This is a genomic window from Rugosimonospora acidiphila (assembly GCF_039543385.1).
GTDB classification, from domain to species: Bacteria; Actinomycetota; Actinomycetes; order Mycobacteriales; family Micromonosporaceae; genus Rugosimonospora; species Rugosimonospora acidiphila.
The window spans coordinates 1-57105 of sequence record NZ_BAABJQ010000041.1 but is presented as its reverse complement, the minus strand read 5'-3'; the positions used below and the strand labels follow the sequence as shown (position 1 = coordinate 57105).

The 57105-nt window shown below is 71.5% G+C and carries 49 protein-coding genes and 1 pseudogene (1 of these 50 only partly in view); 25 read left to right on the top strand and 25 right to left on the bottom strand.

Annotated features, from left to right (window positions below; genetic code table 11):
* Nucleotides 1–893, bottom strand: the 5' portion of a protein-coding gene (locus ABEA87_RS38580) for an AI-2E family transporter (protein WP_345638314.1). Its footprint begins 385 nt before the window's first position; 893 of the gene's 1278 nt are visible here — the first part of the coding sequence; it begins with the start codon at nucleotides 891–893; the stop codon falls past the left edge of the window.
* Nucleotides 894–1039: 146 nt separating this feature from the next.
* On the opposite strand from ABEA87_RS38580, the gene ABEA87_RS38575 reads away from it, so the two are divergent.
* On the top strand, nucleotides 1040–1846 hold the full coding sequence (locus ABEA87_RS38575) for a FadR/GntR family transcriptional regulator (RefSeq protein ID WP_345638312.1): 807 nt from the start codon (nucleotides 1040–1042) through the stop codon (nucleotides 1844–1846).
* The gene (locus tag ABEA87_RS38570) at nucleotides 1843–3249 is read left to right on the top strand and encodes a CynX/NimT family MFS transporter (RefSeq protein WP_345638311.1); all 1407 of its coding nucleotides are present in this window, start codon (nucleotides 1843–1845) and stop codon (nucleotides 3247–3249) included. Before ABEA87_RS38575 ends, ABEA87_RS38570 begins: the two co-directional genes overlap by 4 nt.
* A 22-nt stretch (nucleotides 3250–3271) precedes the next feature.
* Here the strand turns inward: ABEA87_RS38570 and ABEA87_RS38565 are convergent, their stop codons facing one another.
* From ABEA87_RS38565 to ABEA87_RS38555, 3 genes are all read right to left on the bottom strand, one after another.
* Nucleotides 3272–3706, bottom strand: a complete 435-nt coding sequence (locus tag ABEA87_RS38565; protein WP_345638310.1) for a VOC family protein — start codon at nucleotides 3704–3706, stop codon at nucleotides 3272–3274.
* A gap of 65 nt (nucleotides 3707–3771) precedes the next feature.
* A complete protein-coding gene (locus tag ABEA87_RS38560; RefSeq protein WP_345638308.1) occupies nucleotides 3772–4371 on the bottom strand; it encodes a hypothetical protein in 600 nt (199 codons plus the stop codon).
* Between the two features lie 365 nt (nucleotides 4372–4736).
* Nucleotides 4737–5381 carry a class I SAM-dependent methyltransferase gene (locus ABEA87_RS38555; RefSeq protein ID WP_345638307.1) on the bottom strand — a complete coding sequence of 215 codons (645 nt, stop codon included), beginning with the start codon at nucleotides 5379–5381 and terminating at the stop codon, nucleotides 4737–4739.
* Between the two features lie 181 nt (nucleotides 5382–5562).
* Between ABEA87_RS38555 and ABEA87_RS38550 the strand changes: the two genes are divergently transcribed.
* Nucleotides 5563–6885 (top strand): hypothetical protein, encoded by a 1323-nt coding sequence (locus ABEA87_RS38550; protein ID WP_345638306.1) that lies wholly within the window; start codon nucleotides 5563–5565, stop codon nucleotides 6883–6885.
* Between the two features lie 133 nt (nucleotides 6886–7018).
* Here the strand turns inward: ABEA87_RS38550 and ABEA87_RS38545 are convergent, their stop codons facing one another.
* The gene (locus ABEA87_RS38545) at nucleotides 7019–7381 is read right to left on the bottom strand and encodes a TetR-like C-terminal domain-containing protein (protein ID WP_345638305.1); all 363 of its coding nucleotides are present in this window, start codon (nucleotides 7379–7381) and stop codon (nucleotides 7019–7021) included.
* Between the two features lie 243 nt (nucleotides 7382–7624).
* Here ABEA87_RS38545 and ABEA87_RS38540 point away from each other — a divergent pair, with 243 nt between their 5' ends.
* Complete coding sequence (locus ABEA87_RS38540; protein ID WP_345638304.1) at nucleotides 7625–8821, top strand: glycoside hydrolase family 53 protein; 1197 nt, start codon at nucleotides 7625–7627, stop codon at nucleotides 8819–8821.
* A 27-nt stretch (nucleotides 8822–8848) separates the two neighbouring features.
* Here the strand turns inward: ABEA87_RS38540 and ABEA87_RS38535 are convergent, their stop codons facing one another.
* Entirely contained in the window at nucleotides 8849–10480 is a 1632-nt protein-coding gene (locus ABEA87_RS38535; RefSeq protein WP_345638302.1) for a thiamine pyrophosphate-binding protein, read from the bottom strand.
* Between the two features lie 103 nt (nucleotides 10481–10583).
* Nucleotides 10584–10808: a hypothetical protein gene (locus ABEA87_RS38530; RefSeq protein ID WP_345638301.1), complete on the bottom strand. Its 225-nt coding sequence runs from the start codon at nucleotides 10806–10808 to the stop codon at nucleotides 10584–10586.
* Here ABEA87_RS38530 and ABEA87_RS38525 point away from each other — a divergent pair.
* Nucleotides 10710–10961: an IclR family transcriptional regulator domain-containing protein gene (locus tag ABEA87_RS38525; RefSeq protein ID WP_425571032.1), complete on the top strand. Its 252-nt coding sequence runs from the start codon at nucleotides 10710–10712 to the stop codon at nucleotides 10959–10961. The genes ABEA87_RS38530 and ABEA87_RS38525 overlap by 99 nt on opposite strands.
* A 332-nt stretch (nucleotides 10962–11293) precedes the next feature.
* Here ABEA87_RS38525 and ABEA87_RS38520 read toward each other — a convergent pair whose 3' ends face one another.
* The 4 genes and pseudogenes from ABEA87_RS38520 to ABEA87_RS38505 all read right to left on the bottom strand — a co-directional run bounded on the left by ABEA87_RS38520 (nucleotide 11294) and on the right by ABEA87_RS38505 (nucleotide 15530).
* A complete protein-coding gene (locus ABEA87_RS38520; protein WP_345638299.1) occupies nucleotides 11294–12388 on the bottom strand; it encodes an NAD-dependent epimerase/dehydratase family protein in 1095 nt (364 codons plus the stop codon).
* 191 nt (nucleotides 12389–12579) lie between these two features.
* Nucleotides 12580–13250 (bottom strand): annotated as a pseudogene (locus ABEA87_RS38515) (phosphotransferase).
* 8 nt (nucleotides 13251–13258) lie between these two features.
* On the bottom strand, nucleotides 13259–13894 hold the full coding sequence (locus tag ABEA87_RS38510; RefSeq protein ID WP_345638297.1) for an AAA family ATPase: 636 nt from the start codon (nucleotides 13892–13894) through the stop codon (nucleotides 13259–13261).
* Nucleotides 13895–14042: 148 nt separating this feature from the next.
* Nucleotides 14043–15530: an FAD-dependent monooxygenase gene (locus tag ABEA87_RS38505; protein ID WP_345638295.1), complete on the bottom strand. Its 1488-nt coding sequence runs from the start codon at nucleotides 15528–15530 to the stop codon at nucleotides 14043–14045.
* Nucleotides 15531–15962: 432 nt separating this feature from the next.
* Between ABEA87_RS38505 and ABEA87_RS38500 the strand changes: the two genes are divergently transcribed.
* Entirely contained in the window at nucleotides 15963–16688 is a 726-nt protein-coding gene (locus ABEA87_RS38500) for a response regulator (protein ID WP_345638326.1), read from the top strand.
* Between the two features lie 119 nt (nucleotides 16689–16807).
* On the opposite strand, the gene ABEA87_RS38495 is transcribed toward ABEA87_RS38500, so the two are convergent.
* The 6 genes from ABEA87_RS38495 to ABEA87_RS42810 all read right to left on the bottom strand — a co-directional run bounded on the left by ABEA87_RS38495 (nucleotide 16808) and on the right by ABEA87_RS42810 (nucleotide 24008).
* Nucleotides 16808–17506 carry a response regulator transcription factor gene (locus tag ABEA87_RS38495; RefSeq protein WP_345638293.1) on the bottom strand — a complete coding sequence of 233 codons (699 nt, stop codon included), beginning with the start codon at nucleotides 17504–17506 and terminating at the stop codon, nucleotides 16808–16810.
* On the bottom strand, nucleotides 17484–19037 hold the full coding sequence (locus ABEA87_RS38490; protein WP_345638292.1) for an ATP-binding protein: 1554 nt from the start codon (nucleotides 19035–19037) through the stop codon (nucleotides 17484–17486). Before ABEA87_RS38490 ends, ABEA87_RS38495 begins: the two co-directional genes overlap by 23 nt.
* Before the next feature lie 493 nt (nucleotides 19038–19530).
* A complete protein-coding gene (locus ABEA87_RS38485; RefSeq protein WP_345638290.1) occupies nucleotides 19531–20058 on the bottom strand; it encodes a potassium-transporting ATPase subunit C in 528 nt (175 codons plus the stop codon).
* Nucleotides 20058–22151 (bottom strand): potassium-transporting ATPase subunit KdpB, encoded by a 2094-nt coding sequence (kdpB, locus tag ABEA87_RS38480; RefSeq protein ID WP_345638288.1) that lies wholly within the window; start codon nucleotides 22149–22151, stop codon nucleotides 20058–20060. The genes ABEA87_RS38485 and kdpB overlap by 1 nt, the downstream gene beginning before the upstream one ends.
* Nucleotides 22152–22227: 76 nt before the next feature.
* The gene (kdpA, locus tag ABEA87_RS38475; protein WP_345638286.1) at nucleotides 22228–23919 is read right to left on the bottom strand and encodes a potassium-transporting ATPase subunit KdpA; all 1692 of its coding nucleotides are present in this window, start codon (nucleotides 23917–23919) and stop codon (nucleotides 22228–22230) included.
* Nucleotides 23919–24008, bottom strand: coding sequence for a potassium-transporting ATPase subunit F (locus ABEA87_RS42810; protein WP_425571031.1), 90 nt, complete (start codon nucleotides 24006–24008; stop codon nucleotides 23919–23921). The genes kdpA and ABEA87_RS42810 overlap by 1 nt, the downstream gene beginning before the upstream one ends.
* A 515-nt stretch (nucleotides 24009–24523) precedes the next feature.
* Between ABEA87_RS42810 and ABEA87_RS38470 the strand changes: the two genes are divergently transcribed.
* The gene (locus ABEA87_RS38470) at nucleotides 24524–25420 is read left to right on the top strand and encodes an oxidoreductase (protein WP_345638284.1); all 897 of its coding nucleotides are present in this window, start codon (nucleotides 24524–24526) and stop codon (nucleotides 25418–25420) included.
* A gap of 170 nt (nucleotides 25421–25590) precedes the next feature.
* Here ABEA87_RS38470 and ABEA87_RS38465 read toward each other — a convergent pair whose 3' ends face one another.
* Nucleotides 25591–26460: an alpha/beta hydrolase gene (locus tag ABEA87_RS38465; protein ID WP_345638282.1), complete on the bottom strand. Its 870-nt coding sequence runs from the start codon at nucleotides 26458–26460 to the stop codon at nucleotides 25591–25593.
* Nucleotides 26461–26940: 480 nt separating this feature from the next.
* On the opposite strand from ABEA87_RS38465, the gene ABEA87_RS38460 reads away from it, so the two are divergent.
* The 4 genes from ABEA87_RS38460 (at nucleotide 26941) to ABEA87_RS38445 (ending at nucleotide 34820) form a co-directional block, all read left to right on the top strand.
* Nucleotides 26941–28059, top strand: a complete 1119-nt coding sequence (locus ABEA87_RS38460) for a GntR family transcriptional regulator (RefSeq protein WP_345638280.1) — start codon at nucleotides 26941–26943, stop codon at nucleotides 28057–28059.
* An 884-nt stretch (nucleotides 28060–28943) separates the two neighbouring features.
* Entirely contained in the window at nucleotides 28944–33344 is a 4401-nt protein-coding gene (locus ABEA87_RS38455) for a glycoside hydrolase family 38 N-terminal domain-containing protein (protein WP_345638278.1), read from the top strand.
* Entirely contained in the window at nucleotides 33302–34111 is an 810-nt protein-coding gene (locus ABEA87_RS38450) for a DUF7158 domain-containing protein (protein ID WP_345638276.1), read from the top strand. The genes ABEA87_RS38455 and ABEA87_RS38450 overlap by 43 nt, the downstream gene beginning before the upstream one ends.
* Before the next feature lie 31 nt (nucleotides 34112–34142).
* Nucleotides 34143–34820 (top strand): class I SAM-dependent methyltransferase, encoded by a 678-nt coding sequence (locus ABEA87_RS38445; RefSeq protein WP_345638274.1) that lies wholly within the window; start codon nucleotides 34143–34145, stop codon nucleotides 34818–34820.
* Nucleotides 34821–34936: 116 nt separating this feature from the next.
* On the opposite strand, the gene ABEA87_RS38440 is transcribed toward ABEA87_RS38445, so the two are convergent.
* From ABEA87_RS38440 to ABEA87_RS38430, 3 genes are all read right to left on the bottom strand, one after another.
* A complete protein-coding gene (locus ABEA87_RS38440) occupies nucleotides 34937–36100 on the bottom strand; it encodes an endo-1,4-beta-xylanase (protein ID WP_345638273.1) in 1164 nt (387 codons plus the stop codon).
* 285 nt (nucleotides 36101–36385) lie between these two features.
* Nucleotides 36386–37567, bottom strand: coding sequence for an ABC transporter permease (locus ABEA87_RS38435; protein ID WP_345638271.1), 1182 nt, complete (start codon nucleotides 37565–37567; stop codon nucleotides 36386–36388).
* The gene (locus ABEA87_RS38430) at nucleotides 37564–38421 is read right to left on the bottom strand and encodes an ABC transporter ATP-binding protein (protein ID WP_345638270.1); all 858 of its coding nucleotides are present in this window, start codon (nucleotides 38419–38421) and stop codon (nucleotides 37564–37566) included. The genes ABEA87_RS38435 and ABEA87_RS38430 overlap by 4 nt, the downstream gene beginning before the upstream one ends.
* 515 nt (nucleotides 38422–38936) lie before the next feature.
* Here ABEA87_RS38430 and ABEA87_RS38425 point away from each other — a divergent pair.
* The gene (locus ABEA87_RS38425; protein WP_345638268.1) at nucleotides 38937–39779 is read left to right on the top strand and encodes a DMT family transporter; all 843 of its coding nucleotides are present in this window, start codon (nucleotides 38937–38939) and stop codon (nucleotides 39777–39779) included.
* A gap of 85 nt (nucleotides 39780–39864) precedes the next feature.
* Nucleotides 39865–40701, top strand: coding sequence for an SAM-dependent methyltransferase (locus ABEA87_RS38420; RefSeq protein ID WP_345638267.1), 837 nt, complete (start codon nucleotides 39865–39867; stop codon nucleotides 40699–40701).
* Nucleotides 40702–40796: 95 nt separating this feature from the next.
* On the opposite strand, the gene ABEA87_RS38415 is transcribed toward ABEA87_RS38420, so the two are convergent.
* The gene (locus ABEA87_RS38415; protein WP_345638266.1) at nucleotides 40797–41390 is read right to left on the bottom strand and encodes a GNAT family N-acetyltransferase; all 594 of its coding nucleotides are present in this window, start codon (nucleotides 41388–41390) and stop codon (nucleotides 40797–40799) included.
* A 594-nt stretch (nucleotides 41391–41984) separates the two neighbouring features.
* Nucleotides 41985–42245: a MerR family transcriptional regulator gene (locus ABEA87_RS38410; protein ID WP_345638264.1), complete on the bottom strand. Its 261-nt coding sequence runs from the start codon at nucleotides 42243–42245 to the stop codon at nucleotides 41985–41987.
* Between the two features lie 495 nt (nucleotides 42246–42740).
* Here ABEA87_RS38410 and ABEA87_RS38405 point away from each other — a divergent pair, with 495 nt between their 5' ends.
* Nucleotides 42741–43775 carry a glutathione S-transferase family protein gene (locus ABEA87_RS38405; protein WP_345638325.1) on the top strand — a complete coding sequence of 345 codons (1035 nt, stop codon included), beginning with the start codon at nucleotides 42741–42743 and terminating at the stop codon, nucleotides 43773–43775.
* Nucleotides 43776–44246: 471 nt separating this feature from the next.
* Nucleotides 44247–45380: an alpha/beta hydrolase gene (locus tag ABEA87_RS38400; protein ID WP_345638262.1), complete on the top strand. Its 1134-nt coding sequence runs from the start codon at nucleotides 44247–44249 to the stop codon at nucleotides 45378–45380.
* 65 nt (nucleotides 45381–45445) lie between these two features.
* Here ABEA87_RS38400 and ABEA87_RS38395 read toward each other — a convergent pair whose 3' ends face one another.
* Nucleotides 45446–46861: a carbohydrate-binding protein gene (locus ABEA87_RS38395; protein WP_345638261.1), complete on the bottom strand. Its 1416-nt coding sequence runs from the start codon at nucleotides 46859–46861 to the stop codon at nucleotides 45446–45448.
* 234 nt (nucleotides 46862–47095) lie between these two features.
* Between ABEA87_RS38395 and ABEA87_RS38390 the strand changes: the two genes are divergently transcribed.
* The 6 genes from ABEA87_RS38390 to ABEA87_RS38365 all read left to right on the top strand — a co-directional run bounded on the left by ABEA87_RS38390 (nucleotide 47096) and on the right by ABEA87_RS38365 (nucleotide 51422).
* Complete coding sequence (locus ABEA87_RS38390; RefSeq protein ID WP_345638260.1) at nucleotides 47096–47614, top strand: F0F1 ATP synthase subunit A; 519 nt, start codon at nucleotides 47096–47098, stop codon at nucleotides 47612–47614.
* Nucleotides 47615–47759: 145 nt separating this feature from the next.
* Entirely contained in the window at nucleotides 47760–48308 is a 549-nt protein-coding gene (locus tag ABEA87_RS38385) for a GNAT family N-acetyltransferase (protein WP_345638258.1), read from the top strand.
* A gap of 328 nt (nucleotides 48309–48636) precedes the next feature.
* Entirely contained in the window at nucleotides 48637–48996 is a 360-nt protein-coding gene (locus ABEA87_RS38380) for a GntR family transcriptional regulator (protein WP_345638257.1), read from the top strand.
* Entirely contained in the window at nucleotides 48993–49886 is an 894-nt protein-coding gene (locus ABEA87_RS38375; protein ID WP_345638255.1) for an ABC transporter ATP-binding protein, read from the top strand. Before ABEA87_RS38380 ends, ABEA87_RS38375 begins: the two co-directional genes overlap by 4 nt.
* Complete coding sequence (locus ABEA87_RS38370) at nucleotides 49883–50578, top strand: ABC transporter permease (protein WP_345638254.1); 696 nt, start codon at nucleotides 49883–49885, stop codon at nucleotides 50576–50578. The genes ABEA87_RS38375 and ABEA87_RS38370 overlap by 4 nt, the downstream gene beginning before the upstream one ends.
* A 283-nt stretch (nucleotides 50579–50861) precedes the next feature.
* On the top strand, nucleotides 50862–51422 hold the full coding sequence (locus ABEA87_RS38365) for an LOG family protein (RefSeq protein ID WP_345638253.1): 561 nt from the start codon (nucleotides 50862–50864) through the stop codon (nucleotides 51420–51422).
* A 144-nt stretch (nucleotides 51423–51566) separates the two neighbouring features.
* On the opposite strand, the gene ABEA87_RS38360 is transcribed toward ABEA87_RS38365, so the two are convergent.
* Nucleotides 51567–54173: a glucosidase family protein gene (locus tag ABEA87_RS38360; RefSeq protein ID WP_345638251.1), complete on the bottom strand. Its 2607-nt coding sequence runs from the start codon at nucleotides 54171–54173 to the stop codon at nucleotides 51567–51569.
* Between the two features lie 216 nt (nucleotides 54174–54389).
* On the opposite strand from ABEA87_RS38360, the gene ABEA87_RS38355 reads away from it, so the two are divergent.
* The 4 genes from ABEA87_RS38355 to ABEA87_RS38340 are packed head-to-tail and all read left to right on the top strand — an operon-like array spanning nucleotide 54390 to nucleotide 57006.
* Entirely contained in the window at nucleotides 54390–55106 is a 717-nt protein-coding gene (locus ABEA87_RS38355; RefSeq protein ID WP_345638250.1) for a glycerophosphodiester phosphodiesterase, read from the top strand.
* Between the two features lie 33 nt (nucleotides 55107–55139).
* Nucleotides 55140–56078, top strand: coding sequence for a sigma-70 family RNA polymerase sigma factor (locus tag ABEA87_RS38350; RefSeq protein WP_345638249.1), 939 nt, complete (start codon nucleotides 55140–55142; stop codon nucleotides 56076–56078).
* A 56-nt stretch (nucleotides 56079–56134) separates the two neighbouring features.
* On the top strand, nucleotides 56135–56692 hold the full coding sequence (locus ABEA87_RS38345) for a dihydrofolate reductase family protein (protein ID WP_345638247.1): 558 nt from the start codon (nucleotides 56135–56137) through the stop codon (nucleotides 56690–56692).
* Entirely contained in the window at nucleotides 56689–57006 is a 318-nt protein-coding gene (locus tag ABEA87_RS38340) for an EthD family reductase (protein ID WP_345638246.1), read from the top strand. Before ABEA87_RS38345 ends, ABEA87_RS38340 begins: the two co-directional genes overlap by 4 nt.
* Nucleotides 57007–57105 lie beyond the last annotated feature (99 nt).

Below are 57105 nucleotides of genomic sequence, written 5' to 3'. Positions count from 1 at the left end.
CCGGCGATCAGCGAGGTGAGCACGTTACCCAGCACGAACCCGCCGACCCGGGTGAACATCTCGTCGCCGAGCAGGATCGCGCGGGGTCGCCGGCTGGCCGGGATCAGCCGGTACATCAGCCGGCGGATGCGGGGCAGGTCGGCGAGCAGGTACACGGTCAGCACCAGCACGGTCAGCGTGGACGTGGTGGCCGACAGCACCACCCGCCCGGCGCCGAGCAGCCCGCCGAACACGTCGCCCGCGTTGATCGAGGAGACCGCCTTGTCCAGCCGGTCCTGCAGATGGAACCGGGCGTCGAGCCGGCCGAGGGCGGTGCTGTGGTCGCGTAGCTGCGCGGCGTAGCCCGGCAGTTCGTGCGCGAACTGGTCGGCCTGCGAGACCAGCGGCGGGATCGCGGCAGAGAGGAAGCCGACCACCATCCCGATGGTGACCAGCGCCACCACGAGGACGGCCGCCCACCGGGGCAGCCGCAGGCGAGTCAGCCACCGCACGGCCGGGTCCAGGCCGATGGCCAGGAACAACGACAACCCGATCAGCAGGAGTACCCCGCTGGCGTCGACGATCACGCGGCCCAGCACGTACGCCACCGCGACCCCGGCCGCGCCCAGCAGCCCGATGGTGAACGGCGAACGCCGGTTGATCGGCCGGCCCGGCGCCCCGTAGACCGGTGGGTCGTCGGTCAGCTCGGCCGCCTCCTCGATCGCGGCCTGCACGGCGGCGAAGTGCAGCCCGTCGGGCGCGGCGTCCCCCCGCTCGGACGCCTCACCGACCCGCTCCGGCCGCTGGCCCGGCTGCTCCGGTAGCGAGCCGGGCCCCTCGGATCGTCGCCCCGGCCGCGGCTGCCCCGCGCCCGGCGGCCCCACTCCGGGCCCCGTCGGCTGCGCGTGTGCCATTCCATCCACCTCAATCCCGATCGCGCTGTGTGTCCCTTAGATGAAACAACGAGACCGCCATCACCGCGGCCTGGGGCAGGACTAGCCGTTGGTATATCGTCGGGTCATCGGATGTCTGACCCACCCGTTAAACGAAAAGGTCCGGTATGCCCGTCGTCACCCGCGACTCGCTGGTCGAGCAGGCCATCGAGTGGATCCGCAGCGAGGTTGCCAGCGGTCGCTGGCAGGTGGGCGCCCGCCTGCCAGCCGAGCCCGCCCTGGCCGAGACGCTGGGGGTGAGCCGCAACACCGTCCGGGAGGCGGTGCGCTCGCTGGCGCACACCGGACTGTTGCAGGTGCGCCAGGGTGACGGCACCTTCGTCAAGGCGCCGACCGAGGTCGAGGCCGTGCTCCGGCAGCACCTGAAGACCGCCGAACTCATCCACGTCTTCGAGGCCCGCCGGCCGGTCGAGATCGAGTTGGCCCGGCTGGCCGCGCGGCGCCGCACCACGGCAGACCTCGACCAGATGGCCCGGGCGCTGGACGAACGGGGCCGCGCGGAGCGGCAGGGCAGCAGGGAGGTGTTCGTCACCGCCGACGTGGAGTTCCACCAGGCGGTGGCGGTCGCCGCGCACAACCCGGTGCTGGAGACGCTGTACCGGGGGTTCGCCGGGAGCCTCGGCGCCAGCATCGAGGGCGTACTGCACGACGAGTCCCTGTTCCACCGGCCGTCGGTGTGGCACCACCGGCTGCGCGACGCGATCGCCGCCGGCGACGAGGAGGCGGCGGCGCTGGCCGCCGGTACCCATCTGACCGAGACCATGCAGGCGCTGAGCGGCGAACCGGCGGCCCCTCGCGAACCGGCGGCCCCTGGCGAACCGGCGGCCCCTCGCGAACCGGCGGCCCCTCGCGAACCGGCGGCGTCCAGCGGACCGGCGGCGTCCGGCGAACGGGCGGGGGTGCCCGGGGCATGAGGACGACTCGCGTGCGGCCGGAGTCCGCGACCACGGGCCGGCCGGGTGCCCGCGCGGCCCGCAACGGCGCTCTGATCGCCGGAATCCTGCTGCTGGCCTTCAACCTCCGGCCGGCCATCACCAGCCTGACCCCGCTGTTCCCCGACCTGGCCACCCACGACCGGCTCTCCTCGGCGGAACTCTCGCTGCTGGCCACGCTTCCGGTGCTGTCCTTCGGCGTGTTCTCCGCCGTGGCCGCCCCGCTGGCCCGGCGCTTGGGCGAGGAGCGGGTGCTGGGCGGCGCGTTGGTGCTGCTGGCCTGCGGGCTCGTCGGCCGCGCGGCGCTGGGCAGCGCGGCCCTGTTCCCCGCCACGGTGATCGGCGCGGCCGCCATCGCCGTCATGAACGTGCTGCTGTCCGGGCTCATCAAGCGGCGCCTGGCCCACCTCGCCGGGCTGCTGATGGGGCTGTACCTCCTGTCGCTGTACGTCGGCGCCACGCTCGGCTCGGCGACCGCCGTGCCGCTCTACCACGGCACCGGCTCGTGGTTCATCGTGCTGGGCGTGTGGACCCTTCCGGCCCTGATCGCCCTGATCGCCTGGCTGCCCCAGACGCGCGAGCGGGCCCCCGTCCGGTCGACGGCCGACGGGCCGCGCGCCACCAACCCGTACCGGGTGAGGCTTGCCTGGCAGGTGGCCGGATTCATGGGGCTGCAGAGCCTCACCTATTACGCCACCCTGTCCTGGCTGCCGACCCTGTTCCGGGACCGGGGCAGCAGCCCCGCCCAGGCCGGCCTGCTGGTCTCCATGCTGAGCATCACCGGACTGGTCACCGCCATGCTCACCCCGATGGTGGCGCACCGGCGCCGGGACCACCGGCTGCTGATCGTGCCGTCGGTCCTGGTCTGCGGCATCGGCATCGCCGGCGCGTGGTTGGCCCCGCTGGGTACGGCGGTGATCTGGACCGGCCTGCTCGGCCTCGGGCAGGGCGCCGCGCTGGGGCTGGCCCTGTACTTCACCATCGCCCGGGCCAGCACGCCTCGCACCGCCGTGCGGCTGTCGGCCATGGCCCAGTGCGTCGGCTACCTGCTGGCCGCCACCGGCCCGTTGACGGTCGGCCTGCTGTACCACTCGACCGGCGGCTGGGCCGTGCCGTTCAGCCTGCTGCTCGTGCTCACGGGCATTGAGCTGGTGGTCGGCCTGTTCGCCGCCCGGGACCGGCTGCTACCCGAGGCACCGCAGGAGGCCGGCTCGCCCGGCGAGGCGACCGATCCCGTCGGGCCCGGCGAAGCGACCGCACCCGTCGAGCCCCCCGCGTCTGGGGTGTCGGTCGCGGCTGGGGCGAATGGGGCGGCCGACGGGGCTCGGATCGAGCCGGCGGCGCCCGAGGCGCCGATCGGGGCCGGTGAGCCGGGGAGCCGCTGACACGGCCCACGCCTGACCGGGGTCAGCGGCCCATCTCGGCCAGGATCCCGGTGCCCTGGCCCAATTCGATCAGGTAGCCGTCCGGGTCCCGGAGGTAGCAGCGGATCTCCATGCCGTGGTCCTTCGGCTCGGTGAGGAACTCGCCGCCCCGCGACCGCCACTGCTCGTACACGGCGTGCACATCGGTGACCCGGACGTTCATCGCGGAGCCGAGGGTGGACGAGTCCCGGGGCGCGCGGGCCTGCACGTCAGGCTTGTCGTCGGTCGGGCCGCCCTCGGTGTTGATCACGATGTAGCTGTTGTGGAACTGCAGGATGGCGGGTTGCCGTTCGCGCATCACGGTGGCGCCGAGCACCCGCTGGTAGAACTCCCGCGACCGGTCCACATCGCGGACGATCAGCAGGTGGCTAAGCACGGCGCCACTCGCCGGCCGTAGATAGTCGGGCGCCTCATCCATCGCCGCCGCTCCCCTGGGTCGGTGTCGCCGTATCGATACCCGGGTCGCCGGAAATAAACTGCCGCTCAGGGCAGCTCCATCGTCTCCGCCCGCGCGATCTCGGTGAACGCCACGTCGAGGTACCGGTCGAGCCGGCGCCCGCCGGCCGTCAGGAGATCGGCGATCAACAGCGGCGCGTGCCACGCGTACTCGGCGGCGGTGGGTACCCGCACCGGCACGGTCTCGGTGGCCCCGCCGCCGTACACGTGCCCGCCGGCCCGGTCGTCGCCAGGCCAGTCGTCGCCGGCCCGAGTACCGGCCGGCGGTCCCATCACCTCGCGGTAGGTCACCCCGGGCTCGTGGATGCCCAGCGCGCTGGCCAGGGCGGCCACGAGCGTAGCGGCGTCCAGCCGATCGACGGGCAGCCAACCGGCCGCGCCCCGGTAGCAGCGGGCCAGCACGGCCTGGATGTCGTCGCTGTCCAGGCCGTCCGGGTGCTGCTCCTCCAGCAGCATCCGGACCAGCGCCCCGAGCACCAGCCCGGCGTACTCCGGTGGGAGCGCCACCAGCTCGGCGGCCTCGGCCTCGTAGACCTCTCGGTCCCGGTCGCCGGCGGCGGCCACGGCCCGCCCGATCGCCGTACCGATGCCACGCGCCGGTCCGCCGAGTTCCCGCCACGACGCCATGCCGATCCCACCTGTCTCGCGTCCCGATCGCGGAGTGCGTGGGGTCAACTCCCGCCCGCCCCTCCTGCCCGGGCCACTCCGCGCCCTCAGACATTACCCGCGGAGCCCGGCCGGCCCGCCCGTCGCGGGTCCGGCCCACCGCGGGTCCGGTCTATCTCGGGTCCGGTCTATCGCGGGTCCGGTCTGGCAGGGATTCAGGGTTCGCCGACGACCAGGCGCGGGGCACCCACGAACTCGGGCCGCGTGCGCAGGTGCCCGTGGCGCCGGTCCCAGGCCCCGCTGCCGAGGTACCGGCACCATTGACGACGGTGCCCGCACTGCCCAGCGCGGCATGCACCGCGACCCTTGAGCGCCGGGCCGGCCGGTCAGGCCGCCGGCCGCAGCACCGCCCACAGGCCCCAGCCGGCCTCGGCGGCGACCGCCGACCACGGCGCGCCGCCCGACGCCCGCTCGAGCGCCGAGCACACGGTCTCGACCGGCACGTGGTGCGGAGCATCCATGCCCAGGGCGTTCGACCACACCACCGCGCCGCTCGGGGCCAGCACCCGGACGACCTCGTCCGCGAACAGCGGCACGTCGGCCAGTATCACGGCGTCGGCAAAGCCGGCGGCGAGGGGCAGCCGGGACGCGTCGCCGAGCAGCCGCCACGGTGCCGACGACCGGCGCAGCATCTCCGGGGTGAGGTCCACGCACACGACCTCGGACCACACCTCGGTCAGCAGCGGGGTGAGCAGCCCGGTGCCGCAGCCGACCTCGACGCACCGGCGGCCGGCCGGCAATCCTCCCCTGGCCAGCGCGTCGGCCAACGGAACCGGACGGTACCCGCCCCGATCGTCGTTCCAGTGCGGCGCCAACTCGGTGTAGCGGCGCACCACCTCGCGTGCCGCCGTCGCCGACCACTGGGACGGGTTGCGCGCTATCGCCTCCGAGGTCTGCTGGCTCGCTGACGCCTCGGGCCGGATCGGCTTGCCCGGCGGGGCCGGGACTACTCGCGGCAGTGTCTGCGGCATCCGCTCATGGTGCCACGGGCCGCCCCTTCCGGCGGGCGCCCAACTCTGCCCAGGTGCCCAACTCTCCCAACGACAACGGGCACCGGCTGCCGGGGACAAGGGGCGTCATCGGCGCGGTGCCTCATCACGCGATTGAGCGGGCGCGGTCGAGGCGCCAGCGCGGCCATGCCACGATCATGCGGTGACGGACCCCTCCCTGAGCAGCCCCTCGGCACCGGCCGGTGCCGTGGCGCCGCCCGAGTCCACGGCATCGCCCGGAATCGCGGTGCCGCCCGGGATCGCGGTGCCGGGCGAGGGCGCCACGCCGGGCGAGGCTCCAACACCTGGCGAGGCTCCAACACTTGGCAAGGCCGCGACGCCGGGCGAATCCGCGACGCCGCGCGAGGGCGTCAGGCCGCGCGAGGGCGCCACGCCGGGCGAAGCCGCAACGCCGGGCGAGGCCGTGGTGTCGTCGGCGGCGCCCGCGATCGCGGCGCCATCGGCAGTAGAGGCCCGAGGGCGGAGCGGGCGGCGCTGGTCGCGACGGACCGCCATCACGCTCACCGCGGCGGTCGCGGCCGTCGCGGTCCTGCTCGCCGCCGGCTGGGTCACGCTGATGCTGGGAGGCACGGGTACGCCCGCGGCCGCCGCCCGGAGCACCGGGCACGACGCGGAGTGGCTCGGACACGCGTGGGTTGACGGGCGGATGGGCCAGGCCGACGTGGACCGGCTCGCGACGTCCCTGCGCGGTACCGGCATCCAGGACCTGTTCGTCCACACCGGACCGTTCTCCGACGACGGCACGCTGGACCCCGGCCTGCGCCCGAGGGCACGCTGGCTGATCGGCGCGCTGCACGCGGCGCTGCCCGGCGTACGGGTGCAGGCGTGGTTGGGCGCCCATCCGGTACCGGGGCAGCTGAGTCTGGACTCCCCCACCACCCGGGCGAACATTCTCACCGCCGTGGGGGAGGTGCTCGACGACGGCTTCGACGGTGTGCACTACGACTTCGAACCGGTCGAGGACGGCAACCCGGACCTGGTCACCCTGCTCGCCGCCACCCACCTGCTCACCCAGCGACGGCACGCCGTGCTGTCGCTGTCGGCGAGCTTCCTCGCCCCGCTGCCCGGCATCGCGGCGGTGGCGGCGGCGCTGCCGGGCCAACTGGCCGTGTGGTCACCCGGGTACCTGCGGCGGCTCGCGTCGCGGGTCGACCAGGTCGCCGTGATGGCCTACGACACCGGGCTGTGGCCGGCGGCGGCGTACGCCGGTTACGTGCGCCGGGCCACGTCGCTGGCGCTGGGCGCCGTACCGGCCGGGGTGGCGCTGCTCATCGGGGTGCCGGCGTACCACGATGCGACCGCGCACCACCATCCGAGCGCGGAGACGGTGTCCGCGGCCCTGCGTGGCATCCGGCTCGCGCTGGGCGCGCACCCGTCGCGGCGGGACTTCGGCGTGGCCGTGTACGTCGACTTCACCGCGACCGCCGGTGACTGGAACACCTACCGCCGCGACTGGGCGCGTTAACGCGCTCTGAGGCAAGTCGACGCCCTCTGACGCGAGCCGAGGCGCTCTGCGGCGAGTCGGCGCGAAGCCGCGTCAACGAACTCTGCGGCGAGTCGGGGCCCGCTCCGGAGGGATCGCGCGGTGAGGTCGGGTTCTACGGCCGGCCGGGTCCGGTACCACGGTTCCGCACGAGCGGCAGGTATACCTCGTCGACGATCTCGATGAGCGCATCATCGGTTGCCACGGGCACGCCTCGCGTGACGAACTCGTTCCGCAGCAGGACGATGGCCACGGTCGCCACTCGTGGATGGAGTGATTCCGGGGTGGCCTCCCCCCGCGCGACGGCGCGGCCCAGGATCGTCAACCAGCTGGCGGTCATGGCGTCGGTGGACTGCTCCGGCAGTCGCGCCACGAGATTCTGCGCGCCGCCGGCCGCGGCCAGGAGTTCGCGCAGGATCACGCCGAGCGGGGAACTCCAGTGCCGATTCGCCCGGCGCAGCAGGTCGAGGGCGTTCATCGCGCAGGTTGCCGGTGTCGGGAGGCGAGATCGCCCTGGCGAGTTGCCGGTAGGCGGCGATGCCCAGGGCGAGGCGGTCCGGCCAGCGGCGGTAGATCGCGTTCTTGTTGGTGCCCGCCCGCTTGACGACCCCGTCCATGGTCAGTGCCGGGGTCGCGCCGCGGCGGTCGCCGCTTGACTGATATTGACACCGATCGAATAATGGGAGCGCTCCCGAATTCTCGACCAGCGGCGGAGGTGGCCATGCGCTCTGGAGTGTTTCCGCGACCCGGCGCGGTGCGCACGGCGGTGATCTGCGCGGCGATGGTGTGCGCGGCGGTGCTGGTCGCCACCGGGCGGGCCGCCGCGGCCGCCCGGCCGGCGGATACCGCCGCTGTGCGGCCGCTGGCCGCCGCGGCGACGCCGCTGACCATCCGTGGCGCGGACCTGTCCACCCTGCAGCGCGCCGAGGACCTGGGCGCGAGGTACTACAACCAGAACGGCACCCAGGGCGACGCGATGCAGATCCTCAAGGCCGCCGGCATGAACTACGTGCGGCTGAGGGTCTGGGTGAACCCGGCCAACGGCTACAACAACCAGGCGAAGGTGGTCGCGTTCGGCCGGCAGGTGAAGGCGGCCGGGTTGAAGCTGCTGATCGATTTCCACTACTCGGACACCTGGGCCGACCCGGGCCACCAGACGACGCCGGCGGCGTGGCGCAACGACAACCTGAGCCAACTGGAGACGGCGGTCTACAACTACACGTACGCGGTCTGCAACGCGCTCAAGGCGGCCGGCGCGACGCCGGACATGGTGCAGGTGGGCAACGAGATCAACTCAGGGATGCTGTGGCCGGTGGGGCAGCTGACCGGCGGCACCGGCGGATGGAGCAACCTGGCCGGCCTGCTGATCTCGGGGTATAACGCGGTCAAGGCGGTGTCGTCGACGACCCAGGTGATGCTGCACATCGCCAACGGCGGCATGGACGCCCAGGCGCGCTGGTGGTTCGACGAGGCGGTCGCCTATCACGTGCCGTTCGACGTGATCGGCGTGTCGTACTACTCGTACTGGAGCGGCACCTTCTCCGGGCTGCAGACCACGCTGAACGACTTGGCCGGCCGGTACGCCAAGCCGGTGGTGGTGGCCGAGACGGCGTACCCGTTCACGCTGGACAACGCCGACTCGCAGGGCAACAACATCTCCAGCTCGTCCCAGCTGACCTCCGGGTACCCGGCCACGGAGGCGGGCCAGCGCACCAATTTCCTGGCGGTCATCAACGCCCTGAAGGCCGTGCCGGGCGGTCGCGGGCTCGGGTACTTCTACTGGGAGCCGACCTGGACGGCGGTAACCGGCAACGGGTGGGACCCGACCAACCCGAACTCCGGGGACGGCTGGGACAACCAGGCGCTGTTCAACTGGAGCGGGCGGGCGCTGTCGGGCATCACGGACTTCGCCAACTGACGCGCACACCGGCCCGCCGGCCGGGCCTCACGGCCCGAAGTCGTCGGGGTCGGTCATCACCTCGATCAGCACCGGCCCCTGGGCCGACCGGGCCGCGCGCAGTTCGTCGCGCAGCTCGCGCAGGCCGGAGACCCGCACGCCCGGCACGCCGAAGGCGGTGCTCACCTCGGCGATTCGTGGACCGGCGAGGTCGGTGCCGGGGTACGTGTTGGTGGCCACGGCGCGGCCGTTGAACCGGCGCAGGGCGGCGCCGACGGCGGCGTACCGCTCGTTGTTGAGCACCACATAGCTGACCGGGATGTTGTACCGGGCCGCCGTCCATAGCGCCTGAATCCCGAACTGGAACACACCGTCGCCCAGGACCGCGGCCACGTGACGGTGCGGCAGGCCCAGTTTGATGCCCAACGCGGCACCCATCCCCCAACCGAGCGACCCCGACGAGGTGGTGAAGAACGATTCCGGGGACGGCTTATCGGCGTACCGCTGCAACAGGCCGCCGGCCGTGGTGGCGTCGCCGACCAGGGTGCTGCCGGCCAGCGCCTCGGTGATCGCCCGTACCGCGTCGACCGGGCGCAGCACGCCGGCGGCCAGCCGACCGGGTGCCGGATCCGGCGCGGCCGCGGGGTGCGGGCCGGCGGGCGGCAGCGGGGTGGGGGCCCGGCCGGCGAGCAGCCGCGCGAGCTCCTCCAGCACCAGCCGCTGATCGCCGACCAGCCCGACGTCCACCCCGCGTACCCGCCCGAGTTCGCGCGCGTCGGGGTGGCTGTGCAGGACCGAGGCGCCCGGCGGCAGGGCCGGTCGCCTGGTCGCCTCGAACTCGTGGAACACCCGCGCGCCGGCGAAGAACAGCACGTCTGCCGCCTGCACGAGGGGGTGGTCGACGTCGTACTCGCCGCGGTAGTGCGGGTGGCCGGTGGGGAAGCCGGCGCGTTCGAAGCCGCGGCGCTCCTCCATGAGTACCGGCGCGCCGAGCCGCTCGCTGAGCGCGACCATCGCCGGCACCGCGCCGGCGCGTCCCACCTCGTTGCCCGCGATGAGCACCGGCGCCCGGGCCTCGCCCAGCAGGCGCGCCGCCGAGGCGAGCGTGGCGGCGGGGGGCGCGACTCGCGTGTCGACCCGGTGCGGGCGGGTGTCGTCCGTCGCGGCGCCGGCCGGCCCGGTCAGTAGATCCTGGCTCAACCCCACCCACACCGGCCCGGCCGGCTCGGCCACGGCCAGCCCGAAGGCGCGGTTCACGTCCTCAATCACCGCGCCATCGGTCAGGCTCTGCCAGTCATCCTTGACGAACTGGGCGACCAGGTCCCGGGTGTGCCGGGCGGTGGTGAAGCCGTCGCGCGACTGTACGGCGGTGGACTTGAGCCCGTTGAGCACGACCACTGGCGAGTGGGCGAGTTGGGCGGCGTACAGGTTGGCGAGGCCGTTGGTGAGCCCGACGTTGGCGTGCAAGTAGGCGAGGCTGGGGTCGCCGGTGATCCGGGACAGCCCGTCGGCGATGGAGACGGTCACCCCCTCGTGGGTGGTCAGCACCAGCTCGAGGTCCTTGCGATCCACCAGCGCGTCCAGTACCGACGCCTCGGTGCTGCCGGGGCAGGTGAACAGATGGGTGACGCCCCAGTCGACGACGAGGTCGAGCAGCGCGTCGGTCACGGTACGGTCCATCGATTGATGCCCCCTTCGTGTGGCCTATAGTCTACACGGAAAGGGAGCTAAAGATCAGCTCGCGACCAGCTGGAGGAGGTGCCGACGGAGGGCGGCGAACCGCTCATCGGAGCGGGGTGACGGCCTGGCCGCGCGGCTGCGGGAGACGGACCGCTACCACCTCCTTGACCCGGCTCGGCGCCGGGGACAGCACGACCACCGCCGCGTCGGCGAGCAGGGTCAGCCGGCCGTGGCTCCAGCACGGCAGCGGATCCTGGTCGACCATCGGGTACTCCAGCACCAGGTGCTGCGGGTCGGTTCCCGTACCGGCATGCTCCTGCCCGCGCACACCAACTCCGGCGGCAAGGCGCTGCTGGCCCAGCTCACCGACGCCGAGCTGGCCGCGCTGTACCCGCGCGGACTGCCGGCCAGCCGCAATCGCGCGGTGACCGATCTCGCCTCGGTGCGCCGAAAGCTGGAGGCGACCCGGCGACGCGGCTAGGGCATCAACCGGGACGAGAGCGCCCGGGGAGTCAGCGCGGTCGGCCGGCATATCCGCGACGGCGACGGGAAGGTGACGGCGGCGATGGTCGTCGCCGCGCCGACCGCCCGGTGGACCCGCGGCCCTGCTGACCAAGCTCGCGCGGCAGTTGCGGGACGGTGTGGCGGAGCTGGAGCGAGCTGGGCTCGGCGAGCTGACCGCCCCACGGCGTTGAGCGCCCGAAACCGAGCCGCGCTCGGCGGACCGACCGCCCCACGGCGTTGAACACGCGAAACCGAGCCGCGCTCGGCCAGCCGACCGCCCCGTGCCGCATCGAGCGCGTCGGACTGGGCCTAATAGGGGTTGCCGTGGCCGGGCAGGCGGCCGGTCAGCAGCCCGGCCAGCCGATCCGTGACCGACGACCGGGGGCGCAGCGGGGCCGAGTCCGCCCCGGTACCCTCGGCCATGGCCTCGATCAGCGCGGTGAAGGCGTCCAACGCGTTGGTGAGGGGGCGCCACCCCAACTCCGTCTCGGCCCGCTGGCAGGACATCGTCGGGGCGCCGGCGAGCAGGCGCACCCAGCCGGGCTCGGTGGGCTGCAGCCGGGCGTGCCAGGTGACCTCGGCGATGAGCCGCAGCAGGTCCACCGGCACCGGCACGGCACGGGTGTGGAACCTGCCGGCCACGCTGCGCGCGTCCAGTGGCGGCTCGGCGGCCGCGATGTTGAACGCGCCCCGGACGTCGGACAGCGCCGCCCGCACGTACGCCTCGGCCACGTCATCGGCGTGTACGGCCTGCACCCGAAGCCGGGGGCCGGCGGGCAGCACCGGTATCCGCCCGAACCGCAGCAGGCTCAGCGGCACCAGTGGCCCGAAGAACAGGCGGGCGATCTCCGCGGCGGCCGCCGGCTGGAACACCAGCGCCGGACGGATCCGGACCACGCGCAGCTCGGGATTGGAGTCTTCCAGCTCGGTGAGCATGGCCTCGACGTCGGCCTTGTCCCGGCTGTAGGTGGAGCCACGCACCCCGGTGGTCGGCCACTGCTCGTCGACGGGCTCGTCCTTCGGGCCGGGCGCGTACGCGCCGATCGATGACGCGACAACCAGCGACGGCACGCTCGCGCGAAGGGCGGCCTGCGCCACGTTCGCGGTGCCCTGGACGTTGGTGCGCCGGATCCTGGCCCGGTCGTGGCTGGGCTGGATCTGCCAGGCCAGATGGATGACCGCCGAGCTGCCGGCGAACGCGTTCGTGAGCGCGTCCACCGCCCCGCGTCCGCCCACGTCGATCGGGTACCAGGTGACGCCGGCGTAGGGTGGCCCAGCGTGGCGACCGTTGCCGGGGTGGCGCCGGGCGATGCCGGTCACCTCGTCGACCTCGGGCTGCTCGGCGAGGCGCCGCAGCACGGCGGTACCCACGTTGCCGCTCGCACCGACCACGACTACCCGCATTCTCGACCTCCGACCGCCCCATCCCCCGATCCGGGCCGGCCAAACGTCCCCTCCGGGCGGTTCGCGGGGCGCCGATTCCCGGCCGATGATCGCGCACGGCTCGGGTCGGCCCCGCTACCGGAGGCTCAGTCCCCGTTGCGGATCGCGGCGCGCGCCTTGCCGATGTTGTGCTCGGCGAGCCCGAGCATCCATTACCGGTCCGGGAAATCGGTGTCCGCGATGCGCAGCGGCCCCTCGATCAGCGACAGGACCTGCGCGTACCGGTAGAGCTCCAACCGGTCGGCGTCACCTCGACCGGGCGCAGCGCCGGGTACGCGTCGCCGAAGCGCATCCGCAGAAACGCGTGCTCCCATTCGACGTCGAAGTACGTGAGGCCCTCGATGTCGATGATCACCGGTTCGCCGGCCGGCGTGACCAGCACGTGGTCCGGCCCCAACTCGCCGTGGACCAGCCCGTGCGTCGCCCGTGGCGTGACCGCCGCGGCGAGGTCGCGCACGTGCCGGGCGATCCGGTGCCGCACTGCCGCGATCCGGGCGTCGCGGCGCGCGACCTCGTCGAGGCGGCCCATGGCGCGGCCAACGATGATCTCCTCCGGGCGCCGGGTCTGGGGCGCCCGGCCGGAGGCGAGCAGCGTCAGCTTGCCGTAGCCCGGGCCGATCGTGGTGTGCATCCGGCGCAGCGAGTCGCCCAGGGCGGACAACGGCGCGGCGGCAGCCCGCGGGTCGTCGTCGAGGGTGAGCCGGTAGACGTCCTTCTTGCTGCCACCCGTCAGCCGGTCGAGCGCGACCGGCCGCCGGGCGGTGCCGAACTGCTCCGCGACGAGTTCACGCAGCGCCTCCGTGGTGGGCGGGACGGGTGTCATGGTTCGTCTCAGCCCCTCGCAACGATCAGGTAGGCGGCCGCGTCGAGGCCCCGCTCGACGGCATCCACGGTCTCGGCCACGGTCAGCCGCGTGGTGTCCAGGCTGTGCGCCTCGAGCTCGGCGATGCCGGCGAACTGCCGGTACAGCGCACGAATCGGGGCCGGATCCCGCAGGGCGGGATCCGATGACGCGTCATGGTGCGGCGGTGCGCCGCCCCGCCGGCCGCGGGCCACCGCGCGGCGCAGGGTCGTGTCCAGGTCGGGGCGCAGCACGACGTAGTGCAACAAAATGCCCCGGGCCCTCGCGGACGCGCGAAACGCGTCCAAGAACCAGGGCCCGACGATGCCGTCGCAGATCACCCGGTACCCGCCGGCGGCGTAGCCGAAGGCGGCACCCGCCAGTACCTCGATGACCACCTGGTTCTGCCGGTGCGCCTCGGGCAGGTACGGTGCGAGCCGGCCGCGCCGGATGGCGTGCCAGAAGTCATCGCCGTGCAGGTGCACGCTGAGCGCGTGGCGGTCGGCGAGTGCCCGGGCCACCGTGGTCTTACCCGCGCCCGGCGGGCCGGTAAGGATGATCACTTCTCCGGGCACCGGCCCCGGCACCGGGGACGGAGCCGGGGTCGCGGGGTCGGGCTGATCCACCCGCCGATTCTGGCACCACCGGCCCCCGTGAACCATGGCATTTTCCGCCGTCGGACGGGTATGGGATCCTTCGCCCGTCCCACGAAGGCGCGGGGACGAGCCGAGTACCGGCCCGGCGGTGGCTCCGGCGACGGCAGCACCCGGCCCGTCACACCGCCGACGGCGTGGACTGCCGGTCGACTGTTCCACAGTGGACACGCAAGGCGTCGCGGATCTCGCCATCGAGGCCGGACGCGCGAGTCCGGTCGGTGGCCCACGCGACGTACCCGTCGGGGCGCACCAGCGTGGTCGGCCCGCCGGGGTCTGCGGGCGACGCCGCACGTACCCGCGGCCCCCAATTCCGAGCGGCCGGGACGGCCTCGGCCGGAGCCAGCAGTACGAAGGTGCCACCCCGCAGCGCCTCGTACAGCCGGCCAGGCGACTGGCCGTCGCCGGCCAGCAGTGCGTCGGGAGCCCGGCATCCGGTCAGCGGGTGGGCGCCCCGCGGCGCGGGGTAGCGGATGCTCACCCCCGACACGGAGCCGGCGGCCTTGCGGGCGACTGGCCCGATGCGCAGCGCGGTGCCGCCGAGACCGTTCCGGGCGGCCCGCTCGATCCGAGACTTGATCATCGCCAGCCGGATGAGCGCGCCACTGGTGCGCAGCACCGCCCGGCCCACCGGGTGGCGCTCGGCGTGGTAGCTGTCCAGCAGGTCCTCCGTCGCCCGGCCGCGCAGCACTTCGGCGAGCTTCCAGCCGAGGTTGGCCGCGTCCTGCAGGCCGGTGTTCATGCCCAACCCGCCCGCCGGGGAGTGCACGTGCGCCGCGTCCCCGGCGAGGAACACCCGCCCGGACCGGTACCGCGGCACCTGGCGCTCGTCGCTGTGGAACCGAGACATCCACCGGGGGTCGTGCATGCCGAAGTCGATGCCGAGCGCCCGCCGGGTGACGTCACGCACCTCCGCGAAGTCCAACGGCGCGTCGTCGGGTCGCGGATTGCGCCGGTCCCAGGCGAACACGCGGTACCAGCCGTCACCGAACGGCGCGACGAAAGCGAAGCAGTCGCCGGTCGCGTTGGCCGACAGGACGTCCTCCGGAGGCTGGGCGAGCCGCACGTCGGCCAGCATGATGGAGGTGATGATCGGGGAGCCCGGGAATGGCAGGCCCAGTGCCTCGCGCACCCGGCTGCGCGCGCCGTCCGCGCCCACCGCGTATGACGCGCGGATCGCCTCACCGCCGGCCGTCTCGACGTGTACTCCCTCGGAGTCCTGGTGCAGCCCCAGCACCTCGGCTCCCCGGATCAACACGGCACCCGCCCGTTGCGCCCGCCGTCGCAGCAGCGACTCGACGTTGTACTGCGGTGTGATCAGCAGGTACGCGAAACGGCTGGGAATGACGCCGAGATCAATATCAAACCGGTCGAACAGGCGCAGGCGACGGATCGGCGCACCCGTCGTGATCAGTTCGTCGGCGAGTCCCCTCGCGTCCAACTGCTCCAGGGTCCGCGCGTGCACGCCAAAGGCGCGGGTCAGATTGGACTGTTCGACCCGGCGCTCCAGCACAGTGGTGTGTACGCCGGCGGCGGCCAGGTCACCGGCGAGCATCAGCCCGACCGGGCCGGCTCCGACGATGACCACGTCCGTCTCGGTGGGAACCATGGCAGCCTCCGTGGGATCGGTGTGTCGTTTGTGCGAACCAGCACTTGAGGTGAGGTTATGCCGACGCGCATCGATGAGTCAACAAGTGTTGGCCTACAACCGTTGACATTTCTCCGACAGCGGCGAATCCCCTTTGCCGCGCGATGCCGACCGGGCTGAACCCCGCGACCCCCACCCTCGGGTCCGCAGCCGCTATCCGGGTGCGGCTGGCCGTTCACCGATCCTCCACCGGTTCCGACCGGCCTTTCACCTCGATGCCACCGCCGATCGAGCAACACTGGCGCAATGGCTGATTCTTCGGTTACCGCCGGACTCGTAGCCAGCGCCGCGCCCGCGAACCGCCTGGTCCCGGTGGGTAAGGTCGCCGCCACGCCGCCGATGATCCCGGAGCCGCCGATGGTTGCGGTGCTGTCGACGGCGCAGGAGCGGCTGATGCCACCACAACATCCGTGCGTTCCCGTGGCCGCGACACCGCTTCCGCGCGTGCTCGTCGTCGATGACGAGCCACAGATCCGGCGACTGCTACGCATCAACTTGACCGCCCGTGAATACCAGGTGCTGACCGCCGACTCCGGTCATGCCGCGGTACGCGCGACCGCCACTGAGCATCCGGACCTCATCGTCCTGGACCTCGGGTTGCCCGACGTCGACGGCGTACAGGTGATTCACCAGCTGCGCGCGTGGACCACGGTACCCATCATCGTGCTGTCCGGACGGACCAGCAGCCAGGACAAGGTCGGAGCGCTGGACGCGGGTGCCGACGATTACGTGACCAAGCCGTTCAGCCTCAACGAACTGCTCGCCCGGATCCGCTCGGTCGCCCGCCGGCGCAGCGGTCCGGAGCAGCCCGCATCGATCCTGGTGGGTCGCTACCGCGTCGATCTGATGCACCACGAGGTGTCCAGCGCGGACGACAGCGGCGAGATCATCCATCTGACGCCGACCGAGTGGCAGTTGCTTGAGGCGCTCATCACCAACCCGGGCAAGTTGATGCGCCAACGGCAACTCCTCGAGCAGATCTGGGGACCCACCTACCGGGCGGAGACCCAGTACCTCCGGCAGTACATGGCCCAGTTGCGCCGCAAGTTCGAGCTCGAACCCGCCCGCCCCCGCCACCTGCTCACCGAGCCCGGCATGGGGTACCGGTTCCGGCCGTGACCGCGCGCGCGGCCGGGTGAGTGCCCGCCTCTCCTATCGCCCCGAGAACCGCGCGGAGCGGGCGGCTCCGTGCCGCGAACTGGGTGGCTCAACGGGGCGGGTGGTGGTGTGCCGTCGGCCTAATGAGCGCCGGCCCCGTCCGGGACCACCAGCCGGTACCCGACCGAGGGATCGTTCTCCAGGAACAGCCCCTCCTCGTCGTGCAGCTTGCGCCTGATCCGGTACGCGTACACCTTGAGGTAATGAAGCTCCTTGGCGTACGCGGAACCCCACACGTTCTCCAGGATCATCCTTCGGGTACAGATCTTCCCGGCGTGCCGGGCCAGGTACGCGAGGAAGTCGAACTCCTTCGGCGTCAGATCGACCGCGCGGTCGTCGAAGGTCGCCTCGTAGTGCAGGAGATCCAGGCGCAGCCGCCCGGCGCGCAGCTCGGTGACGTGATCATCGACTATCGCGGCCGTGCGGTGGCGTAGCGCCACGCGTACCCGGGCGTCGAGTTCCCGCATGCCAAAGGGTTTGGTCATGTAGTCGTCGGCGCCGTTGTCGAGCGCCTCGACCTTGCGGTCCTCGGAGCCGTCGGCGGACAGCACGATGACCGGGATGTCGCTCCAGGTTCTGAGCCGGCGACACACCTGCAGGCCGTCGAGGTCCGGCAGGCCGAGATCCAGCACGATGACGTCGGGTGGCCGCAGGGCGACCTCGTTCAGGCCGTCGTGACCCGTCTCGGCCGTACGCACCTGGTGTTGCAAGGCCTGCAACCCCACGCGGCAGGCGTTGAGCAGGTCCGTGTCGTCGTCAACAATAAGGATTCGGGACAACCTGAAGCTCCTCGGGCAGGGGTGCCGCCACGGGCAGGGTGAAGCAGAACCGCGCTCCGCCTCCGGGAGCGTCATCGGCCCAGATCCGTTGCCCGTGTGCCTCGATGAAGGCCTTGGCGATGGCCAGGCCGAGTCCGGTGCCGGCGTCGTTCTGCCGGCGGGTGAACAGACCGAAGATCTCGTTACGCCGATCCGGGCTGACCCCGGGGCCACGGTCGGCCACCGATACCGTGATCGTCCTGGCGTCGGCGTCCACCTTGACCCCGCCGGCCTCGGTGTCGCCGGCCGCCCTGGCCTCGGTGGGCTGCGCGCAGATCGTGATGGGCGTGTCCTTGGGGCCGTGGCGCGCGGCGTTCTCCAGCAGATTGGTCAGCACCCGGGCGATGAGAACCAGGTCGGCGTCGATGGGTGGCAGGTCTGCCGGAACATCGATCTCCGGGATGCGGGCACGGGTCGCCGGCGGCAGGTCCCTCAGCACGGTGGCCAGGAAGTCCGAGAGCGTGGTGACGGTACATCTGGGTTGGAGCACTCCGGCCTGCACTCGGCTCATGTCGAGCAGGTTGGTGACGAGCGCGGCCAGCCGGTCGGCCTGGACGTCGATGAGGCCGGCGAGTTCCTGGCGCTCCGTCGGGCGGATGTCCAGTTCGGGGTCGGCCAGGACGGAGGATGATGCCTTGATGGAGGCCAGCGGCGCGCGCAGATCGTGTGACACCGCGGCGACCAGCATCCGGGCCAACCGGGCGACCTCTTCGGTGACTTCGAGGCGCAGCGCGTCCTCGCGCAGCTGAGCGCGTTCAATGGCGAGCGCGACCTGGTTGGCGAACAGCAACAGAGGTTCGCGATCGTGTTCGGCCATCCGCTTGCCCGAGACCATCAGCAGACCCACCGGGCGGCCGGCCGCGATCAGCGCGAGCGCGAAGGGATCCTTGCGCTGCGACAGATGGGTGTCCAGGCTGGCCAGCGCCCCCGGCATGGGCAGTAACCGGCCGCGATCGGCGTCGGTCAGCGGCGCGCCGGCGGAGGCGACTATTTCCAGGTGACCGTCTCTGGGTAGCAGCAACGCCACCTGACGCGCGTCGAACACGTCGCGCAACGTGCTGACGATGACGGACACCAGATCGTCGAACGGCTTGTCCTCGACCAGCAGCCCGGACAGTTCGAACAGTTCCCGGATCTGGGTACCGTGCTGCCGGGCCTTGGCCCGCGCGGCATTCATGCCGGAGACAACCTTGGCGACCGGCAACAGCACGGCGGCGTACACGACCAGAGCCGTCCAGTTCTCGGCGGCACCCACGTCGAGGGTCAGGTACGGCGGAATGAACAGGAGGTCGTAGATCAGGAAGCCGCCGAGCACACCGACGACACCGGAGAGGAAACCGCCCAGTACGACGCCGAGAACGACGGGTACGACCAGTACCAGTGCTGTTGTCGCGATAGTCAAGTGGCTGCGCAACGGCAGCATCCCGGCCGCGAGCACCGCGGTACTCGCCAGCGCCGCGAGCGAGCCCATGACGTTGCGCCGGATCGTCATGTCCGTGTCCGCTCAGTCCTTCCTTGCCTCGGGGGACATACCATCCTCGATCGCGAACGTGGCGCCACCGGCCGACAGTGGCCCGGATCACGCCCCTCACAACGAAATCTCGACGCCGGCCCGACGCCTTCTTGACGCACGAACCTTGGCTTGACGGATTCTTGACGCGTAACCCAGGTTCGGCCCCGACCTCGAGCACGCCGTCGCGGGGCCGGCGTTGGCTATCCGGGTGGCGCCCGTTGGCTATCCCGGCGCCCGCGCCATGAGATTCCGGCCACGACCGCGCTCGTCAACACCGGCCGGGCCGGATCGGCGGTCGCGGCCCCGGAGCCGTCGGCCCCTGGCCGGAGAGGTCAGCCGCGGGCCGGGGTGTGGCTCGCCCCGCCGCGGTAACGCGGCGCGGCGATGACGGCGTCCCCACCCGCGCCGGCCGCTCACGTAACCGGGCGGGCTGCGTGGGCATTTGCCCGCACAGCCCGCCCGGCCGGCGCGATCACAGAGCGGCGAGTGCCTCGTTGAGCTCCAGCACATTGACGTGCGAAGCACCGAGGAATCCGAACTGCGGACCGTCGATGTGGTCCTTGACCAGCTGCCGGACCTTGTCCTGCGACAGGCCCCTGGCCTTGGCAACGGCCGCAACCTGCGCGTACGCGTCGTCCGGCGAGATGTCCGGGTCGACGCCGCTACCGGAGGTGGTCACCAGGCCGTTGGTCGGCGTGATGCCCTCCTTCTTCAGCGCGTCCATCTGCTTCTTGACGTCATCCGAGAGCTCCTGGGAGCGGGGGCCCAGGTTCGAACCCCCGGTCGCCGTCGGGTCATCCCCGTCGGGGCGCCCCTGGAACCACTGCGGACCGGACCAGGTCTGTCCGATGCGCTCCGATCCGTTCGCAGTCAGCGAACCGTTGGCCTGATGATGGAACAGGAGCTGCCCGATGCCGGTCTCGGCGAGGGGGTAAGCCAGCCCCAGCAGGACGAAGAACGCGAGCGAGACAAGAACCGCCCGCCTGAGGTTGACCCACATCAGAAGGCCCCTATCGCCGTGAGGATAAGGTCAATCAACTTGATGAACACGAACGGGGCGACGAGACCGCCCAGCCCGTAGATGAGCACGTTGCGGCGCAGGATCGCCGACGCGCTCGACGGCCGGAACCGCACGCCACGCAACGCAAGGGGAATCAGCGCGATGATGACCAGGGCGTTGAAGATGACCGCGGACAGCACCGCGGTCTGCTCGTTGTGCAGACCCATGATGTTCAGCTTGTTCAGCTGCGGATAGGTCGACACGAACAGCGCCGGGATGATGGCGAAGTACTTCGCCACGTCGTTCGCGATGGAGAACGTCGTCAGCGCGCCCCGGGTGATGAGCAGCTGCTTGCCGATCTCGACGATGTCGATGAGCTTGGTCGGGTTGGAGTCCAGGTCCACCATGTTGCCGGCCTCTTTCGCGGCCGTGGTGCCCATGTTCATGGCCACCCCGACGTCGGCCTGCGCGAGGGCGGGCGCGTCGTTGGTGCCGTCACCGGTCATCGCGACCAGCTTGCCGCCCTCCTGCTCGGCCTTGATGAGCTGCAACTTGGCTTCGGGAGTGGCCTCGGCGAGATAGTCGTCGACGCCGGCCTCCTGCGCGATCGCCGCCGCGGTCAGCGGGTTGTCACCCGTGATCATGACGGTGCGGATGCCGATCGACCTCAGTTCCTCGAACCGCTCCGTGATGCCCTGCTTGACGACGTCCTTGAGCTCGACGACGCCGAGGACCCGGGGGCCGTCGGACACCACCAGCGGGGTGGAACCGGCCCGCGCGACCCGCTCGACGACCTGGTCGAGTTCGGCCGGCACGTTGCCGCCCTGTTCGGCCACCCAACGCTTCACGGCGTAGGCCGCGCCCTTGCGGATGCTTCGACCGTCCGCGTCCAACCCGGACATCCGGGTGGTCGCGCTGAACGGCACGAAGACGTGCTCCGGCCCCAACTCGCGCTCACGCAGCCCGTACTGCTGCTTGGCGAGGACCACGATCGACCGGCCCTCCGGCGTCTCGTCGGCCAGCGACGCCAGCTGCGCCGCGTCGGCCAGGTCCTGCTCGCTGTGGCCGCCGACCGGATACAGGGTCGAGGCCATCCGGTTGCCGAGCGTGATGGTGCCGGTCTTGTCCAGCAGCAGCGTCTGCACGTCGCCGGCGGCCTCTACCGCCCGGCCGCTCATGGCCAGCACATTGCGCTGCACGAGCCGGTCCATGCCGGCGATACCGATCGCCGACAGCAGCGCGCCGATGGTGGTGGGGATCAGACACACGATGAGTGCGATGAGCACGATGACCGACACGCTGGCACCGGCGAAGATGCCGAACGGCTGGAGCACCACGACGACCGGAACGAAGATGATGGTCAGCGCGGCGAGCAGGATGGTCAGTGCGATTTCGTTCGGCGTCTTCTGCCGCCTCGCGCCTTCCACCAGGCCGATCATCCGGTCCAGGAAGGTCTTGCCGGGTTCGGCGGTGATGCGCACCACGATGCGGTCCGACAGGACCCTCGTGCCGCCGGTGACCGCCGACCGGTCGCTGCCGGACTCCCGGATCACCGGAGCGGATTCGCCGGTGATCGCGGACTCGTCGATCGACGCGACGCCTTCGATGATCTCTCCATCGGAGGGAATCACGTCTCCGGCCTCGCACACCACCCGGTCGCCGACGACAAGGTCTGCCGCCGGTACCCGGTGCTCGGCGCCGCCAGCGTCCAGCCGGCGCGCGTCGGTGTGCTCACGCGTCTTGCGCAGGGTGTCGGCCTGCGCCTTGCCGCGCCCCTCGGCCATCGCCTCAGCGAAGTTGGCGAACAGCACGGTGAGCAGCAGCCAGACGAAGACCGTCCAGTCGAAGGCACTCGGGTGCGCGATCGACTCGATAAGAGTCACCACCGTGCCGATGAGCACCACGAACATCACCGGGTTCTTGATCTGCACCCGGGGATCCAACTTGCGGAATGAGTCGATCGTGGCCTGGCGCAGGATCGCGCCGTCGAACAAGCTGCGCTTGTTCACCACGCCGTGCGGCGCCTGTCCGCCACCGGCGTTCTGCGCCTGTGGTTGGGACCGGTCCGTTTCGAGAATATCGTTGTCGGGCATCAGAGAACCCCTCCGCGACCGAGTCGACTGGCGACGCGAGCACGCGAATCATTATTCGATGGAAATACGTTGGGCATCAGAAGAGTCTCCCGCTGCTGAACTGTTCGACGATCGGCCCCAGCGAGACGGCCGGGAAGAACGTCAGGGCGCCGATGATGAGCACGACCCCGATCAGCAGGACCACGAACATCGGCTTGTCGGTGCGGAAGGTGCCCAGCGACGCCGGTACGACCTGCTTGGCGGCCATGCTGCCGGCCAGGGCCAGCACCGGAATGATCATCCCGAAGCGGCCCAGGAGCAGACCGATGGTGCCCGTGATGTTGTAGAAGGGCGTGTTGGCGCTCAGGCCACCGAAGCCGGAGCCGTTGTTGTTCGTCTCCGAGGTGTACGCGTAAAGGATTTCCGAGAAGCCGTGCGGTCCGGCGTTGAGTGGGCCGACGCGGCCGGCGTGCACCGACACCGCGATCGCGGTCAGCACCAGCACGGTGATCGGCATGACCAGTACGCCCAGGGCGGCCAGTTTCACCTCCCTGGCCTGTATCTTCTTTCCGAGATACTCCGGTGTTCGACCGACCATCAATCCGCCTATGAAGACGGTGATGACCGCGAACAGCAGGATGCCGTAGAGGCCGGTGCCGACACCGCCGGGGCTCACCTCGCCGAGCATCATGCCGGTGAGCATGGCGGCACCGCCGACGGGCGTGTAGGAGTCCGCGGCCGAGTCGACGCTTCCGGTCGAGGTCTGGGTGGAGGTGATGTTATACAGCGCCGAACTGGGGGCGCCGAATCTTGTTTCCTTGCCCTCCATGTTCCCGGCCGGTTGACTGGTCACGCCCGCGGCCGCGACGGCCGGGTTGGGCTGGTGCTCGGCCACCGTGGCGGCGGTCAGCCAGCCACCGAACAGCACGGTCATCACGGCCAGGATCGCCACACCCTGGCGGACGCTGAACACCATCTTGCCGAAGGTGTAGGTCAGCGCCACCGGGATGCACAGGATCAGGATGATGGACAGGAAGTTCGTCAGCCCGGTCGGGTTCTCGAACGGACCCGCGCCGTTGGCGTTGAAGAAGCCGCCACCATTCGTACCAAGCTGCTTGATGACCTCCTGCGAGGCGATCGGGCCACGCGGCAGGGTCTGGCTCGCTCCGCTGAGCGCGTCGTGCACGTGGGCCGGCCCGCCCAGAGTCTGCAGCGCGCCCTGGCCGATGAAGATGATGGCGGCCACGAACGCGATCGGCAGCAGGATGTACAGGTTGGTGCGCACGAAGTCGACCCAGAAGTTACCGATCGTCTTCGAGCCCTTGCGCGCGAAACCGCGGATCAGCGCCACGGCCACCGCGATGCCGACCGCCGCGCTCAGGAAGTTCTGCAGCGCCAGCACGCCCATCTGGGACAGGTACGACATCGTCGTCTCGCCCGAGTACGACTGCCAGTTCGTGTTGGTCACGAACGACACGATGGTGTTCCACGCCGTGTCGGACCGGACGGCGCCGAAGTGTTGCGGGTTGAACGGCAGGTGGCCCTGCAGTCGGAAGATGGCGTACCCGAACAGCAGCACGAAGCCGGAGAACATGATCAGCGACGCCGCGTACCGCTGCCAGGACTGCTCAGACTCCGGGTCGAGCTTCAGTAACCGGTATATCGGCCGTTCCAGATAGGCCAGCCATTTGGACCGCCCATCGAACACCGCCACCATGTACGCGCCGAGGAAGCGCCAGGCGATCGCCAGCACCACCACGAACGCGACGAGCGTCCACGCGAAACTCATTAAAACCATTCCGCCTTAAATAGCGCCGCGCCCAGGTAGATGAACACAGCGAGCGACAGTGCCAGCAGTAGACCGTCGGTGACGCTCACACCCGCTCCAGTGCCTTGATCACGCCCAGCATCGCGGCCACGAAGGCCACGATTCCCAGGACAACCAAAAAGTCAGCCATGCTCCGCAGCCTGATACCCGGCCCGGTGGCCGCGCGGTGAATGCGAGCCCGGCTCGGGTGGAGGATCGGTGAACGGCGCAGCTCGGGGCATGCGCCACAGCGACGGTCGGGGCACCCGTTGGCGGCGCCGGGGTCGATGGGGCGCTCGCCCGCGCCACCACTCGGATCCGGCCGCACTCCCCCCGGGACCACCAGCGCCAGTGCCTACTCCGGGCGAGTCGTGCGGGTGCTCGCCCCGGCCACCACCGACCCCGGCCGCGCTGGCCCGGCGACCCACCGGCGAACGGGTGCGGCCGGTGGCGACGGCGGTGAACGCCCGGTGGACGGGTGCGGCCCGGCGGCGACCGGCGGTAGCGGTGAACGCCCGGTGGCCGCGCCTCCGCTCAGGTCACCCCGGCCGGCCGCCGCTGACGACCAGATGGCACGCTCGTGCCCATGACCGCCCAAATGATCACCGCCACCTCCGCGGGCACCTGGCAGCTCGGTGACCGCACGGTCAACCGGCTCGGGTTCGGCGCCATGCGTTTGACGAGCAACGCCGACGGCGCCGCGAGCGACCGTGACGGCGCCGTCACCGTGCTGCGCCGCGCGGTCGAACTCGGCGTGAACCACATCGACACCGCCGCCTTCTACTTCTCCCCGCTCCGGTCGGCCAACGAGCTGATAAACCGCGCGTTGTACCCGTACCCGGAAGATCTCGTCATCACCACGAAGGTGGGTCCGGGGCGGGATCCGTCCGGCAACTGGCTGCCCGCGGCGCGACCGGAGCAGCTGCGCGGCCAGGTCGAGGAGAATCTCCGGCAGCTCGGGCGCGACCACCTCGACGTGGTGAACCTGCGCATCGGCGCCAATCTGCGGCGGGGAAGCGAGTCGATCGCCGAACGCTTCGGCGCGCTCGCCGAGCTACGCGACGCCGGGCTGATCCGTCACCTGGGCATCTCCAACGTGGCACCCGAGCACCTGGCCGAGGCTCAGGCGATCGCTCCGGTGGTGTGTGTGCAGAACCAGTACGGCCTCGGGGTCCACCCGGAGGACGATGAACTGCTGCGCGTCTGCGGCGAGCAGGGCGTGGCGTTCGTACCGTTCTTCGCGATCGCCGGCAGCCCCGGCGGCGGGAGCGTCGGCGACGACCGGGTGGCCGAGGTGGCCCGGGCGCACGACGCGACCCCGGCACAGGTCAGGCTGGCCTGGTCGCTGCACCGCGGATCACACGTGCTGGCCATTCCGGGCACCGGAAATCCGGATCACCTGACCGAGAACGTGGCGGCCGGCGCGCTCCGGCTGACCCCGGACGAGCTGGCCATTCTCGACGCGGTGCACGTGGCCGGTTAGCGCCCTGACCCGGACGCTCGCGGCCCCGGGCGGGACGGATGCCTCGCCGGCCCGCCGATCTCGCCCTGGGGCGGCGTTCGCGATGACCGGGCTGGTGGGGCTGATCCGGCCGCCCGGCGATCAGTCGGTCGCCCGTGACCAGCCCGACCACCGGCAGGGCGGAGCGGTTGCTACCAGCCGTACGTCTTGAGGAAGGCGGCGCAGGACCCGGTCCATTCGCTCGCCTCGGGCGCGCCCTCGGCCAGCCCCAGCCCGTGCCTGCCGTGCGGGTAGACGTGCAGTTCGTGCGGTACACCCGCGCGCCGGAGCGCCTCCGCGACGAGGCGCGCGTTGGCCACGTCCACGACCTGGTCGTCGGCCGTGTGCCACAGGAACGTCGGCGGGCTCGCCGGCTTGATTCGCAATTCGATCGACAGCCGTCGGCGCACGGCCTCGCTCGGCTGCGGCCCGAGCAGGCTCTCCAGGGAACCGTGGTGCACCGGGCCGACAAAGCTCGCCACGGGGTAGCACAGCACAGCGATCCCCGGCAGGGCGTCCTCCTCGTCGACCTCGTCGGCGGGCAGAGCGGCCAGGTCCACGCCGTCCAGGTCGCGGAGATCGGCCGGACCCGGTGCATCGGCCGGGTCTCCCGCCGCGCCCGGCGCGTCGACGTGGTTCGACGGCTCGGTGGCCAGCATGCCGGCGAGGTGCCCGCCGGCGGAGAAGCCGAGGACCCCGACCCGCTCCGGGTCGACGCCGAAGCGGTCCGCGTGGTGCCGGATGAACCGGATGGCCCGCTGGGCGTCCAGCAGTGGTACCGGGTACCGGTAGGGAGCCACCCGGTACCGGAGCACGAACGCGTTCACGCCGAGCGAGTTGAGCCACCGGGCGACCGGTGCGCCCTCATGCTCGGCGTTGTTCGAGTACCCGCCGCCGGGCACCACCAGCATCGCCGGCAGGGGTCGTGGCGCCTCGACCCTGAAGGCCGTCACGGCCGGCCGGTCCGCCTCCTCGGTACCCGTGCCACCCGGCGGCTTCTCCCACAGCTCGTACTCGCTCATCGGACCGTACGCCCCAGCGCTGAGAGATCATGATGTTCCACGGCTGGAATCGTAGCCTCACCATCGCCGATTCCGTCGTCGGCAGATCTAGCGTGTTAATGTGCTAAAGCTGTCCAGGCGCGGCGACGCCCGCAGGGTGCCGATCCGACCCGAACGGCCGCCGATCGCGACCACGGGGTGCGGGACGACAGGCAGGCGGCACTGCACGGCACTGCACGGCGCGGTCGGCACGGCATGGCGCGGGTCGGCACGGCATGGCGCGGGTCGTGCGGTGCGGCGCGGGTCGTGCAGTGCGGCACGGTGCGGTGCGGGTCGGCACGGTGCGGTGCGGTCGAGCCGTCGCGGGCTACGACGGTCGCCGGTGGCGGGCCCGCGGACGGCCGACCCCACGGCTCGGCGCCGTCTTGGCACACTGGGCGGGCGAGGCGTCCGCCCCTGCTACCGCAGACCCGAGCTCCGTGGAACAGAGGATGAGCAGCGATGACCCAGCACAGCCAGGCCCCGCTGTACCAGCAGGTGAAGCGCACCCTCGTGGCGGCGATCTCGCGCGGCGAGTACGAGCCTGACCAGCCGTTCATCACCCAGCGGGAGGTGTGCCAGCGGTACGGCGTCAGCACCACGACCGCCATTCGAGCCCTGAACGAGCTGGTGGCCGACGGTGTGCTGATCCGGCATCGGGGCAAGGGCACGTTCGTGGCCGACCGGACCGCACCCCCCGCACCGGATACCGGTGGGGCGGCCGTGGCCTGCATCATCCAGGGTTTGGCGGGTCCGCACGTGTCGCAGATCGTGCGGGGCGTCGAATCGGTCTGCTCCGAGCGTGGTTTCCGGATGTTCCTGTCCGAGTCCGACGGCTCCGCCGAGCGGCAGGGACGAGCACTGCGCCAGGCCATCGACACCGGGGCGGCCGGCGTCGTGCTGTACCCGATCGAGGACGAGGCGAACACCGACCTGATCGAGGAGCTGCGACGGCGGCGCATCCCGCTGGTCCTGGTGGATCGCTACCGGACCGATGTGGCCACCGACTCCGTCGTCGCCGACGACTTCGACCTCGGTTACGAAATCACCCGGCAGCTCATCGACCGGGGACACCAGCGCATCGCCACGCTGTGGAGCGAGACCCGCGCCACCAGCGTGCGCGACCGGCTGACCGGGCACCTGCACGCGCTGCGCGAACACGGCCTGCCCGTGCTGCCCGAGCTGACCACGCTCCGGACATACTGGCCGGTCGCGGACGCGGCCAGCCGCTCGGCGCTGTCCCGGCTGCTGGGTGGCACCCAGCCGCCTACCGCGCTGCTGTGCGCGAACGGGTATGTCCTGGCCCGTGCCGCGACAGACCTGCTGCACCTGGGCGACGACGCGACCGAGCACGTCGAGTTGGCGAGCATGGACGACGCCGGCCCGTACGACATCGCCCCGCTGACGGTGCTCGCCGCGGCGCTGCCGTCCGAGGAGATCGGGCGGCGCGCGGCCGAGCTGGTGATCACGCGGATCGGTGACGAGAACCCGTACCGGGACGTGCGACGGGTCGTGCTGGGAGTGAGCGTCCGGCAGCGCGACGGGGTGGGGGCCCGCCTGCAGCCGGCCGGCGCCCGGTAGTTGGGCGCACGCACGTCGAGTGCGAACGGTCGTCGAGCGAACGGTCGTCGGATCACGCGGGTGACCGGCGTAGTGGTCGAGCGCCTTGGTCGAGCGCCTTGGTCGACCGCGGTGGTCGAGCGCGGTGGTCGGACCACGCGGTGATCGAGCGCCGTAGTCAAGCGCGGTGGTCGGGCGCGACGGTCGGACCACGCGGTGATCGGGTGCGGTGATCGGGTACAGGCTGGTGTCGGTACCCCACTGGCAACACGTGGCGGACGGCGTCGAGGATCTCTCCGATGTCGCGGGTGACGGAGGTTCGGCGACCCCCGCCGGCTCCGGCCCGCCGGACCCAGTGATTTCCTTGACACATTAAAGCGCTTTAACTACCGTTTCTCGCGCGCCACGTCCACTGCCGTCCCGACCGATCGTTCCTCCAACCACCGCCCGACCGCACCCGCGAGCGCGACGCACCAGGCTCGGCACCTCACGAAACGCCAGCACCAGACCCTTGCACGCATTCAAAACCACGCGTAGAAGGGGCTTGGGGAACTAAAGTCCAGCACCGCATCTGGGCCGCGTGGGCGCGGTCAGCCCGCGACGGGCCGGCCGGAGATCAGGCCAGCCTCAGGGGTCAGCCACCATCCGGCAGTCAGGTCGGCCGCCGGAGCCGCCGGCCGCGCTCAGTTCCACCCGCACAGGACAGCCCCCCGCACAAGGCAGCCCCGCACAGGACAACACCACGCAAGCCGCACACGCACCAATCTCCGCACCGAGTTTGACACGTGAAACCCCACCGACAGTCGCCCGGCCCCGCACACGGTTGGGAACTGCGGATCCCGCTCACCCCGCGCCAGTCCTCAGCACGCGCGGTATGCCCTCCGGGCCACTTCTCGAGGAGTAGCATGTCCCACCCGCTGATCCGGGCCGAGTCCACCGATCTGTTCATCGGCACCGAGGCCGCGCCGCGACAGGTACTGCGGGTCACGCTGCAACGACTGGCCGGCGGTCAGCGGATCACCGTCGGCGGGCCGGGAGTCGAGGGCAGCGCGATCGTCCCCGCGAACGACACCGACACCGACACCGACACCGACACCGACACCGATGAGATCGTCGTGGAGGTCGGCCTGGACATTCGCGCGGAGCCCGGCGCCGTCATACCGGTCACGGTGACGTTGTCCGGCGAGCCGGAGGTGAACCTTGACGCGACCGTGACGGTCGAGCGGCCGGGCTACACGATGCACCTGGTGTCGCATTTCCACTACGACCCGGTGTGGTGGAACACCCAGGCCGCGTACACCACGCCCTGGGAATGGCTGTCCGGCGACGCCAGCACCCGTCCCCTGTTCGCCAACAACGGGTTCGCGCTCGTCGACGCGCATCTCGACCTGGCACTGCGCGACCCGGATTACCGGTTCGTACTCGCCGAGATTGATTACCTCAAACCGTACTTTGACGTGCACCCGCACCGCCGCGCCGATCTGAAGCGGCTGCTCGACGAGGGTCGGGTGGAGCTGATGGGCGGCACCTACAACGAGCCGAACACCAACCTGACCAGCGCGGAGACCACCATCCGCAACATCGTCTACGGGGTGGGGTTCCAGCGCGACATCCTCGGCGGCGACCCGCGGACCGCGTGGCAGCTGGACGTGTTCGGGCACGATCCGCAGTTCCCCGGGTACCTCGCCGACGCGGGCCTGACCGCGAGCGCCTGGGCCCGCGGCCCGTTCCACCAGTGGGGACCGGTGCTGAACAATTTCGGCCCCCAGCACGGTGACGCCACGGTCATGCAGTTCCCGTCCGAGTTCGAGTGGCTCGCGCCCAGTGGACGCGGAGTGCTCACCCACTACATGCCCAACCACTACTCGGCCGGCTGGTGGATGGACTCCTCGGCCACCCTCGCCGACGCGGAGCGGGCCGTCTACGAGTTGTACCGCACCCTCAAACCGGTCGCCGCGACCCGGCACATGCTGCTGCCGGTCGGCACCGACTACACCCCACCCAACAAGTGGCTGACCGCCATCCACCGCTCGTGGAACAGCCGGTACGTGTGGCCACGACTCGTGTGCTCGATTCCCCGAGACTTCCTCGACGCGGTGCGTGCCGACCTGGCCGCCGCCGGCCGGCGACCGTCGCCCCAGACCCGTGACATGAACCCGGTCTACACCGGCAAGGACGTGTCCTACATCGACACCAAGCAAGCGCAACGGGCCGCAGAGGTCGCCGCGACCGACGCGGAGAAACTGGCCACCATCGCCGCCGTGCTGGGCCTGGGGCACTACCCGCAGGCCGCGCTGGACAAGGTGTGGCGTCAACTGGCGTACGGCGCGCACCATGACGCGATCACCGGCTCGGAGTCCGATCAGGTCTACATCGACCTGCTCGGTGGTTGGCGGGAAGCGCACGATCTGTCCGCCGCGGTACGCGACTCGGCGCTTGACGCGCTCACCGCCCGCGTGAACACGACCGGGGCGGGCCGCGCGGTGGTGGTCACGAACACGCTGTCGTTCGACCGGTCCGACCTGGTCCGGGTGGCCGTCGACGCCCCGGCCCGGGTGGTCGACGACGCGGGCACTCCGGTACCGGCGCTGCACGATAGAGGGGTGCTGGTCTTTCGCGCGTTGGACGTACCCGCGCTCGGCTGGCGCACCTACCGCCTGCTGGACCCCGTCGCGACCGACCGGGACCAGGCCGGCCCCGACGAGGACCCGACCGGCCCCGACCCGAACCCGGACGGCCCGTGGGTCCAGGTGGACGGCGACACGATCGCCAACGAGCGGTACCGGGTCACCGCCGACCCTGATCGCGGCGGGGCTCTGACCTCCATTGTGGACGTCGCGTCCGGTCGGGAACTGCTGCGCGGGCTGGGCAACGAACTGCGGGTCTACGACGAGTACCCAACCCACCCGCAGTTCGGCGAGGGTCCCTGGCACCTGCTGCCCAAGGGAACGGTGGTCGGATCGTCGTCGGCAGCGGCGGAGACGGCGGCGGGAGCGGGGGCCACCGTGCGCCGCTACGTGTCCCCGATCGGCGAGCGGCTGGTCGCCACCGGCAGCGTCGACGGCATCGGGTACGAGCAGTCTGTCACGCTGTGGCGCGGAGCCGACCGGATCGGCTTCCGCACCCGGGTGCTCGACCCCGCCGTGCGGGACAAGCTGCTGCGGGTACGGTTCCCCGTCGACCTGCCGGGCGGCCTGCCGGTGTCCGAGGTGGCCGCCGCGGTGGTCGGACGAGGGTACGCGCTGCCCGACGTGGACACGGCCGAGGCACCGTGGACGCTGGACAACCCGGCCAACACCTGGTTCGGCCTCGGCGCCACCGCACGGGTGGCGCTCACCTCGCCGGAGGGGACGGCGCTGGGTGAACGGGCCCTGGGCGTCGCCGAGGTCGTCGTCCCAGGGGCGGACGACGGCGCCGACGCCCGGGACCTCGTCGTCGCTCTGGCCAGGGCCGGGGTCACCGCCACCACGTCCAGCGCGACGGGGCCCCGCTACGGCTGGCTGGCCGTCGACTCCAACCTGCCCGACTTCCGCATCGTGCTGGGTGACGAGCGGACCAACCCGGTGACCCGGGAGTTGCTGGCGCGCGCCGGAGCCGGTTACGCCGATGCCGTGGCGCGGCACGGGGTGGTGTGGATTCCGGCCGAGCAGCCGCTGCCGCGGGTGTGGGAGCCCAACGCCGACCTGCGCGACCTCCGGGCGCTACCCGTGCTGGTGGTCACCGGCCCCGTCGAGGAGTTCGTCGCCGACCTCGCCGACGCGCGGGTGGACGCGGTCGCGCTCGAACCGCCCGCCGAACCGTTGACCGACGCGACGGTGGCGCTGCTGACCTACGGGCTGCCCGGCTTCGCCGTCGACCCCACCGGTGCGCTGCACCTGTCGCTGATGCGCTCCTGCACCGGCTGGCCGTCGGGCGTGTGGATCGACCCGCCGCGACGCGCCGCGCCCGACGGATCGTCCTTCCAGCTCCAGCACTGGACGCACGAATTCCACTACGCGCTGGTGGCAGGCGACGGCGACTGGCGGGCGTTGACGCTGCCGGCCCGGGGCCAGGAGTACACGACGCCGCTGCTGCCCCGGATCGTCGACACGCACCCCGGGGAACTTCCGGGCACCCACTCGTTCCTGCGCGTCGAGCCGGCACGCCAGGTGTTGCTGAACGCGCTCAAGCCCGCCGGTAACCCGATCGCGCGCGGCAGTGCGGCGCAGCCCGATCTGATCGACCGGGTGACCCTGCGGCTGGCCGAGAGCACCGGTCGCAGCGGCGGCCGGGCGCTGGTGGGCGGCGCGCTGTCAATGACCGAGCTGCGCTCCGCCGACCTGCTGGAGCGCGACACCGGACCGGCGCGGCTCGACCTCGCCGGCTTCGAGGTCGCCACCCTCACCGCCCACGCGGCCGCCACGCCGAACGGCACCAAGCCCCCCGCCGACCCGGCACACACCGCCGCCACGCGGGCCCAGGACGCGACACACACCTCCGACGCCACCGGGCGGATCTCGGGCGGGCCGCTGCTCGGGCCCGCCGGCGAGGTCGCCCAACCCGTGTACGCCCGGTACTGGCTGCACAACCGGGGGCCGGCGCCCATCGGGTACCTGCCGGTGACCGTCGCGGTGTCCCCCGGCCTGCTGCGTACCTCGGGCGAGCCGGTCGACGTCGAGGTCGTGCTCTCCTCGCAGCTGCGCGACGCCGAGCACGAGGGCATTCTCACTCTCTCCGTGCCCGATGGGTGGCACGCCGAACCGGCCTCACGCGTCTACCGGCTCGTGGCGGGTGGGTGGCAGCGGTTCACCGTCACCGTCACGCCACCCACCGGGGTCCTCGACGGCATGTACTTCGTCGCCGCCCGCCTCAACTACGACGGCGCCGACGTTGAGGACGTCGCCACCGTGGTCGTCGGCGAGCCGGCCGGGGTGTTGCCGGTACCCGGTCCGGTGCCGTCCGACGAGGTGGCGTTCAAGGGCACCTCCGCTACCACCGGGCGGGACACCGGTCTGTCGGTCGAGGTCGAGCGGCCCGAGTTGACTCTGCTCGCGGGCGAGCGCGGCTCGATCGGGGTGGTGCTGACCAACACCACCCGCGACGAGATCCGCGGCGAGGCGCAACTGGTGTCCCCGTGGGGCACCTGGGACAGCATCCCCACCGCGATCCGGGGCTTCACGGTAGCTCCGGGCGAGAATTCCACAGTGGACTTCCGGGTGTCCGTACCGGCCGGCGCCGACCCGGGTCACGCCTGGGGTCTGGTGAAGGTCATGTGGTTCGGCCGATGCCAGTATTCACCGGCGGTGCGTCTGGTCGTGGCGCCGTGACCGCCGCCACCGGGCACCCGCGGGAGGAGGCCCTGGGCTACCTGGACGGTGTCCCGGTGCCCCGGGCGCGACTGGACCGGCGGCTCGCCGAGATGCGCGACGGTGACCGCGCGGCCATGTTGCCCGCCCCGGACAGCCCCGAGGGCCGGCAACTGGCGCGGTGGCTGGCCCAGGTGATCCTCACCGAGCAGCTGTGCGCGGCCGAGGCCGAGGCGCGGGGCCTGCCGCTGAACCCGCGCCGCGTGCGGCTGGACCAGCGTGCCGCGGTGGAGTACGGCTCCATCAACGCCGCCGCGTTCCACGGCAGTCCGGCGGTGCGGGCGGTCGCCGACGCCGTCACCGCCGGAGTGTCCATTGCGGACGATGAACTGCGCCGGTACTGGACCGCTACCGCACGGCCGGTGCCGGCCCGGTGGGTGCTGCGTCACCGGCTCGGCGACGGGCCGGCCGGCCGGCTCGGTCCGGTCGGTGCGGCCGACCTGCCCGCCGCGCTGGCCGATGCCCTGCGTGGCGCGGCCCCGGGCGACACCGTCACGGCCACCGACCGGCTCGGGCGGCACGAGGCGTACGTGCTGGAGGTGCTGCCCGCGCGGGAACCGGACTTCGAGCGGGACAGGCCGGCGCTGCGCCCCGACCTGCTCGCGGCGCGGCGGCGGCGCGCCTTCGCCCACTGGCTGGACCGTGCGCGCGCGCAGCGGATCCGGCTGGTGCCCGGGTTGGAGCATCCGGGCGATCCTCACCAGCCCGACAACCACCACCGCCACTGACGCCCGCCGGGCGGCGTGCCACGATGGATCAATGACGCACCGACCGAACACCGGAACCGGCCCGGGCCCGATCACCCCGGACGGTTGCCCGGTCGCGCTCTACACCCTGCTGCCCGAGTCCGGCGAGGCCGAGATCGTCCACCGGGCGATCCCGGACGGCGCGAGCGTGCTGGAGTTGGGCTGCGGTACCGGTCGGATCCTGCGCCGCCTGGCCGAATTCGGCCATGAGGTGCTGGGGGTGGACGAGTCGGACGACATGCTCGCCCACGCGACCGGCCTGACCACGGTGCGCTCGTCCATCGAGGCGCTGGCGCTGGGCCGCGAGTTCGACGCCGTGCTGCTGGCCAGTACCCTGGTGAACACGCCCGATCCAGCGGCCCGCGAGGCGATGCTCGGGTCCGCGCGCCGACACGCCGCCCGCGGCGGATGCGTCATCATCCAGCGCCACCGTCCCGAGTGGTTCGACACGCTCGAACCGTCCACTGTGTACCGTGGCGGCATCCGGTACACGGTTGGCGAGGTGCGCCGTGACGGCCCGCTGCTGAGCACGACGATCGGGTACCGGGTCGGCGACCGGGACTGGACGCACACCTTCACCACCCGCCGGCTGACCGACCGGGAACTGGTCGGGGCACTGGGCGACGCCGGCTTCGGCGAGCCCCGCCCGTTGACCGAGGACGGCTCCTGGCTGGCGGCGCCCGCCGGTTGAAGCCGACTCGCGCGGTCGGCCTCACCGCGCGAGGCGGGCATCCACCGCGCGACGCGGCACCGGGCTCGGGGATCGCCGAGCCCGGTGCCGCCTCGCGAAGCGCGGTGAGACGTGGTTCAGGAGTGCGCGCCCGCGCCGGTGCGGTGCGGTGCGCCCTTCGCGGCGAGCGTCAGATCCTGCTGTAGCGCCGTGTAGGCCGCCTTTGGCTTCAGGTTGACGTCATAGATGTCGGCGTATCCCTCACCCATGAACGTGCCCGGCACCCAGGAACCGGCGTCCCCGGCGCCCCAGACCGTGAACGAGATGCAGGCGCGCACGGCCAGGCACGCCTTCAACATCTGCGAGTACTCGTAGGGCTGCGCGAATGTCGCGAGGTTGTCCGTCGGGGTCTGGTTGGCGTCGGTGGTCTCGATGAACGTGCGCACATCGGCCTCGGTGATGGCGACCTTGAGTCCCAGGTTGGCGTAGCGCTGCAGGTCCTGGGTGAGAAGGGTCGGGAAGCCGTACTGCGTGTCCAGGTGGCCCTGGTTACCGATGCCGTCGATCGGTACGCCCTGGGACCGCAGTTGCCGCACCCAGGCGTAGACCGCGTCGCTCTTGGCGTTGGAGCCGTCCTCGCCCGCGATGTTGTAGTCGTTGTAGAACAGCAGCGCGTGCGGATCGGCCGCGTGCGCCCAGCGGAATGCGTCGGCGATGACGCCGGCACCGAGGTGGGAGATCCAGAAATCGTTGGGGTTGATGGTGGACGGGTTGCTGTCGGTGAAGAATTCGTTCGCCACGTCCCACTGCCAGATCTTGCCGCGAAAATGGCTCACCTCGTCGGTGATGTGCCGGTGCAGGATGTCGCGCAGCGCGGCGTTGTCGATGGTTCCGTTGGTCACGCCGGTGGTCAGCCAGCTTGGGATCTGGTTGTGCCACAGCAGCGTGTGCCCGCGCACCAGCTGCCCGTGCGCCTTCGCGAAGGCCACCAGCTGGTCGGCCGGGCCGTAGTTGTGGGTGCCCTGGCTCGGCTCGATGGCGTCCCATTTCATGACGTTCTCGGCGGTCACGGTGTTGAACTGCCCGGCCACGATCCCGGTGTACGTCGTGTCGACGTTGAGCTCGTCCATGTTCACGGCCGTGCCGATGCGCAGGCCGACCCCGGCGGCGAGCGTGCGCAGCGAGTCGGCGGAGGGATGGGAATGGTCGGCGGTCAGAGGCGTGGCGCCGGCGGCGGTGCCGAGGGTCAGAACGGCCGCCACGCCGGCGGCGCAGACAAGGGTAAGACGGCGGAGCCTCACGTCAGGAACTCCCTACGACAGGACCGGGGCGCACGCCGCCGGACGCGTGCGGCGCCACCCCGGTACTCGAAAACGGATTCGAAACTTTCGACCGTGCTGCCGATAATCTGAGAACCTAAACCCCCGCCTAGGCCCCGTCAAGGCATCGACGAACGCCTAGCATTACGCCCCGAATTGCCGGGGCCAGTGGGCGATGGCGGGCACAATAAAAGGCTCGCGGGCCGCCTCGAAAGGCGACCCGCGAGCCCGAAAATTTTCGAACCGGTGGAGCTTCCCGCCGGACCGTCAGGCGGCCTGCCAGGCCTCCCGGAGCTTGACCCGGGCGCCACTGCGCAGCACCGCGTTGCGGTAGATCCGGGCCGAGAGCATCACGAGCAACGGAATCACCACGGCCATGCCGGCCACCGCGACCGCGAGCTGCCAGGCCGGCACACCGCCCATGGCGACCCGCATCGGCATCATCGTCGGCGCGAACGTCGGCACCATGGACAGCACCTCGATCAGGCGGCTGCCCGGATTCGACGGCAGGATCGAGATGCCGAGCACGTACCCGACGATCACCAGCATCATCATGGGCGTCACCACGCCGCCGACGTCCTCCTGCCGGGAGACCAGCGCCGCGACCGCGGCGAAGGCGAGCGCGTACGCGACGAATCCCAGCAGGTACCAGACGACCAGCCAGATCACCGTGCTGGCGGCGGCCGACGCCGGGATGGTCAGCGAGCCGGTCGCGAGTCCGGCGACGACGCCGGCGCCCCCGGTGACGGCCACCTGGATGAAGCCGACGATGCCGATGCCCAGCACCTTGCCGGCCATGAGCTGCCAGGGCCGCACCGCCGAGAGCAGCAGTTCGACCACCCGGGACGACTTCTCCTCGACCACGCCCTGCGCCACCATCTGCCCGGTGATCAGCAGCGACAGGTAGATCAGGATGCCGGCGATGATGCCCAGCACCAGTTGCTGCGAGTCGTACTTGTGCGGCGGATGCAGCGACGTGGTCGACACCTTCGCGTCGGCCACCGCCGTGTTCACCGCCGCCGGGTCGCCGCCCAACGACTTGATCTGTTCGCTGAACGCGAGCTGGCTGGCCATCACGTGCAGGGCGTTGCCGAGCTTGGTGTCCAGGTCCTTTTTCACCACGACCTGCACCGTGGTGCCGTCACCGATCAGCAGCGCGTCCAGCTTGCCGGACTCCACCTCGGCCCGGCCGTCGGCCTCGTCGGAAACGGTCCGCGTCGACACGGTCTGGTCGATCGATTTCGCGCTGGACGACAGCGGGGCGGCCAGCGACGCGGTCGAGGGTGTCACACCGACCGTGAAATCGCTGCTCCCGACGCCGCCGATCAGCTTCGAGACGATCGCCAGCGCCACCACGATGACCACCAGCACCACGGTCGAGATGACGTACGCCTTTGAGCGCGCCCGGGCGATGATCTCCCGCCGCGCGACGAGCCAGACGGCGCTCATGCCTTCTCCCCCTCGCTCTCGCCGTTGACAGAGACAATGTCGCGGAACAGCTCGGTCAGCGACGGGCGTTGCCGGGCGAACTCGTGCAGCGGCCCGGTCTCCAGCGCCGCCCGCAGAACGGCCTGGTCATCGGCGCCGGCGGCCAGCTCGATGCTGGTGCGGCCGTTCTCCTGGGACAGCACCCGCACCCCCGGCAGGTCGTCGGCCCAGCCGGTACGGGCCTGGGGAACCGTCACGATGATCCGCTCCTCACCGCCCGAGCGCAGCTCGTTCACCGTGCCATTGGCTACCATCGATCCGCTGCGGACGATACCCACGCGGTCGCAGATGCGCTCGACGAGATCGAGCTGGTGGCTGGAGAACATCACCGGTACGCCGTGGGCCGCCTTGTCCCGCAGCACCTGGCTCATCACGTCCACGGCGACCGGGTCGAGGCCGGAGAACGGCTCATCGAGCACCAGGATCTCCGGATCATGCACCAGCGCCGCGGCCAGCTGCACCCGCTGCTGGTTGCCCAGGCTCAGCTTCTGCACCTCGTCGTCGCGCCGGGCGGCCACGCCCAGCCGATCGGTCCACTCCCGCATGGCAGCCGTCGCGTTCGCCTGCGACATGCCGTGCAGGCGGGCCAGGTAGACGAGCTGCTCGCCGACCCTCATCCGCGGGTACAGGCCGCGCTCCTCGGGCATGTACCCGATGTTCCTGCGGGTGTCCGTGGTGATCGCGGTGCCATCCCACCGGACCTGGCCTCCGTCGGAGGCAAGGACACCGAGAATGATGCGCATCGTGGTCGTCTTGCCGGCGCCGTTGCTGCCCACGAAGCCGAAGATTTCGCCGGCGCGTACGTCAAATGTCATATCCGCCAATGCGATGACATCCCCGTAACGCTTCGAGATACCGTCGATCTCTAGTCGTTTCACCGCTGATCCGTTCCTCCCCGGGTATACGTGCCCGAATTGATATCACGAATGATGAGGGGTCTTCGACCTGGGCGCCCTGCGCGAGGTCATGACCACAACCTGGGCGCGCCGCCGGGCCGGCAGGAATCTTTGTACCAGCGAGGGGTAACAGCCCGGATGCGCATGGTCCGCCGGTGCGCCGCCGCGCGCGGCCGAGGTCCGGTTCCCGGGCGTGTCGGCCCGGCGTGTCGACGCGCGGGTCGGGCGTGTCGCCATTGGCCGGAGGACGCCTCCGGCCGCGCCAGCGACATGGCCACCCCCGACTGGCGGATCGGCGGGACGGTCCATGCCACCGCCGGACCGGGTGCCGGGACCCCCGCCGGACCGGGCGAGGACGGCTCCGGTCGTGGCCCGGGCTTGGCCGGGCCGGCGCCCCGTCGGGCGGGCCACGCCGATCGCGGGCGGGCGACCCGTTGATCGCGGCGGTCCTGTTCGGGCTCGGGTCGGCGGTCTTCTTTGCCTTGAGCGCCGCCCTCGAACAGCGCGCCGCCAAGCAGGAGAAGCCGACCCGCACCCTGGACCCGCGGCTGGTGCTGCGGCTGCTGCATCGCCCGATGTGGCTGTTCGGCTGGGTACCGGACGCCGTCGGCACCGTGCTGCAGGCGATCGCGCTCAGCTACGGCGCGCTCGCCCTGGTCGAGCCGCTGCTGCTGGGCGGCGTGTTCATGGCGATACCGCTGGAGGCGGCGATGCAGCGGCGTCGTCCGCACTCGCGCGACCTCGTGGTCGTGGCGTTCGGGGTGATCGGGCTGGCCGCGTTCCTGCTCGCCGCCGACCCCGGGGCCGGCGTGACCATGCCGTCGACGGCTGCCTGGGTGGGCGTCGGGGCCGGCGTCGGCGCGGCCTGCGCCGTCTCGCTGCTGGTGGCCTGGCGGGTACGCGGCGGTGCCGCGCGGGGCGTCGCGCTCGGGGTCGCCACCGGCGCCCTGTACGGCACCGCCGCGTCGCTGGTCAAGACGGTGACCCAGCTGCTGGCTCACCACCCGGCGGCCGTGTTCGGCCACTGGCAGCTTTACGCGCTCATCGTGGTTGGCGGCGCGGCGGTCACGCTCAACCAGAACGCGTTCCAGGGTGGCCCGATCGCGGCGCCGCTGACCGCCATTGCCCTGATCGACCCGATCGCCGGCGTGCTCATCGGGATCACCGCCTTCCGGGAGCACCTGTCCGCCGGCGGGGTCCGGCTCCTCGTGGAGATCTTCGCCGGGCTGGTCATGACCGTATGCATCTGGCTGGCCAGCACCACCCGGTCCCGCTGAGGCCGGCCGCGACCAGGCAGCTCGGCCGGTACCCGCCGGGTCGCGGGTATCGACGGGCCTCGCGGTCGTGACTAGTGTTCACATCATGGAGCGACCCTCGCGGGTGCCGCAGACCGTTGATTTCGACACGCCCAGCGCCGCCAGGATCTATGACTACTGGCTCGGCGGCGCCCACAACTTCGCAGTCGATCGGGAAGCCGCCCGGGCCGTCACCGACGCCGTTCCCACCGCACCGGCCATCGCCCAGGCCAACCGGGCGTTCCTGCACCGCGCCGTGCGCTGGCTGACCGACCAGGGCATCCGCCAGTTCCTCGACATCGGCTCGGGCATCCCCACCGGCGGCAACGTGCACGAGGTCGCCCAGCGCGCCGCGCCCGATTCCCGGGTGGTGTATGTGGATCTCGACCCGATCGCGGTCGCGCACAGCCGGGAGATACTCGCCTGCGACGACCGGGCCGTCGCGATCGAGGAGGATCTGCGGCGGCCCGCCGCGATCCTCGCGCACCCCAAACTGCGCGCCGTGCTGGACCTGGATCGGCCGGTCGGGCTGCTACTGGTGTCCGTGCTGCACTTCGTGCCCGCCACCGACGATCCGTACGGCGCGGTCCAGCACCTGCGCGACGCGCTGGCGCCGGGCAGCTTTCTCGCGCTCACGCACGGAGCGGTCGACGGATTCGACCGGGCCGCCGCGGCCACCACCAAGCAGATCTACCAGTCGACCAGCGGGCCGACCGGTGAGCTGCGCACCCGCGAGCAGATCCAGGCGTTCTTCGGAGACTTCGACCTGGTCGAGCCGGGCCTGGTATGGATGTCCCAATGGCGCCCCGACCAGGGAGCCGAGGCCGGTCGGCCCGACGGTCATCCCGAGCGGTCCGCGTTCCTGGCCGGCGTGGCGCGCAAGCCCGCACCGCCGCGCTCGTGAGGCGCCCGGACCGGCGCGCGGCATAGCGCCCGCGCCGGTCAGCTCAGCCGCACCGGACTCGACCGGCTGGTGTCACGGCCCGGTCGGTGCCGGTCTCAACGCGGGGCGCGCCACATGGGCCACATGCAGGGCTCCGGGCCGCCCTTGGGCGCGAAGGGTTCGCCGGAATCGGCGTAGCCGTGGCGCAGGTACAGTTCCCGGCTGCGCGGGCTGCTCGCCTCCAGGTACGCCGGCACGCCACGCTGGTCGAGGTCCTCGTGGCGCAGTTCGAGTAGCGCCGAGCCGAGCCCGCGCCCCTGTGCCGCCGTGCGCACCGCGAGGAACGCGAGGTGCTCGTGCGGCGGGTCGGCCGGGTGCGCGGCGTGCATGGCCTCGTCGAGGAGCTGGAACCTGTCCGTGTGCGCCCCGCAGACCCGCGCCACGCGCTCGGCGTACCGAAGGATCTCCGGTACGCCGTCGGGCGCGTCCGAGAACCATACCGCCACCGCGTCGAGCTCGTCGGTCGTGTACACGGCGCCGTGCTCGATGCCGTGCTCGACGAAGATCCGGAAGTTGTCCGGCAGCACGCGGCGCCGCTCCTGCGGGTCCGGCACCAGCCACCGGCAGACCGCGAGGTCGTGAAACGCCTCCGCTACCGCCCCGGCAAGCGCCCCGGCGTCGGCCTCAACCGCTCGGCGGATCGATCCCATGCCGCCCAGTCCTCCTCGCGTCGACCGCTCGCGGCTCCGCCTATCCGGCGCCGCGCCTTCGGTACCGCCGGATCGATGCCGCCACGTCGATCCTGCCGGATCAGTCCCCCACCGCGTCGGCCCCGCCGTCCGGCTCGCCCGCTCTCCGCTCGCACGACTCTCTCGTGCGGCCGTCTCGTGTGGCCGCCCGGCGGCCGGAGCGGCACCGCACGGTCGGATCGCGGCGGTCGAGCGGCGGATCGGCAGAGATCGTGCCCGATGGGGAGACGATACGGCAGCGGGCGCCCCGACGGGGACCCCGCGACGCGGTCGGTCCGCCCGGGTCGACCGGTCCGCCGGATGGGCCGGGGACGCCGGGTGGGCCGAGACGCCGGATGAGTCGGGACAGCGGGGTGGGTCGGGACGCCGGGTGGGCCGGGATGCCGGGGTGGGCCGGGACGCGCAGCATCGAGCCGATTCCAGGTCGGCAGGGGGCGGCCGCGACCGTGGCCGGACCGCGGCGGACGGACCGCGGCGAACGGACGCCGCGCCGGCCTTCGACGAGCCGGGCGACACGCCGTCGTTCGTCGAGTCAGGTATAACGCTATAAACGGCTCAGATCGTCGGGTTCTCGTCCGATACGGCGTTGCGTTCCCGCAGCTTGAACAGCGCCGCTACCCGCTCGTCTTCGGTCCGGAGCGTGAGCGCGCTCGCCAACTCCTCCACCGACTCGGTATCGACGCCACGGTGCCCGTCCGGCCCGGTGGTCGTCCGCAGGGCGTTGGACCTCAGCCAGTCCCTGATGTCCTTCGTATCGACACTCAGCCGCGCGGCCGCCTCGGAAATGCTCAGTTGGTACGCGTCGTCGTCGACCATGCCGCACCCCCACCGATTCTCGACACGTCGGTCTTCCCGGCTCGGGCGGGGTTTAAACCGCACGCTTCCGCCGTACGGGCGACGACCGGAGCTACCGGAGGCCCTCCGTCGGCCCGACAGCTGGGCGGAGACCAGCCCGCCACCGCAGGCGGAGGCCGACAAACAGCTCGATCGGCGACATCGACGAACAATCGGCGCTACCGCCGGACAGATCGGGTGCTGGGGACGGTCGGCCCCAAGCGGCACCGGGATCCGGGCCCATAGCCTGAGCAGGCCATGCTCATTAGTCCACAATGGACTTCCCGAGGAGTCCGGCGAGCGGTGCGGCCGGTTCGCCCGGTGCCCGGCGATGGCTCGGTTGGCTTTTCGACAATTCGCGGACTTGGCGCCGGGCAACCGGCGCGGAATGATCGATCCATGCCCGAGGTACCAGTGGTCGGCGGGGCCGACACCCCCCAGGATGGCCCGACCGATGCGCCGCAGGCCGCGCACGCGATGGGCGAGGGCGGCGAGTTCAGCCGGGACATGCGCTACATCGCCACCCGCATCACCGCCGACGGGCGCGACGGCTACCCGGTCGAGCCCGGGCGGTACCGGCTGGTGGTCAGCCGCGCCTGCCCCTGGGCGAACCGGGCCATCATCGTGCGGCGGCTGCTCGGGCTCGAGGACGCGCTGTCCATGGCCGTGGCCGGGCCGACACACGACGAGCGCAGTTGGACCTTCGACCTCGACCCGGGCGGGCGCGATCCCGTGCTGGGCATCGAGCGCCTGCAAGAGGCGTTCTTCGCGCGCTTCCCGGGCTACGACCGGGGCATCACCGTGCCGGCCATCGTTGACGTCCCGACCGGCCAGGTCGTCACCAACGAATTCGACCAGCTGACCATCGACCTGTCCACTCAGTGGGTCGCCCATCACCGGCCGGACGCGCCCCAGCTCTACCCCGAACACCTCCGGGAGCAGATCGACGAGGTCAATCGGGTGGTCTTCCGCGACGTGAACAACGGCGTCTACCAGGCCGGGTTCGCCGCCAGCCAGGCGGCGTACGAGCGCGCGTACCACCGGCTGTTCGACCGGTTGGACTGGCTGGCGGGACGGCTGCGGACCCAGCGGTACCTGGTCGGCGACACGATCACCGAGGCCGACGTCCGCCTGTTCACCACCCTGGTCCGGTTCGACGCGGTCTACCACGGCCATTTCAAATGCAACCGCAGCCGGCTGACCGAGATGCCGGTCCTCTGGGCCTACGCCCGTGACCTGTTCCAGACCCCCGGCTTCGGCGACACCATCGACTTCGACCACATCAAACGCCACTACTACGAGGTACACCGCGACATCAACCCGACTGGCATCGTTCCGGTCGGCCCGGACCCGGCCGGCTGGCTGACCCGGCACGGTCGCGAGGCACTCGGCGGACGCCCGTTCGGCGACGGGACACCACCCGGGCCCCCGCCGCCCGGCGAGGTCGTCCCCGCCGGCCACGGCGCGATTCTCGACCTCCCCGGCCGCGACGAGCGCACCCGCCGCCCCTGACCGCTGTGGACCCCGCACCACGGCGGGCTGCCGCACCCCACGGGGCGGGTCGACCCCGCGGGGCGATCGGCCCGCAGGGCGGTCGACCCGCGGGGCGGCGCCGTCCGCGCGAGCGCACCGGGCGTCAACGCGGAATGGACAGAGCCGCTACTCGCTGGCGACAGTCATCGGCACGTCGACGAAGGACCGCCCGACACGACTGCCGGGACCGCGGAATCGAATCCCGGTGAGTGGCCGCGCCGCGCCACCCGCCCGGCGCAGCCCCGGCGAAGAGAGCCGGGCCGGCGGCTCCGCACACGGAAGCACGCCTGGTCACCGGTAGTCGCCAGCAGACCGCTCGGACCGGGATCTCCCCGAAACGTCACCCGGGGGTCGGCGCCATCGTTGTCGACTACGGCGGCACTTCCGCGTCGCGCACCGCCCGGCGCGGGACAGCCATTCGTCAGTCCATTCCGGGGATCGGAGCTGGTGATGCGTCCACCTCACGGCGGTGCGGCGTGGCGCCCCGGTTGGCTGCGGCCGGGCGTCGCCCTAGCCGCCATCGTCGCGGTGACCGCTGGCGCGCTCGTCGCTACGGCCGATGTCGCGGCCACCGGGCTGACGCTCTCACCGTTCTCCCTGACGGCGCCCGCGGCGCCGCCTCGGCAGCCGCCGATCTGCACGGCCGTCCACGTGCCCGTCAGCCTCGATGTCACGGCACCGGCGGACGTGTACGGCCGGCTGTGCGTGCCGGCCGGCCGACGTCACGCGGCGATCCAGGTACTCGTTCCCGGCGCCACCTACAGCGGCTACTACTGGGACTTCCCTTACCAGCCGGAGACCTATTCGTACGTGCAGGCCGTCGGCGAGTCGGGGTACGCGACGCTGAACATCGACCGGATCGGGTACGGGCAGAGCAGCCGGGAGCCGTCCGTCGCGCTGACCGCGACGGCGCAGGCCCTCGTGCTGCATCAGCTGGTCCAGGGGCTGCGCGCCGGAACCATCGGCGGCATCGGCTTCACAAAGGTCGTTCTGGTGGGTCACTCGCTGGGCAGCGGCGTGTGCACCCTGGAGGCCGCCATCTACCGCGACGTCGACGGGGTAGTGCTCACCGGTGTGACTCACCACCCCTCCGCCATCACCCTGGTCGCCGCCATCCTCTCCAGCGTCCACCCCGCCTCGTCCGAGCCCAAGTTCGGCGCGGCGTACGACGCCGGGTATGTGACCACGGTGCCGGGCCGGCGCGCCACCACGTTCTACGCCGCACAGGACACCGATCCCGGCGTCATCGCGACCGATGAGGTCTTCAAGGACCCGGTGAGCGTCACGGAACTGACCGAGTCATTCGCGGTGGGCGTCAGCTCCCCCGCCTCGCGCGACATCGCCGCGCCGGTGCTCGTCGTCGTCGGTACGCAGGACAACCTGTTCTGCGGGGGCGAACTGGCCAGCGACTGCGCGAGCGCCGCGAGCCTGGCCCAGGAGGAGGCGCCCTACTTCGGCCCGGCGGCCCGGCTGCAGACCTTCGTACTGCCCGGCGCCGGCCACGACCTGAACCTGGAACTGAACGCCGCGAGCTACCGGGACGCCGTGATGAACTGGGCCGCTCGCTTCGTACCGGACGCCTAGGTCCATCGGGTCTCCCACCGGCGGCCGTGGCCGGCCCGATCGGCGCGGCCGGCCACGGCGGTGGGTCAGCTCACCACGATCCGGTCGAGGTCCGGCGCCCAGCCGGTGGGGTTACCGAGCCGGATGGTGTTGCTGCCGGCGTTGAGGGTCAGCGTCGTGGTCACCGATCCGATGGTGTCCCATCCTCCGGTGCTGGGCGTGTTGACCGTCGTCGCGGCGCCCCCGTTGACACTGAGCGTGGTGGAACGGTTCTCACCGGAGGCGTAGTAGATGGTGATGGTGTGGCTGCCGGCGGTGCCGCCCGTCACGCCGTTGAACTGGAGGTAGTTGGCCGTGCCGTTGCCGACATAGCCGACCAGCGCACCCCCGGAGGCCGCCGAGGAGCTACGCACGGCGGCCTGGCCGGCACGGGTGTTACCGGATGCCTCGGCCTCGTACGAGTGGGTCGCGGGCGGAGGCGTGCTGCTGCCGCCGCCGATCTGGGCGAGCCAGTCGTCGTTGGCATGCACCACGCTGAAGTTCAACGTGGGACAGTCCAGCCGGCTGCCCGACGGGGGCGGGTTGGGCACGGTGCTGTTGCTCGGGGTGACGCTAACCCAGGACGATCCCTGCATCACCTGCACGGCGCTGCTCTCGAAGGCCCGGCCGGCGAGGTTGCCGCAGTAGTACCCGGCCCCGGTCGCGGGGTTCACCGACGTGTACACCTCGAACATGTTCCAGCCGAACGCGAACTGCGGCAGGTCGTACGTTCCCGAGCTGGTGTAGTACGTGTCCCAGGCGTGCGTCTGGTAGTTGTACAGGTACGCCGTCCAGGTGTTGGCGGTCGTCGACGTCTTGTGCTCGTCCAGGCTGTAGGTCGTCCGGCCGTTGACCGTGGCCGTGTAGGTGGCCAGGAAGCTCGCGTTCATGGCGGTGAGCTTGCCGACCGTGTCCCGCCCGCCGCACCAGTCCCAGGCCCACAGGTCCGGTCCGCTCGGCGTGTACGCGGTGGTCATCTCGATGCACGCGTTACCGGGCGGCAGGGCGGTCGGCGCGTAGACGTAGTCACCGCCGCTGATCGGGCTGGTGCCGGTGAGCACGCTCTGTGTGGCGTGCAGTCCCTGGCTCTGGCTGCTGGGCATGTCGACGCCCCAGTCGGTGTGCAGCTGGGCGGCCGGCGCCAGGGCGGAGGACGGTCCGGCACCGGCGGACGGCCTTGACGCGTTGACACGTTCATTGGTGACCTGCCGGAACCGGTCGGCGGCACTACCCGCGGCCCGCCGCGCGGCCACACCGGTCAGGCCGGGAACGACCCCGGCCACGGGTGCGGTGGCGCCGCGTGCGGCCGGGTTGTCGCCGGCCGGCCGCGCGAGGCGGGCGGTACCCGCGCCGGCGTTGGCACCCGGCGTGGCGGCCAACGCGGCCTGCGGGCCCGACACCGCCCCGGCTGCCGCGAGCGCGAGCAGCACCGGTAGCAGCCGGACGATTCGTGATCGGCTCATGAGGTTCCCTTCCCCTCGGGGCGACCCGCGTGCCTCCGGCCGACCTGCGCGAGGCCGGGCCGGCCGGCACCGCACCGGGCGGTGAGGCGCGCGACACCGACGTCGCCGTAAGCACTGACATCCATCGACGCATTCGAAATTTCGAACGGAATCCGATAGATGCAGGCACGTTAAAGTTGATGTCGACGTTTGTCAATTCCTTGCCACGCGACCGGTACGGGCGCGGAAATTCGGTTGCCGCGTGCGATCCGCCCGGCAGCAGCGTTCGCCCCGGCCGCGCCTCGAGTCGCCGTACCGCTGGCCGCCGGCCGGCCCACCGGTCGGGTGCCCGGTATCGCGAACACCCGCCCACCGGCCGGGGCACCCGGGTCGGGCCGGGCCGAGGCCGGGCGCCGCCACGGGCTGCGCGCATTCGTGAAGCGGATTGTCAGGCCACCAGCCGCACCGGCCTGGCTGCTGCCCCTCATGACGCCGCTGGAGGTCATCGAGTACCTCGTCCTGCGGCCGTTCACCCTGTCGGTGCGGCTATTCGCGGACACGTTCGCGGGCCACTTCATCCTGATGGTGTTCGCCCTCGGCGGGTGCGTCCTCTACGGCTCCAGCACGCTGCTGTACCGGCCGCTGTCGTTGCTGTCCTGGGCGATGGCGATCGCGGCCGCCTTCCTCGAACTGCTGGTCGCGGTGCTCCAGGCCTACGTGTTCGCCATGCTCAACTCGTTCTACATTCAGACCTCCCTGTCCGACGAGCACTGATCCGGCGTCGGCGAGTCGCGGAGACGCCGCCGCGTCGGTTCGATTCGGCAGCGTCCTCGCCTGTCCGCCGGATTCGACCGGGCACCTCGCCCGCGCATACTTGTTTCGCTGGCCGGCGATACGGAGGGTGGGAATCATCGTGGCGATGGAATTCGTCACGTCCCGTCTGGTGCTACGGGACTTCAGCGCATCGGATCGTGACGCCGTCCACGGATATGCCAGTGATCCCGAGGTGACTCGGTTCATGGACTGGGGACCGAACAGTCCGCGGGACACGGTCGCGTTCCTGGCCGAGGCGCATGACGAGGCGAGCGCGACGCCGCGGTCCAACTACACGCTGGCTGTCGTCGTTCGCGCGAACGACGAGTTGATCGGTGCCGTCCATCTCGGGGAGACGAGCGGAGAGCACCGCCGTGGCGAGCTGGGGTATGTCCTGGCTCGGTCTCATTGGCGAAAGGGCTACGCCACGGAGGCGGCAGCGGCCGTCCTGGACTTCGGGTTCCGCGAGGTGGGCTTTCACAAAGTCACCGCCACCTGCGACCCGGACAATACTCGTTCCGCCCGCGTCCTGAAGAAGATCGGGATGAGGTATGAGGGGCGTCTGCGCCAGCACTTGCTGATCCGAGGGCAGTGGCGGGACCGGTTGGCCTTCGCCGCCCTCTCGACGGAGTCCTTGACCGGGCCGGAATCGTAGGGCTACACGATCGTCCGCTTCGCCGCCGACCACCGACCGGCCCGGAGCCGTGCCTCGGTCGAGCCGACGCCTTCGGCTCCGTGCCCGGTCGAGCCGGCCCCTTCGGCTCCGCGGCTCCGCGCCCGGTCGAGCCGACCGCTTCGGCTCCGTGCCCGGCCGAGGCGGACCGATCCGGAGCCGCCGTCGCGGCCGGGGCCACCCCTGCGGCCGCTTGGCGGGGCCGGGCGACCGGTTCCAGACACTCCGACGCTCGGGCTTGACAAGGACGCTCGGTGGGTTAGATGGTTAGTTACATGAGTAATGAACCCAGCAACCCCCGACTCCGCTGATGGAGGAGGGGCGGCCCATCTTTCTCCAGATCGCGGAGCAGCTGGAGAACTCGATCATTGATGGCTCACTCCCCGAAGAGACCCAGGTGCCCTCGACCAACGAGCTGGCCGCGTTCCACCGCATCAACCCGGCGACCGCCGCGAAGGGCGTCAACCAGTTGGCCGCCGACGGGACCCTCTATAAAAAGCGAGGTATCGGAATGTTCGTGTCGCCCGGCGCGCGCGCCAAGCTGCGGGACCGTCGCCGAGACGAGTTCGCCGACCAGTACATCCGGCCGCTGCTCGCGGAGGCCCGCAAGCTCGGCCTGAACACCGCCGAGGTCAAGGCGATGCTCGACCGTTCGGAGCATGGCCGATGAACACGGTCATCACCGCGCGCGGAGTCACCAAGCGGTACCACGACGTGTCCGCCGTCGACAGCGTCAGCTTCTCGGTGCGGGAGAACGGCATCTACGGCCTGCTTGGCCGTAACGGCGCCGGCAAGACCACGCTGATGCAGATGGTGACCGGTCAACTCGTCGCGAGCGGAGGCGAGCTGACCGTGTTCGGGGAGCGCCCGTACGAGAACGCCGCGGTGCTCTCGAACATCTGCTTCATCAAGGAGAGCCAGCGCTACCCCGACGGATTCAAGGTGCGTCACGTGCTGGACTCCGGCCGGATACTGTTTCCGCGGTGGGACGACCAGTTGGCCCGTAACCTGCTGCGCGACTTCCAACTGCCGCTCGGGCGGGGCGTCAAGAAGCTGTCCCGGGGCATGCGCTCCAGCCTCGGCATCGTCATCGGGCTCGCCTCCCGGGCGCCGCTGACCCTCTTCGACGAGCCGTACCTCGGGCTGGACGCGGTGGCCCGGCAGCTCTTCTACGACCGGCTGCTGGCGGACTACTCCGAGCACCCGCGCACCGTCCTGCTGTCCACCCACCTCATCGACGAGGTCAGCGATCTGATCGAACACGTGCTGCTGATCGATCGCGGCCGGATCCTGCTGGACGAGGAGGCCGACACGCTGCGCGGGCAGGTGCTGACCGTGACCGGCCCGAGCTCGGCGATCGACGAACTAACCCTCGGCGCCCACGAGCTGTACCGGGAACGGATGGGCGCCCTGGCCCGGGCGACCGTGCGCGGCCCGCTCGACTCGTCCGAGCGCAGCCGGGCCGAGTCCCTCGGTCTCGACCTCACCACCACCTCCTTGCAGCAGCTCGTGGTCAGCATCACCAGGTCCGACGCCCAGCCGAAGGAGACCGCCCAATGAACTCGGTGCTGCGCGCCATGCGGATCGAACTGCTCACCTGGCCCGCGAGTCTGGTCTGGTGCTGGGCCATTCTCGCCGTGTCGTTCGCCGTCAACCTGGCCCTCTTCGGCATCATCCACAACAACATGACCGAGGACCCCACCACCGGCGGCGTGGCGAGCATCTACCTGATGCTGTCCATCATCTCCTCCGCCCGGATCGCCCAGTTCTTCCCCTTCACGCTGGGGCTGAGCGTGACCCGGCGCGCCTTCTACGCCGCGACCACGCTGCTGCTGCTCGGCGAGTCGCTGGCCTTCGGCATCGGCCTGTACCTGCTCGCCCTGCTCGAACGCGCCACCGGCGGCTGGGGCATGTCGCTGCACTTCTTCCAGCTGCCGTTCATGGGCTGGCACAACGCCGCCGCACAGATCTTGATCTACGTGGTGCCGTTGCTGGTGGTCGGCGCGATGGGCACCTTCGCCGCCGTCATCTTTCAGCGCTGGCGAACCAATGGCCTGTTCACCCTGATGCTCGGGACCATCCTGGTGCTCGGCGGCGTGACCGCCCTGGTGAGCTGGCGCCAGCAGTGGACAGCGATCGGGAACTGGCTGGCCGACCAGTCGGTGGTGGCGCTGATCGCCGGCTGGCCCGCGCTGCTGGCGGTGGTGCTCGCGGCCGGCGGCTACCTGGCCATCCGGCGGGCCACCGCCTAGGCGTCGCCAGGCTCGGCGCGCCGGCCCGCGGCGCCTCGTGCCGGGCTCGACGCCCGCGCCCCCGGCAGACCCGCACCGGAGGCGACGCCACACGGGGGGCGTCGCACCGGCGCGGGTCTGCCGGCGCGTGCCGGGGCCGGGCCGAGGGCGGGTCGGGCGGCGCACCGGCGCGGGTCGGGCGGGTCGGGCGGCGCGTCCCGGGACCGCGAGCGCGATGGGCAGCGGGCGGACGGTTAGGGTGCCACCAGGTGGTGTGGTGTGGCGCCGCGGCTGGAGGTACAGGGTGCGGGTAGCGGTATTCACCGGTGCGAAAACGGGTCGCTCGGAGTTGGTGCGCGACGCGGTCGCCGAGTTCGGCACCCAACTGGCCAAGGCCGGCATCGGCATCGTCTACGGCGGGGGCAGGGTGGGCCTGATGGGGGTCGTGGCCGATGCCGCCCTCGCCGCCGGAGGCTCGGTGATCGGGGTCATCCCGCAGTCCCTGGTCGACGCCGAGGTCGCTCATGCCGGCCTGACCGAACTGCGCGTGGTCGAGACGATGCACCAGCGCAAGGCCGCCATGGTCGAACTCGCCGACGCGTTCGTCGCCCTGCCCGGCGGCACCGGCACCCTCGACGAACTGTTCGAGGCGTGGACCTGGCAGCGGCTCGGCATCCACGACAAGCCCGTGGCCCTGCTCAACGTGGACGGCTTCTGGGACCCGCTGTGCGCGACCCTGGACCACCTGCGCTCCGCCGGCTTCATCGGCGACACCGATCCGCTCCTGATCGCCGAGGACGCCGAGCACTTCCTGAGCCTCGCCCGCGCCTTCACCCCCGCCGGCAGTCGACTGCGCGGCGCCTGAACGCCCGGACCGCACGGCCCCAGCGCTCAACCGCCCCGGCTTGACCGCCCGGCCTTGACCGCCCGGCCTTGACCGCCCGGCCTTGACCGCCCGGCCTTGACCGTCGGGGCGAGCCGGTCAGCGCTGACCGAAGGTGCCCCGGAGTTAACCGAGGGTGATCGTCAGCGTGTGGCGCCCGCCACCGGTACCCGCCGAGACGTGGATCTCCGAGCCCCGCGAGGTGGTCACCCGCTGGTACCCGACGCGGTGCCCGTCCAGCGACACCGACCCCACCCGCGCGCCGGTCGCCGGCAGTACCGCGCCGATGGTCAGCGCGCCCGGGACGCCGTCGCGGTCGACCTCGGTGCGCAGGATGCCGCCCGGGCCGGTGCCCCCCGATCGCGTGGCGGTGACGTCGAGGCTGCCGCCACCCAGCCGAATGTCCGAACCGGCGATCCGCTGCTGACCCGGGGGAAGCTGCGGTACCACCGACAGCCGGCCCACGCCCAGATCGGGCGCCACACCCAGCTGCTGGGCGACGACCGGCCACAGCACCCCGTACGTGCCCCACGCCTGCAGGACGCTGGAGCGGCTGAGGAAGTCGTGCGACAGGTTGGACCCGAAGTCCGGCGACGGCGCGATCTCGGGCATCGCGCCGGGCAGCTCCCACACGTCCGGGTCCAGCTGGATGCGCGCGTTGTCGGTCGTGTAGACCCGCTGCTGCGCGAGCCTGCCGTAGTTGCCCTCGGCCACCGCCGCGACCGCGCTGCCCAGCGAGAAGGTTTCCCGGTCCGACGGCGCCGCGGAGGTCACCGAGTCGCAGGACGGCCCCGGGTTGCCCTTCGGATCGCTGGTCGGCCCGGTACCCGTGTGGAACAGCCCGAAGTCGCCGTTGTAGCAGCCGCTCTCGTGCTGGGTCAGGGTGTCGTCGGCGCGGGCGACCGGGGCGAGCGGGCCGCCGGGCAGCCCCGGCACGCCACCGGGAAGCGCCGCCTCCAGCGGGGTCAGCCCGATCCAGTACCGCTGGAACAGCTTGACGTTGCCCGGGTCGGACAGCGAATCGGCGTACGAGTGGGTGTCGCCGCCGTACCAGAAGGCGTCGTCGAACTTCTGTTCGCGCCGCGTGGCCTGGGCGGTGGCCCAGTTCGCGGTGGCGGTGTCGCCCTTGCTGGCCGCCATCGCCGCCACGTCGGCCAGGCCGCGGATGGTGTACGCGGCCACGTCGAGCTTCTCCTGCCCCATCCCGGCCCGCTCAACGTTGCCGGAGCCCTCCGGCCAGCCGTCGCCGTCGGCGTCGAGGCCGACCGCGTACTTGATGGCCCGCACGCTGAAGTCGTACAGCTCGTCGCGGAACTTGTCGTCGCCGGTCCACCGCCAGACCAGCGCGACGGCGCTGGGGAACTTGGCGGTCTCGTCGGTGTTGCCCGGCTCGTCGTTGGCGCCGAAATACACCTGACCGTCGGGCGTGACCTCGTGCACCACCTTGCCCGAGTGATCGTTGACGAGGTCGCTCACCTCGCGCAGCGTGCGCAGGTGATCCTCGATGGACGCGAAGTCACCGGCGGCGACCGCCGCGAACGCCGTGTACTCCCCGTCGGTGCCGAAGATCCACGGGTAGTCCGGCCAGCCGGCGCCGATCCACCGCGCCGTGGCCAGGGTACCGGCGGGCGGCGGGGACTGGGTGCCCTCCTCGCTGGCGAACAGCCGCAGGTCATGCGACTCCTGGACGGCGTCGGCGAGGTTCTGCTTGGACCACTCGACGCTGCTGGCGAGCAGCGGATCGCCGGGCAGGTCGACCCGGGTCCGGTCGGCCACCGCGCGCCGGTCGGCGGCCTTGCGCGCCACCTCGGCGTCCGGGTTCTTCAGCGCCGTGGCCAGGGCCGCGTAGGCCGCCGCCGTACCCTGGTCCGAGCCGGCGACCGCGAACCACACGGTCCGCCCGCCCTTCGGGATGTTCAGCGTGTAGGTGAGCTGCCCGCCGGTGCCCTTGCCGGCCGGGCCGTCGTCACAGCGGGGCGGCGCGGGATCGGTGTTCGGGCAGATCACCGCCGGATCCTGCGGGCCCCGGAAGTCCGGCCCGAGCTGGTGGCCGGCCGGCGTCAGCTGCGCGCCGACCAGCGCCGCGTAGTGGTTCGGCGCCTCCTGGAACAGCAGGTCACGGCCGTCGAAGGTGCCCGTGTCGGGCAGGTTCACCGCGTCCTGGCTGGGCGTCGTGCCGCTCCACGGGTACGCCTTGAGCAGCTCGGAGTGCGCGTCGACGGTGAGCGCGACCCGCGGGGTGCGCCCGTCGAACCGCAGCCCCACCAGGCCGGCCCGGTTCCCGTCCGGTACCACGTCGGTGCGCTGCACGCCGCCCCCCAGGTCCATCCGGGTGTACCCGTACCCGCTGGTGAAACTCCTCGCGGTCAGCCAGCTGCCGTTGACGGCGAACCAGAGCCCGTCGAGCAGCTTGATGGGCTGCGACCAGAACCCGCCCATCTCGCCGCGGAGGTGCCAGCCGGTCGCCGGGTAGCTGCCGTCGGCCGCGCCGACCTCGTAGAAGCGGTCCCCGATGGTGACCGTGCGCCGGTCGGCGAGGCGGTCGGTCACGGTCAACTCGTCGCCAACCACCCCGGTCCGCGCCCCGGCGCTCGGCGACGCCGACTGAGCGGTCGAGGCCGACAAAGCCGATGAGGTCGGCGAGGCCGACAGGGCCGGTGCGGTCGGTGGGGCCGCCAACCCGATGGCGGCCAGCGCGGCGACCATCACGATCCGTACCAGCTTCCGGGACATCGCGCGCCTCCGGGACAAGTCGACGTTGACTAATATCCCAACCTGCTACCGATCGATACTCCTCGCAACCTGAAATCACGGATCAGGCACTTTGCCGGCCGACCCGCCCCTGAGCGTCCGCAGGTCACGTTCTGTCGCCTGACCGTCACTCGATGGCCGCGTGCCGATCAGCGGCGCGCGGCCTCTCCGCCTCCGGCACTGGATATCGTGCGTGGCATGACCGACCGACCGCTGCTCACCGTGGCGCACCGCGCTGGAAACACCCTCACCGGCCTGCGCGTAGCCCTGCAGGCGGGCGTCGACCTGGTCGAGACCGACGTGCACCTGCTGCGCGACGCGCTCGAGGTACGGCACACCAAGGCGCTGGCCCGGCACCTGCTGCGGGAGCGGTGGAATTCGCAGCGGCGGCACAACCCGGCCCGCCCCCGGCTGGCCGAGGTACTGGCGGCGGCCGACGGCGACCCGCGGCTGATGCTCGACCTGAAGGGGCCGAGCCTGTCCGTCGCGACGCGCGTCGCCGCGCTGCTGAGGCAGGAGGCCCCGGAGCTACCGGTGACCGTCTGCACCAAGCAGTGGCGGATGCTCGACGCGTTCGACGGGCTGCCGCACGTGCGCCGGGTGCTGTCGGTCAACAACCCCGTGCACCTCGGCCGCCTGCGCGCCCGGCTCCGGCGGCGCCCGGTGTTCGGCGTGTCCATCCGCCGCCAACTGCTCACCCCGGCGATCGTCGCCGAACTGCGCGAGTCGGCGACGGTGGTCATGGTCTGGCCGGTGGACACCGAGGCGGCGCTGGAGCACGCCCGCCGGCTCGGCGTGACCAGCGTGATCAGCAAGAATCTGCCGCTGCTGCGCGGCCTGTTGGCGGACCGGCCGACGGACGCCGGCCCCGACCCGGCGCCGGTCGCGGGCCGGGCTCTGCCCGCTACGCCATGATCGCGCGGCGCGGGCGTACGCCATGATGGGTACGTGGAGTTCGAGCCTTACCGGGGTGAGCTGGTGGTGTACTGCTACCGGATGCTGGGCTCGTTCCACGACGCCGAGGACCTGGTGCAGGAGACGATGTTGCGCGCGTGGAAGGCACGCGACCGGTACGACCGCTCGCGTGCGTCCGTGCGGACCTGGCTGTACCGGATCGCCACCAACGCGTGCCTGACCGCGCTTGAGGGGCGGGCGCGACGGTCGTTGCCGTCCGGCCTGGGCACGCCGAGCGACGATCCGGGCGCACCGCTCACGCCGGCGTTCGACATCCCGTGGCTACAGCCATTTCCCGACGCGCGGTTCGACCCGGAGTCGCGGACCGACCTGAGGCTCGCGCTGGTGGCGGCGATGCAGGTCCTGCCGGCACGGCAGCGGGCCGTGCTCCTGCTCCGTGAGGTACTGGAGTTCAGTGCCGCCGAGGTCGCGGCGCAGCTGGGGACCACGGTCCCGGCCGTCAACAGCGCGCTGCAGCGGGCCCGCGCCGCCCTCGCGGACGTCGGCGAGGTGGGCGAGGTCAGCGAGCCGGAAGATCCCGGGGTACGCGCGGTGATCCAACGCTACGTGCGGGCGTTCGAGGCGGCCGACGTTCCCGCGCTCGTGCGGCTGCTCACCGACGAGGCGATCCTGGAGATGCCGCCGGTGCCGCTCTGGTACCGGGGCGGCCGCGACTACGGCCTGTTCATGGACCGCGTGTTCCGGACGCGTGGGACGGGCTGGCGGATCAGAAACCTGACCGCCAACGGGCAGCCCGCGTTCGCCGCGTACGCGCCGGAGCCCGGCGGCGGGCATCGACTGCACACGCTCCAGGTCTTCACGGTTCGCGGCGGCCGGATCGCGCGCAACGTCGTGTTCGCCGATCCACGCGTGTTCGAGCCGTTTGACCTGCCCGAACGGATTCCTTTCGACGAGTTTCGCCAGCCGCGATGAGCCGGGCCGGTGCCGCCGGTATGTACGGGTGAGCTTCGACTGAAGGGACACCCACCGTGAGCGTCATCGCCATTCACTTCATCACCCTGGACGGGATCGTGTCTGATCCAGACGGGTCCGGCGGCACACCGACCGGCGGCTGGGCGTTCCGGCACGGCCCCGAGACCGTCGCCGGGGACAAGTTCCGGCTCGGCAGCGTGCTGGACGACGGCGTCATGCTGCTGGGACGCACCACCTGGCAGCTCTTCTCGCGGCTGTGGCCGGGACGCGACGACCCGTTCTCCGCCCGGATGAACGCCGTGCCCAAGCTCGTCGCCTCCCGCACGCTGACCGACGCGTCGGCGTGGGCGAACTCCCGGGTCATCGACGGCGACCTGGTCGACGCCGTCAAGCACGAGCGGCGCGATGTGATCATCACCGGCAGCGTGAGCGTCGTGCGCGCGCTGATGGCCGAGGACCTGATCGATGAGTACCGGCTGCTGACCTTCCCCACCATTCTCGGTACCGGCCAGCGGCTCTTCCCCGCCGGCGGTCCGCCCGCATACCTGGAGTGTCGGTCGGCGCAGTTGGCCGGCGCCGCCGTCCTCGCGCGGTACGGGAGGGCGGCACGATGACGGTTCGCTTCCTCGCCCTGTACGAGACGCCGACCGACCCCGACACGTTCGATCGGCACTACCGCGAGGTTCATGTTCCGCTCGGGCGCCGGCTGCCGGGGCTGCGCCGGTACACGGTCGGCCGCAACGTCGCCGCCGTACGCGGCGAGGGGCCATACCACCTGGTCGCGGAGCTGGAGTGGGACACGATGGACGAGCTGCGCGCCGCGTTCGCCTCGCCCGAGGGCCGCGCCGCCGCCGACGACGCCGCACGCCTCCAGGAACTCGCTCCGGTACGGAGCATGATCTTCGTCGTGGAGGAGAGCGTGGGGTAGCACCGGCGGCACGCGGGTGGTCGTCGGCGCGCCGCCGCCAGCCGGGCCGCCCGCCGCGTGGCCGGGCGCCCGGCGCGGGGCCGCCGGCCGGGCCGGCCC

Excerpts from the sequence above, each read along its gene's own strand:
- ABEA87_RS38465 (WP_345638282.1), bottom strand. The coding sequence starts at position 26,460 with ATGAGCGAGTACGAGCTGTGGGAGAAGCCGCCGGGTGGCACGGGTACC.
- ABEA87_RS38540 (WP_345638304.1), top strand. The coding sequence starts at position 7,625 with ATGCGCTCTGGAGTGTTTCCGCGACCCGGCGCGGTGCGCACGGCGGTG.
- ABEA87_RS38460 (WP_345638280.1), top strand. The coding sequence starts at position 26,941 with ATGACCCAGCACAGCCAGGCCCCGCTGTACCAGCAGGTGAAGCGCACC.
- ABEA87_RS38410 (WP_345638264.1), bottom strand. The coding sequence starts at position 42,245 with ATGGTCGACGACGACGCGTACCAACTGAGCATTTCCGAGGCGGCCGCG.
- kdpB (WP_345638288.1), bottom strand. The coding sequence starts at position 22,151 with ATGCCCGACAACGATATTCTCGAAACGGACCGGTCCCAACCACAGGCG.
- ABEA87_RS38485 (WP_345638290.1), bottom strand. The coding sequence starts at position 20,058 with ATGTGGGTCAACCTCAGGCGGGCGGTTCTTGTCTCGCTCGCGTTCTTC.
- ABEA87_RS38545 (WP_345638305.1), bottom strand. The coding sequence starts at position 7,381 with ATGAACGCCCTCGACCTGCTGCGCCGGGCGAATCGGCACTGGAGTTCC.
- ABEA87_RS38375 (WP_345638255.1), top strand. The coding sequence starts at position 48,993 with ATGAACACGGTCATCACCGCGCGCGGAGTCACCAAGCGGTACCACGAC.
- ABEA87_RS38555 (WP_345638307.1), bottom strand. The coding sequence starts at position 5,381 with ATGCCGCAGACACTGCCGCGAGTAGTCCCGGCCCCGCCGGGCAAGCCG.
- ABEA87_RS38455 (WP_345638278.1), top strand. The coding sequence starts at position 28,944 with ATGTCCCACCCGCTGATCCGGGCCGAGTCCACCGATCTGTTCATCGGC.
- ABEA87_RS38355 (WP_345638250.1), top strand. The coding sequence starts at position 54,390 with ATGACCGACCGACCGCTGCTCACCGTGGCGCACCGCGCTGGAAACACC.
- ABEA87_RS38560 (WP_345638308.1), bottom strand. The coding sequence starts at position 4,371 with ATGGCGTCGTGGCGGGAACTCGGCGGACCGGCGCGTGGCATCGGTACG.
- ABEA87_RS38535 (WP_345638302.1), bottom strand. The coding sequence starts at position 10,480 with ATGGACCGTACCGTGACCGACGCGCTGCTCGACCTCGTCGTCGACTGG.
- ABEA87_RS38490 (WP_345638292.1), bottom strand. The coding sequence starts at position 19,037 with ATGACGATCCGGCGCAACGTCATGGGCTCGCTCGCGGCGCTGGCGAGT.
- ABEA87_RS38470 (WP_345638284.1), top strand. The coding sequence starts at position 24,524 with ATGACCGCCCAAATGATCACCGCCACCTCCGCGGGCACCTGGCAGCTC.
- ABEA87_RS38385 (WP_345638258.1), top strand. The coding sequence starts at position 47,760 with ATGGAATTCGTCACGTCCCGTCTGGTGCTACGGGACTTCAGCGCATCG.
- ABEA87_RS38395 (WP_345638261.1), bottom strand. The coding sequence starts at position 46,861 with ATGAGCCGATCACGAATCGTCCGGCTGCTACCGGTGCTGCTCGCGCTC.
- ABEA87_RS38370 (WP_345638254.1), top strand. The coding sequence starts at position 49,883 with ATGAACTCGGTGCTGCGCGCCATGCGGATCGAACTGCTCACCTGGCCC.
- ABEA87_RS38415 (WP_345638266.1), bottom strand. The coding sequence starts at position 41,390 with ATGGGATCGATCCGCCGAGCGGTTGAGGCCGACGCCGGGGCGCTTGCC.
- ABEA87_RS38445 (WP_345638274.1), top strand. The coding sequence starts at position 34,143 with ATGACGCACCGACCGAACACCGGAACCGGCCCGGGCCCGATCACCCCG.
- ABEA87_RS38565 (WP_345638310.1), bottom strand. The coding sequence starts at position 3,706 with ATGGATGAGGCGCCCGACTATCTACGGCCGGCGAGTGGCGCCGTGCTT.
- ABEA87_RS38435 (WP_345638271.1), bottom strand. The coding sequence starts at position 37,567 with ATGAGCGCCGTCTGGCTCGTCGCGCGGCGGGAGATCATCGCCCGGGCG.
- ABEA87_RS38520 (WP_345638299.1), bottom strand. The coding sequence starts at position 12,388 with ATGCGGGTAGTCGTGGTCGGTGCGAGCGGCAACGTGGGTACCGCCGTG.
- ABEA87_RS38360 (WP_345638251.1), bottom strand. The coding sequence starts at position 54,173 with ATGTCCCGGAAGCTGGTACGGATCGTGATGGTCGCCGCGCTGGCCGCC.
- ABEA87_RS38570 (WP_345638311.1), top strand. The coding sequence starts at position 1,843 with ATGAGGACGACTCGCGTGCGGCCGGAGTCCGCGACCACGGGCCGGCCG.
- kdpA (WP_345638286.1), bottom strand. The coding sequence starts at position 23,919 with ATGAGTTTCGCGTGGACGCTCGTCGCGTTCGTGGTGGTGCTGGCGATC.
- ABEA87_RS38420 (WP_345638267.1), top strand. The coding sequence starts at position 39,865 with ATGGAGCGACCCTCGCGGGTGCCGCAGACCGTTGATTTCGACACGCCC.
- ABEA87_RS38450 (WP_345638276.1), top strand. The coding sequence starts at position 33,302 with ATGCCAGTATTCACCGGCGGTGCGTCTGGTCGTGGCGCCGTGACCGCC.
- ABEA87_RS38500 (WP_345638326.1), top strand. The coding sequence starts at position 15,963 with ATGCCACCACAACATCCGTGCGTTCCCGTGGCCGCGACACCGCTTCCG.
- ABEA87_RS38380 (WP_345638257.1), top strand. The coding sequence starts at position 48,637 with ATGGAGGAGGGGCGGCCCATCTTTCTCCAGATCGCGGAGCAGCTGGAG.
- ABEA87_RS38505 (WP_345638295.1), bottom strand. The coding sequence starts at position 15,530 with ATGGTTCCCACCGAGACGGACGTGGTCATCGTCGGAGCCGGCCCGGTC.
- ABEA87_RS38405 (WP_345638325.1), top strand. The coding sequence starts at position 42,741 with ATGGGCGAGGGCGGCGAGTTCAGCCGGGACATGCGCTACATCGCCACC.
- ABEA87_RS38575 (WP_345638312.1), top strand. The coding sequence starts at position 1,040 with ATGCCCGTCGTCACCCGCGACTCGCTGGTCGAGCAGGCCATCGAGTGG.
- ABEA87_RS38340 (WP_345638246.1), top strand. The coding sequence starts at position 56,689 with ATGACGGTTCGCTTCCTCGCCCTGTACGAGACGCCGACCGACCCCGAC.
- ABEA87_RS38430 (WP_345638270.1), bottom strand. The coding sequence starts at position 38,421 with ATGACATTTGACGTACGCGCCGGCGAAATCTTCGGCTTCGTGGGCAGC.
- ABEA87_RS38400 (WP_345638262.1), top strand. The coding sequence starts at position 44,247 with ATGCGTCCACCTCACGGCGGTGCGGCGTGGCGCCCCGGTTGGCTGCGG.